Raw genomic sequence first — 57,671 nt, 5'->3', positions numbered from 1 at the left:
TAACTGGTACCCTTTCGTGAGAATGAGGATGGCCATAATAATGGAAGCAATAGGGTCGATGATAGTATATCCTGTAAACTGTATAAGTAAAAGCGCTACAATTAAGCCAATGGAACTATATGCATCGGTAAGTATATGATGCCCATTTCCGGTAAGTGTAATCGAAGGAATTTTCTTTCCTTGGTTCACCAAGTATTTCCCTAGCACATAGTTCACCACCGAGGTAAACGCAATGATATATATACCGCTATCTACCTTGTGTAGTTCGTGTGGAGAGAAGAAATACGAAATCGCCTTCACTAAAATCAAACATCCTGCAATAAAGATCATCGCCCCTTCAAAACCAATAGAGAAGAACTCTACCTTCCCATGTCCATAAGGATGGTTCTCATCCTTCGGCTTACTGGAAAGATAAATACTATAGCAAGCAAAAGCTCCTGCTACTACGTTAATAATACTTTCCAATGCATCCGATAAAATGGCCACAGAATGGGTTACAAAATAAGCCCCAAATTTAGCCCCCGTCAGCACAAAACTAACTATCAACGAAATGAGTATAACCTTAAATTCCTTCTTTATCAATGTTCTTCGATTTGCTGTAAATGGCAAAATTGCGTTAAATAAAGTACGTTGAAAATTAAAATACCATTAACCGGGCCAAGTTGTTATTCAATTAGCTTAGGATGGTAGAATAATTCATTTACACTGACATTAGTTGGCTGGTTACTTTTTTATGCTTGGCTCCCCATTTGCTTAATTGCGACCATATAGGTACTAATTCCTTCGCAATGTCTGTTAACTCGTAATCTACCCTTGGAGGTACTTCTGCGTAAACTGTTCTCTTCACCAAACCTTCTTTCTCCAGTTCCCTCAGTTGTAACGTTAACATGCGCTCTGTAATACCGTTTATACTGTCGCGCAGTGCGCTGAAACGGAGTTTCCCATTTTCAAGTCTACATAAAATCAACAGTTTCCATCTTCCACCAATCATACAAACAGCATAGGTCAAATCACAGCCCTCAATGATGGATTTTTCGTTTTGCATATTGGTTGAATTCTCCTTTCTCTTACCCATTACTTACAAATTTGTGCGTACCATACAAATAGCTGTATACTATACAAAAATAGTGATTACCCAATACTTTTGATACCTCAATTCAAATACATATACAATGCATAAAATAATTTTTACGATGATCGCCAGCTTGGTATTATTAAACAGTTCTGCACAAACCAATTTATTACATGATAGAGTTGATAATTTATCTAACAGGCTTATTGCCAACAAAGAGGTAGCAGGTGTGAATGTGTTGCTGATAAAAGAGGGCAAAATTATTTACAATAAAGCTGTAGGATATGCCGATATCAACACGAAACAGCCCTTACAAACCGACCATATTTTCCGTATTGCCTCACAAACGAAAGCCATCACAAGCATAGCGGTGATGATGCTTTGGGAAGAAGGGAAATTCCTACTGGACGACCCTATTTCCAAATATATCCCAACATTCAAAAATCCCCAAGTACTCGACAAATTCAATCCTGCCGATAGTAGCTACACAGTAGTGCCAGCACACAACGAAATAACCATTCGTGATTTACTACGACATACTTCCGGTATCGGTTATCCCACAATAACCGATGATCAGCGTATACAAGCCATTTACACTAAATCGGGCGTTTTATCTGGCATAGGCAATAAAGCAAGCTTGCAAAACCAAATGGAGAAGTTAGCTAAAATGCCACTGTTGCATCAACCTGGTGATAGGTTTACCTACGGCTTGAACACCGATGTATTGGGCTATCTCGTACAAGTAATTAGCGGTGTACCATTAGACGAGTTTCTACGTACCCGTATTTTCCAACCCTTAGACATGAACGATACCTATTTCAACATCCCAACTTCTAAAGCCAATAGGTTGGTGGCCATTGCAGAAAAAACAGTCAACCGCCTACAAAAAGTAAATCATCCTATTTACGAAAACAATACAGTGAATTATCCTTTAGAGAAAGGCATTATTATATCCGGAGGAGCCGGCTTAAGTTCTACAACTACCGATTATGCCAAGTTCCTACAAATGTTATTGAACAAAGGCAAGTACAATGGCAAGCAGGTACTAGGTGAAAAAACAATTGCGCTAATGACCACGAACCAACTCCCTAGCAGCGCCCTATTACACGGCGATCCCAATTTTCGTTTTGGCCTAGGTTTTTGGCTGGTAACACCAGGCAATAAATTTATCCATGCAGCCAACGTAGGCACTTTCTTCTGGGGCGGTGCATTCAACACACATTATTGGGTAGACCCTAAAGAAAATATGATAGGTTTAGTTTTTACACAAGAATATTTACCATCGTCTTACTGGGATCTAGGAACACTATACAAAAACGTCGTGTACGCTTCATTGTAAAAATCGCTTAGGCAGGATAGCAATATTTCGCCCCGCAAAACAATAAAGCTTAGACATCAGCAAGAACAATAAATGATCAAAGAATTGTAAAGGATTACAAAGGATTAAAAGCAATGAAAAAATACGCGTATATAGGAGCACTAGGATTTTTAGCAGTTATTACAACCGAATTCGGCATCATAGGTATTTTGCCACAAGTGGCAGCACATTACCATATCAGCATCGATAAAGCAGGATATTTATTGGGAGCATTCGCATTGGTTATTGCACTAACGGGACCATTTATGACCTTACTCGCATCTGGATTTGATCGAAAGAAAGTAATGTTAGCAGCCATTTTTATCTTCCTCATTACCGGCATCGTATCTTCATTTTCCCCTCCCTTTGGAGTATTAATGTTTGTTAGAATACTACCCGCATTTTTACAACCTGTTTATATTGCAACAGCCTTATCCGTGGCCGTTTCAAAAGGCAATAAGCAAAACGAAAATGAATTGATGAGTATTGTTTTTAGTGGCGTTGCCATTGCCATGGTCACCACTGTTCCTTTCGCTACATATATCGCCAGTATATCGTCTTGGGAATATTCGTTTATGATACAAGCTGTGATTAGTATAATAGCATTATTGGCTATTTACTGGTTATTACCTCCCATGCCTGTAAACGAAAAGAAATCTTATGGAAGCCAATTACAAATCTTAACAAAACCTACATTCATCGTTAGTACAGCCATGAATTTCTTTATGGTATCGGCCTGGTTTTCTACCTATAGTTACTTTGCCGAGTACTTAACAAAAGCCAAAGAGATGAACAGCACAATGGTTAGTTATATGTTGTTTGTATTTGGCATTATTGGAGTACTAGCTAACTGGACAGCCGGTAAAATGCTAAACAAAAACATCACCTTCACCACCGCCTTTTTTCTTTCCGGTACTATCATAGTCCCCATCCTCTTACACTTCTCAGGAGCCAATACCTTCGCAACAATTGCAGTAATTGCCCTTTGGGGTTTCCTCTATTCCCCCAGCTTCCTAAATGCCTCTACCTACATGATTTCCTCCGCCCCCCACGCAATGGAATTCGCCAACAGCCTAGCCACCTCCTTCGGCAACCTAGGTGTAACTGTAGGAACAACCATAGGCGGTTGGATAATAGTTTCCAAAGGAATACAACTAACCCCTTGGATCACCGTAGTATTTGGAACCTTGGCATTTACGATGATGCTCTTACGTCATCACCTAGAAAGAAAAGCACCCCTCCACCACAACCCCATAGCACCATGTAAACTTGAAGGAACAACCCCTATATAATATAATATAATAAAACCTTGGTCTATTTGAATACCACAATATTCCCTCAACACCTTTTAAGAACACCCCCTTAAAAGGTGTTGCTTCACCCCTAAACCTCAAACCCCAAACCTCAAAACCCCAAACCTCCTCCAACAATAACCCCAAGCAACAAACTCCCCCCATCAAGGCCCTCATGCCCTTCACCACAGTACTCCAAAAGCCCCATCACAGCCCCGATAAAACGCCGACGCTGTCTTTCGGCGTTTTTCCTCCTTTCTTTGGTTACTTTCTTTGGAGAAGCAAAGAAAGTAACAAATAGGATGATGGCTAAAACTACAAGCCCGCCGCCAACGAATTGGAATAACGATTTACCACTACAATAAACATAATTTATCGCTCGCCTACGGCTTAGCTCGCCTCCGGCAACAACTCGCCTACGGCACTAATAAAAATGAAAAGGCCCGGGATCCATCTTCCCAGGCCTTTTCTAAAACTATTTCATTAACACTTAAGCCTTATTTTCTTTGCTTTCAGCTTGAGGCTTTGGTTCTCTCGGTTCTCTAGCTTCTTTCGGTTCTTTTTCTTTACCACCGTCAGAAGACTTCTTCTTAGCCGATTTAGGTGCGAAAATGGCAATCATTCTCTTACCTTCCATCGTAGGCATACCTTCTAAGGCACCTACTTCAGCCAAGCGTTCAGCAAATTTCAAGAGGATCAATTCACCGCGTTCTTTGAACATAATAGCACGGCCTTTGAATTGAACGTAAGTTTTTACTTTATTACCATCTTTCAAGAATTTCTCTGCGTGTTTCGCTTTGAAATCGAAATCATGGTCGTCAGTATTCGGCGTGAAACGAATTTCCTTCACCTCGCTTTTGTGCGCTTTCGCCTTCATCTCCTTTTCCTTCTTCTTCTTCTCGTAGAGGAATTTGTTATAGTCGATAATACGGCATACCGGCGGCGCTGCGTTTGGAGAAATCTCAACTAAATCTAGTTGTTGTTCTTCCGCCATACGCAAGGCGTCTTCTATTTTATAAACACCTACCTCGATGTTTTCGCCCACCAATCTTACTTCAGGTACGCGAATCATCCTATTGGTACGATGTTCTTGTTGTTGTTCTCTTCTGAAGTTGGGGTTTCTACCGCCCCCACCGCGGTTAAAACTTGGTCTTGGTCCTTGTTGCATTTAAAAAAATGAAAATTACTAATTACAAATGTTTTGTTCTTAGTAGCTGTTTAGCGATGTAATTTTAAAGTAAACTTACTACAAAGAACGGATATAAATACAATCGAATTATTCAAAAGGTTTACGGTTTACAACTTCTTCCTGCACTAAACTAACAAATGCCGGGATATCCATTGCTCCTAAATCGCCTTTAGCTTGCCTACGAACAGATACTAATTCCTCGTTCGCTTCTTTCTCCCCTATCACTAACATGTAAGGGATTTTTGCAAGTTCCGCTTCGCGGATCTTTTTACCGATTTTCTCACTTCTCTCGTCGATCTCAGCGCGAATTTCGGCATTTTTCAGCAAACCAGCTACTTTTTCTGCATATGGCAAGAACTTATCACTAATTGGCAGAATTTTTACCTGTGTCGGTGTCAACCATAATGGGAATTTACCAGCACAGTGCTCGATTAACACAGCGATAAATCTTTCCAACGAACCAAATGGTGCCCTGTGGATCATTACCGGGCGGTGCTTTAGATTATCCGCTCCAATATACTCCAATTCAAAGCGCTCTGGTAAGTTATAATCCACCTGGATGGTACCCAGCTGCCATTTACGTCCTAATGCATCCTTCACCATGAAGTCTAATTTAGGACCGTAGAAAGCCGCCTCGCCATATTCTACTACTGTTTTCAAACCTTTTTCTGCTGCCGATTCAATGATCGCCTGCTCTGCTAGGTTCCAGTTCTCATCCGTACCAATATACTTCGAACGATCTTCTTGATCTCTCAAGGAAATCTGCGCCGTATAATCCGTAAAGTTCAAACTCTTGAATACATGTAGTACTAAGTCGATTACTTTGATGAATTCTTCTTTTACTTGGTCGGGACGACAGAATAAGTGAGCATCATCTTGCGTAAACCCACGCACCCTGGTCAAACCGTGTAACTCACCATGTTGTTCATAACGGTAAACGGTTCCAAATTCTGCAAAACGTACTGGTAAATCTTTGTACGATTTAGGAGAAGATTTGTAGATTTCGCAGTGGTGCGGACAGTTCATTGGCTTCAACATGAACTCTTCACCTTCTTCCGGTGTATGGATCGGTTGAAAGCTGTCTTTCCCGTATTTTTCGTAGTGACCAGATGTCACGTACAATTTCTTATTCCCGATATGCGGCGTTACCACTGGTAAGTAACCACTCTCGATTTGTGCTCTTTGTAAGAATTGTACCAAGCGCTCGCGCAACATGGCACCTTTAGGCAACCATAAAGGCAAACCTAAACCAACGTTTTCACTGAAAGTAAACAACTCAAGTTCTTTACCCAATTTACGGTGATCACGTTTTTTGGCTTCTTCTAACAGCGTTAAATACTCGTCTAATTCTTTTTGGCTAGGGAAAGTAACACCATAGATACGGGTCAGCATCTTGTTCTTCTCGTTCCCTCTCCAATAAGCACCCGCAATGCTCATCAGCTTAATAGCCTTTATAGCACCGGTGCCCGGGATATGTGGACCACGACACAAATCTGTAAAATTACCTTGTGAATAAAAGGTAATGGTACCGTCTTGTAAATCGTTGATCAATTCTAATTTGTATTCGTCGTTCTTCTCGGTGAAGTAAGCCAATGCATCCGCCTTAGAAACATCTTTGCGGGTGAAGCTGCTGTTTTGTTTCGCTAACTCCTGCATTTTCGCTTCGATCTTTTTCAGATCCTCATCACCAATGGCACGGCCACCTAAATCGATGTCGTAATAAAACCCAGTTTCGATCGCAGGACCAATACCGAATTTCACTCCCGGGTACAATGCCTCCAGGGCCTCCGCCATCAAGTGCGCCGAAGAGTGCCACATCGTTGCCTTACCATCCGTATCCACCCACGTCAACAATTGCAAAGTAGCATCCGTCGTAATCGGACGCGTTGCGTCGATCACTTGGCCATTTACTTTTGCTGCCAATACTTTGCGCGCCAATCCTTCACTAATGGACTTGGCAATGTCTAATGCAGATACTCCTGGTTCGTACTGTCTTACTGCGCCATCCGGGAATGTAATGTTAATCATAAATTCTTCTACGCTTGGTTTGCGTGTTACTATTTATTTTATTCTAATAAAATGCTTGCGAAGTTAAGAAATTGACTGGAGATTTATTAGCAGTGTGCTTTATATCTCCCAAAAATTTCTAATTCATAAAAAATATCAAGGGTAATTGCCGGCTATTTTTCATTTTGATAGGGTTACCGTGGGTATTTTTGTATGATTTTCAATGCGCTATTATTGTGCCAAGATAGTTTTTTTATGTTAATTCTTTTGTTCTGTGGCAGAATGTCTTAGTGGTTATGTCATACTTGCATCGTTGATTCTAATAAGTTTTTTTGTTAGAACGGGTGCTTTAGCGGTTATTCTTATTTCCATTTACATCCTAATGTGTTACTTTCTTCGCTTCTCCAAAGAAAGTAACCAAAGAAAAGAGGACCAACGGCCAATTCACTTCGTGGCCGTTGGATCGGGGCTGTGATTAGGCTTTTGTACTACTGTGGTGAAGGGCATTGGGATTTCTTATTGGGGGAGTTGGCTGTTTTGTGGAGGTTGGAATATGGATTTGGGAGGAGTGTTATTTGAGTGAATTGTGCGTTCAGTGGAAATGTTTTTTGTAAGATATTGGTAATTATATGTTTATATGGTGGGTGATATTGGGTTATAATATCTTCTAATGGTCTTCCAATGGTCTTCTAATGTTTGTGTAATGTTATTCCAATGTTCTAGATATATTTCCCATATAGGGGAAATGTTATTGTCTTACTTTCCTGGGCGTGTTTGTTTTATTTAACTGCTGAAAATAAAACATCCCAAGCAGCTTCGCCGCTTGGGATGAATCAATATTGTCTTTTTGCTAATATTAGTACTGCAAGGTATCCGTTACTTCACCGCAGCCAAGCATTTCGTCGCCGAAATAGGGATTGCGGACTACTGATTTGTCGCTTAGCCAGTAGGCGCCACGGTCGTTGAAGGCCATGGGGCAGAATTGGCGGTATACGGTAGCGCCTTTTAGGCCGGTGGCTTTTACGAAGTCGTAAAGCATGTCGCTTACGGCTTCGAAGGAGGCGCGGCGTTTTTCAAGATCGGATTTTTCTAAGAGCATGCCGGCAATTTCTGCGTGGATGTTGCTCGCGGCTTCTTGTAGTAAAACGATTTTAGTGGTGTCGCCGCCGGCGGTGGCAAATGGAAGGCTGTCTAAATGGTGTTGTAAAGACAGGGCATGTTCGTCGGCGCCTACGCTGTCGGCACGTACGAGGGCTTCTTTGAAGCTGTAGTAGCTCGACATGGCGGTTTTAAGACTGTCGTAAAACACGTCGGAGTACGGGGCGTTTAACGAGCCTAGGGTGTCTTTATCAATATTTTGTTTGGCTTCAGAAGTGTTGTTGTTACATGCGGTGAAAGCAACGAGGGCCATCAGCGCAAGCAGGGTCCATTTTTGTATGTTCATTGGTTCGTCGTTTGCGGGCAAAGATAATTGAATCAGTAGAGAAATACTTGCGTAATGGGTTGGTCGGCAACGAAATCTAGGTTTCCACGATAAATAAACATAACTTTGTATGTTTTGAAATTATTTACGAACAAGAACTTTAAGAAATAGATTATGTTGCTGGCTTTGCAGGATGTAACATTTGAATTCGGTGCAAGAACGATTGTTAGTGGTGCCTCGTGGCACATTGTGCCCGGAGATCGTGTTGGTTTGATCGGTTTGAACGGAACAGGTAAGTCTACCCTATTACGCATCATCAACGGCGAATACTCCATTTCGGGTGGTAGCATCAATAAAATTAAAAACCTCTCCCTCGGGTTCTTTAACCAAGATTTGCTCTCATTCGAATCCGATGAATCTATCCTTTCCGTAGGTATGATGGCTTTCGAAAAAGCGCTCGCCATCGAGAAAGATATCGAACGCATTACAGCCGAACTCGAACATAACCAAACCGATGCACTCCTTCACGAGTTCAGCGACAAACTCCACGAATTCGAAACCCTCGACGGTTACAATATGCGCCATAAAACAGCGCAAGTACTCGAAGGGCTCGGTTTCCCTACGGCCGCCCTCGAACGCCCCTATAGCTCGTTCTCCGGTGGTTGGCGTATGCGCGTGCTCTTAGCTCGCCTCATTCTCCAACAACCAGATGTGCTGATGCTCGATGAGCCTACGAACCACTTGGATCTTCCCTCTATCGAATGGTTAGAGAAATACCTCATTAACTACAATGGTGCCGTAATTATCGTATCGCACGACCGTTTCTTCCTCGATCGCATGGTCAACAAAGTAGTAGAACTCTATCAACAAGAGTTACACCACTATTCCGGTAACTACTCCGATTACGAAGTAGAAAAAGACCTGCGCCGCGAAATGCAACAACGCGCATACGAAAACCAACAAGAATATATTCGTCAACAAGAACGTTTCATCGAACGCTTTAAAGCAAAAGCTTCTAAAGCCGCCCAAGCACAAAGTGCTATGAAACGCTTAGATAAATTGGATTTGGTAGAACAGGTCGACTCCGGCCCGTCTAAAATCAAAATCAACTTCAACGTCGATAAACAACCGGGTAAAATCCTCGTTACGCTCAGTAACGTAAGCAAAAGCTTTGGTCCTATCGAAGTATTGAAGAACACCGGTGCCGAAATTAACCGCGGCGACAAAATCGCCCTCATCGGTGCCAACGGTAAAGGTAAATCTACCCTCCTCCGTATTATCGCAGGTACAGAATCACACGAAGGGGAACGCATCCCGGGGCATAACGTAGTACAAAGCTTCTACGCACAGCACCAGTTAGAAAGCTTACACCTCGACAATGAAATCCTCGAAGAGCTTAAAACTGCCGGTAGCGGCAAAAATGAACAAGAGTTACGGACCCTTTTAGGTTGCTTCTTGTTCCAAGGTGATGATGTATTTAAAAAGATCCGCATCCTGTCGGGTGGTGAAAAAGCCCGCGTAGCGTTGGCTAAAACCATCATCAGCCAAGCGAACTTCATGCTCCTCGATGAGCCTACGAACCACTTGGATATGAACTCTGTGCAGATGTTGATCGATGCCTTGGATAAATACCAGGGTAGCATCGTGCTCGTATCGCACGACAGGTACTTTGTAAGCCAAACGGCCAACAAAATCTGGGAGATTGTAGATGGTGAAATCAAAGAATTCAAAGGCACATATGCCGAATGGGAAGAACATAAAAGGCGTCAAGCTGCTTTGTTAAACCCCAACACCGGCAACAGCAAAAAAGATAGAAAGAACAAGGAAGCAAAAGAAACGAAGGAAGAGGCTGCGCCTGTTAAAGCGCCCGAACCTACGCCCGTAGCTGCCCCGCAAAAAAATGCGCCGATCGATAAAGAAGCGCAAAAAGCTTTGCAAAAGCAACAACGTATCTTCCAACAACTCGAACAAGATATCGCGAAGCAAAAAGAATTGAAACTGAAGATTGAAGCTGAACTAGCTGATCCCGGCATTTATAACGATAAAACGAAGTTCTTGCAAACAGAAGATCGCTATAAACAAGTAGCCAACGATCTCGACAGGCTCAATAAAGAATACGAAGAAGTGTTCGAAAAGATAATGGAAATGGAAAGTAATATGTAACAATATCAATACCCGGCCGTAACGCCGGGTATTTTTTTGCCTAGAAACGGCCGAAAAATCAAAATCCCTTACATTTACGTTTATTAAAAGAAAATATCCCCCGTGCAAAGAATCCTTATTGTAGAAGACGAAGTAAAAGTGGCCAATGCTGTTAAGAAAGGCTTGGAAGAAAATGGTTTCGAAGTGGAAGTAGCATACGATGGCCGGATGGGAAAAAGCTTGGCCGCTAGTCAACAATACGACCTGGTGATTCTCGATCTAAATCTTCCCCACTCCAATGGCTACGAAATCTGCGAAGTGATTCGCCGGAAAGATAGCAAAGTGCCCGTCATTATGCTCACCGCCCTCGGTGGCCTAGAAGATAAAATGCAAGCCTTCGAACTCGGTGCCGACGATTACCTCGTGAAGCCCTTCGATTTCCGCGAATTGTTAGCCCGTATCCGCGTATTCCTTAAACGCGTAGGTACCGAATTGCCGATGAACAACGACGCGAAGATTGTAATTGGCGACCTTGAAATCAACCGCGAGAAAAAAGACGTGATGCGTGGCGGTAAGAAAATTGCACTCACGGCAAAAGAATACCAATTACTAGAATTCTTAGCCCTCAATAAAGGAAAGGTGATCTCTAAACTCACCATCGCAGAAAAGGTATGGGATATCGACTTCGATACGGGTACAAACGTAATTGAAGTATATATGAACTTCCTCCGGAAGAAGATTGATAAAGACTTCGAAGTAAAGCTCCTACATACTAAAACCGGTATGGGCTATTACTTGGCCGACGATGAATAATAAAACCCACGACGCTTGAAGATCAAGTTTAAAATCGCACTCTATTATAGCTTATCTGCCGCCCTGCTGCTGATTACCTTCGCCACTATCGCGTACCTCTTCACCGCGAAGCTGCGCCGCGAAGAGTATATCGACCGCCTCGAGTACCGCGCCAATTCTATAGGCCTCGTACTAAGTGAAGGTGTGCAAATCAAAGCCGATTTGATGCTGCTGAAAAAACTCGATCAAACCGCCTTCCAGGATCTATTCCAAGAAACCATCGTGGTGTACAACCCGCATAACTACGACATCGTTTACGCCAGCATTCAAAACCAAGCGGTCAAAACAAGTCAAAATGCCCTCGACTATATCAAACGTAATAAGTTCATCAGCTACCGTGATGGACAAAAAGAAGTGGTAGGTATCTACCATACAGGCGGCAAAGTACCCGTGATTGTAATTGTATCGGCATTCGATAAATACGGTTACCAGAACGTAGAGAACCTTCGCCGCGTATTATTGATTGAGCTAATTGTAGTGGTGGTATTGCTGGTGGTGATCGGGTATTTCTTCGCCCGTAAAATGGTGAAACCCATCGATCAACTCGTACAACAAGTAAACACGATTAACGCGAACAACCTCCAGCACGGCCAAGTAGCTGTGAAAGGAAAGGATGAAATTGCCCAGTTAGCGATCAATTTCAACACCATGTTGCAACGCCTTAGCGATTCATTCGACCTCCAAAAAAGCTTTGTTAGCAATGCTTCGCACGAGTTACGTACTCCCTTGGCTTCTATGATCAGCCAACTACAAGTAGCCGCAGGCAAAGAACGTAGCAAGGAAGACTACCAAGAGCTATTACAAAGTGTACTAGAAGACGCCGAAAACTTGTCCGACCTAACAAATGGCCTCTTACAACTGGCACATTCAGATCTGAATCAACAACGCCTCGTATTCGCTCCTGTGCGGATCGACGAGTTGTTGTTGGAGATGCATAACCTGGTCACCCTTAAACAAAAGCAAAACAAAATCGATATTACTTTCTTGCAAGTGCCGGAGTACGACGAGTTTATTACCTGTAACGGCAATGAAAGCTTATTGAAAGTATTGTTCCTCAACCTCATAGAAAACGCTTGCAAGTTCTCATCTAACAAGCGTGCAGAAGTATCGATCGACTTCGACGATACCCAAATTATTGTAAAAGTTATCGACGATGGCATTGGTATCCCTGCGGAAGAGCTTTCCAAGGTATTTGAACCCTTTTACCGTGCCCAGAATGCCTCTCAAATCCGCGGCCATGGCCTAGGATTAAGCATTTGTAAGAAGATCGTACTCCTCCACAAAGGCCATATTTCCGTGCAATCTACCGTTGGAAAAGGCACTACTTTCGAGGTTATTCTCCCCCATCTTTAAGCTGTTTTTAAGGTCGTAATACCCTAAAAAGCCTCTTTTTTACCTTGTTTTTACAGGATGAAACAGGTGAAATGCAATACCATACTGTATTGTAGCCTGTTTAAGTGCCCTTTAATAACGTTTAATTTGGATTTAATTTCTTTTTAATTCGACTTAAAGGTCGCTTTAATTACGACTTCCGAGATTTGTGTTGTGAATCGTTGCAGACGGATGAAGCAAGTTCGAAAGCGGTTCCTTGAAAATTGGGTTATGAGACTTCCTTTAACGATATGTGTTTTTTTATTCTTTGCAGCAGTAGCTGTAACAGGATGCGATGCTAGTCATAAAGGAAACATTAAAACAACTTTTGTGTTGAGTGATAAGATGCTGAACACGATCAAGATCGATACGGCAAAAGTTGTACCTGCTCAAGTTAAACTTCCCATTCAAGACACCACTTTACCAAAACGTGGCATTGTGCATACTGCCGGCGTTTCACTAAAACCTAACGTACTGAAAAAGGCGATTATTAAAGATAGCCTCACCGTTTCAGTGCCTTACATGGCCGTGATTTACGACAAGGGTAAGCACAAGCAGTACGTGATGGTGTTTAAAGACAAATACAATATTGAAGCAAGAGAGGTACAAGTGAATCGTTCGATCAATGGGCAGTCGTACATCAGCAATGGTTTGAAGCCTGGAGAGAAAGTGGTATCGTATAACCAGCAACTGATTTACGACGCGCTCAACGAATAGTGTTAAAAGCGGCATCGCCCGTTCAAACATGAAAAAATTACTTGTACTAGTAGCAGTAATAACCGTCGCTTCAAAGGAAGCGACATCCCAGCAGCTCTTTGACAATAAGGTTCCGTATTCATTTCATTTTCAACAAACCGTAGTAACGCAAGCGCACCCCGACTTTCGCGCCGATTATTCCGGTGATAACAGTTTTCTAACGCACGAGCAAAGTAAAACGTCGATCACCGCTACCATATTCGCAGGCATTAGGTTGGGCAAGCACTTTGAACTCTACGTAAATCCCGAACTAGCCGGTGGTGCAGGTCTCAGCCGTGACGAAGGCATAGCGGGGTTTCCGAATGGAGAAACTTTCAGAGTGGGCAGCCCTTCGCCGAAAGTCTACGTGGCGCGTGCTTACGGGGTGTTGACAATACCTTTTAATAATTCTGTGGAAACAGTGGACGATGATGTGAACCAAGTAGCGGGCGTAACTACTACAAGGAATTTACAAATCATCGTTGGAAAGTATTGCTTAGCAGATTTCTTCGACGACAATACTTTCTCTCACGATCCGCGTTCGCAATTCATGAATTGGGGTTTAATGAGCAACGGCGCATGGGATTACCCGGCAGATGTTCGCGGTTACACGTATGCATTAACACTCGCGTACCGCCACAATAACTGGACAGTCACAGCCGCCACCGCACTGATGCCTAAAGTTGCGAACGGTGCAAATTTAAATTTCAACTACGGTCAATCCAATGGCGAAGTAATCGAAGTCGCTCATCAGCACTCACTTAAAGGAAAGAAAGGAATAGTGCGATTATTAGCCTTTATAAATGAGGCACCCATGGGAAGCTACGCGCAAGCCGTTCAGGAAATGCCACAATCGCCCGATATTACTACTACACGCCGTGATGGAAGAACGAAGTATGGATTTGGCGTTAATATCGAGCAACAGGTTACCAAAACCGGTGGCGCATTTTTAAGAGCATCGTGGAACGATGGCTTGCACGAAACATGGGCGTTTACAGAAATTGATCGTAGTATCAGCGGTGGTTGGTCGCAAAGCGGCGCAGCTTGGCAACGGAAGAATGATGTGTGGGGAATTGCGTGTTTGATAAATGGTATTTCGACCGACCATCGCAAATATTTGCAGCACGGGGGACTCGGATTTATGTTAGGTGATGGCAACTTGGATTACAGTCCAGAGTTCATTACAGAAACGTATTACAAACTCTCCTTTCCAGCCATTCATGTAGCCCTTAGCCCGGGCTACCAATTTATTCTACATCCCGGCTATAATAAAGCGCGGGGCCCTGTGCATGTATTCGGAATAAGGGCACAGGTTACGTTCTAACTAAGCATGTATATAATATATCATACAGATTTTTGAAATTTTTACTCTTAACACTTATTACTTCAAAACTACGTCAAAATGAAAAAGATCATCACAGGCACAGTTGCCGCATTATTAGCATTGACTACAACATTTGCTTTCGCACAAGCACCTACTGCTCCTGCTAAAAAAGAAGCGAAGAAAGAAGTAGCTGCAGCGAAAAAAGAAACAAAAGAAGTAAAATCTACCGCGAAAGAAACAACAAAAGAAACGAAACAAGCTGCAAAAGAAACAAAAGAAGTAGCAAAAGCACCGGTAAAAAAAGCTGAAAAGAAAGCAGAAAAAAAAAGCTAGTCGCTAGTAACGATCTTTCCGACAAAAAAATTCAAACAGGACCCAAAGGCGGCCAATACTACATCAATAAAAACGGAAACAAAACGTACATAAAACATTAGCACGCCCTCCCATTGTGATCCTCCTAGTATGTATTCGTATTCGTTAACAATCTAATTAGAAATGTCATGAAAAAGCTCATGTTCGTCCTCGCAGCAGCTATCATAGCTGTATCTAGTGTTTCAGTTGTTAATGCACAAACCGCGCAACCTGCTGCAAAGGCAGAAAAAACGGCTCCTGCAAAAGCTGGTGAGCATAAGGCAAAACCTGCTCACCATCATCATAAAAGTCATAAGAAAGCAGCTGCTACCGAGAAAAAATAGTAGCACTGTTGAAGTTTTAGTTCGCATATAGGTTGATAGAATGGTCGCGAAACCGGTATGTCATAAGGGGATTGCATTCAACTTATTAACCGGTTTCATGCGCAATCACTCCGCCCTGCTAGTATAAGATCAAACGCGGGGCGGATTTTTTTTACGTTTATTTTTCTACAACAAAAAGGCATTAGAAAATTCTAATCTGAACTTTTAAGGGCATTTTTCAGTTTTCTTTGCGATTTTTGTTTTTTACCAATCATTTTTACCTGCGTTGAAGAAATTATTGGCACGTATTCCTAAGGGAAGATTTTATTGGAAGGAGATGTTGGCCATTTGCTGCATCTTCGCGGGATTCTATTTCTTCCGTCAAGAACGCCACGAACTATCTACCATTTCCGACACCCTGCAACAAATTAGTTGGCCCGCGCTTATTGCCGGGTTAGCCAGCACGGTGCTCTACATCGGCCTTATGGCCCTTACCTACGTTTTCAGTTTTAAAGCCGTTGGCGCTAATGTTAGTTTCGCCAGTAGTTTGGAATTATTCCTCAAACGTAATTTCATCGGCGTATTTCTCCCTATGGGTGGTATTACGTCGCAAACCTTTTTCTCTGGCATTATCGAACGTAAAGGCATTCCCACTTACCGGGTAAACTTCGCTTCTGCCATTTTCCTCATTGTTGGAATCTTATCTGTATTTATTGTTGGCATACCCGTGCTAGCATGGTTGGGCTTCACAGCTACCGCCCATTCAGCTTTATTTATCAAGTTGCTGTATTCTTTCCCCGTTCTTATTCTCATTACTTGGGGTACCGTTTCCTTCCTGCGGAAGAAATGGTTATATCAACGTTGTAAAAAATGGTTCCCAGCGGCATTTGTCGCCATTGATGAAATGATGGCCGAAGGCTTGTCAAAGAAATACCTTTGGATTGCCTTACTCATGGCCGTACTCATTGAAGTTATCGGGATTACCCAATTATATATCGCCATCACGGCCGTAGAACCCGGCGCCTCGCTCCTAGCCGCCGTATTGGGATACACCGTGGCGGTTATCTTACTCATAGCTTCGCCTTTATTGAAAGGGATCGGTGCCATCGAGCTTGCTGTGACTTTCATTCTAACGGAATACGGTTTTGGAACAGCCTCGGCAGCCGCTATCGTAATTTTGTTTAGGTTCTATAACTTCTGGTTAATGATGCTTGCAGGCATTGTTAGCTTCGTATGGAGCCGCCAAAATGTGCTTTTACGGGTATTCCCCGCCGGGATGATCTTTATCCTAGGCATCGTAAACCTCGTTTCGGCCCTTTCGCCCGCTATTAAATGGCGGATGATCGCTTTGAAGAGTTACCTTCCACTAACAACCATTCACGCTTCTAACGACCTTACGCTGTTCGCCGGGGTGGTGCTGCTATTCACTGCCACTTACCTCGTAAAAGGCTCTAAAACGGCTTGGTATGTAGCTGTCATAACAACGATGGTTTCCTTGGTAGGACACTTATTCAAAGATATCGACTACGAAGAAGCTATTTATGCAACGATTGTATTGATTGCCTTATTGATTACACGCTCGCAATACAAGATTAAGAACGACCCCGGTCGCAGAACCATGGGAATTCGCACATCAATTGGTGTATTTGTAGTGGCTTTGGTAATGGGCGTATTGGGGTTCTATTTCCTCGATAAAAAGCACTTCGGTATCGATTTCAACTTCATGCAATCGGTGCAGTTCACCCTCCAACAATTCTTCCTCCTCAGCAACGATACACTCGTACCCCTTACGAAGTTTGGTGAAGGCTATTTACGGTTAATCAGCTTTATGGGGATTGGTGCTTTTTCTTTCTTGCTATACACGCTCGGTAGGCCTTACATCTTCGATGAAGATACCGACCAATCCGACCTGTCGGCAGCCAGGGAAATTGCCCAGCAATACAGTGTGTCTAGCTTAGATTATTTCAAAATATACCCCGATAAGCTCATCTTCTTCAACGAAAAAAGAACCGGGTTTATCAGTTATAAAATAGCGAACGGTTTCGCCGTTGTACTAGGCATGCCTGTTTGTGAAAACACGGCTGCCGCTAAAAAGGAAATCCTAACAGCGTTTGAACAATTCTGTAAAGAATGTGGCCTTCATTCTGCCTACTACCGCGTACGCGAGGCCGACATAATTCAATTACAATCTTTTAAAAAGAAGTTCTTCGTTATTGGCCAAGAAGCAACAATTGTAATAGATAATTTCTCTTTAGAAGGAAAGAAGAAACAAAACCTTCGTACAGCGCGTAATACCCTTACTAAAAAAGGGTACACCATGCAAACCTTCGAACCGCCACTTAGCAACGATACTTTACAACAAATGGAAGCCGTTTCGAAAGATTGGTTAGGTGAAGGAGAAAAACGCGAATTGGTATTTAGCCAAGGGATGTTCGATAAAGACATTATGCGGAACCACACAGTTATCGCCCTTATGTCGCCAGCCGGTGTAATGGCAGCATTCGTAGAGTTAGTGCCTGTATTCCGTAACAGTGAAGTGCGGTACGACTTGCTTCGCAAGCGTAATAACGAGCAAAACGGCACCACGGAATGGTTATTACTGGCCGTTATAGATTATTGTAAAAGCAAGCAAATTGCTGAGTTAAATATGGGCATGGCCCCGATGGCCGGCATAGAAGAACCGAAAAGCATGCAAGAACGTTCGATCAAGTTGGCATATGAAAAAATAAAACGGTTCCGCCATTACAAAGGCTTGCGGAACTTTAAAGAACGCTTCGATCCAAGCTGGGAAAATGTATACTTCGCTTACGAATCCAGCTACGACTTGTTCTTCTTGCCTAGCGCACTGAACCAAGTGATGCGCGATGATGAATCTTAAAATTCGATTGTAATGAAAAAGCTATTGTTCGCCCTCTGTGGTGTTTTATTGTTGAATATTCCTTTACATGCGGCTGCCGCTGTAGTGCCCGTAGTGTTGAAAGATAGTAGCGGCATTGTGGTGCTGCAACCCGTGGTAAACAACAATGCACCGCTCGTAGTGTTTATTACGGGAGATGGAGGTTGGAAGAAAATTAGCCAAGATATGGCCAATGGCTTTGCCGCGAAAGGCTCGCCCGTGGTAGTGATCAATAGTTTAAAGTACTTCTGGAAGAAGAAAACACCTATAGAAACCGCGCAACTAGTAACCGATTTACTCGCGAAATATTCGGTACAATTCAATAAGCACGATTTTGTACTGGTAGGTTATTCTTTCGGTGCCGATGTAATTCCATTCGTGGCTAACCGCTTACCATCTGCTTATACCAGCCGCGTAAAACTATTGGCGATGCTATCGCCCGGTACTAGCACCGACTTTGAAATAAAGCTCTCCCAAATGATGGGTAAGCAAAAGAAATATGCATACGATGTAGTGGCCGAAATTAACCGCGCCGATCATTATAAAACAATCATCTTACGGGGCGATGAAGAGAAGGAATTCCCTTCAAACAATTTGCCGCCACATATCAAAATGATTTTACTGAAAGGCGGCCATCATTACGATACGGATGCAGGTAGTATTGGAGGCACCATTCTAAACGAAATATAACGGGAATCACAGGTAATAAAAAACGCGCTACACGGTAAGTGAGCGCGTTTTTATTTTATGCTTAATACGTTGTAATACTACCTATTCCTGGTTCAAACGAGGGCGTAATCGCTGTTTCGATTTGTTGAAAATCATCTGTCCTTTGTCGATGCCTTTACGCAATTTTTCTTGTTCTTCAAGCGGTAGTTGTACTACATCATGACAAGCTTCACTGCAACAACCTTGGTGCTTTGCAGCACAAGCTTCACATTGGATAAACAGCAGGTGGCAACCTTCGTTGGCACAGTTGGTGTGTGAATCGCAAGGAGCGCCACATTGATGGCATTGGCTAATAATTTCATCGCCAATTCTTTCCCCTAAACGATCATCGAACACGAAGTTCTTGCCTTTGAATTTGATAGGCAATTCTTGCTGGCGTGCTTTGTTCGTGTACTCGATAATACCACCTTCGAGGTGATAGATGTTTTTGAAACCATTGTGCAACATGTAAGCAGAAGCTTTCTCGCAACGGATACCGCCAGTGCAATACATAATGATGTTCTTGTCCTTATTGTCTTTCATCATTTCAACTGCCATCGGCAATTGCTCACGGAAAGTGTCGGACGGAATTTCAATGGCATTTTCAAAGTGACCTACCTCGTACTCATAGTGGTTACGCATGTCGATGATGATGGTGTCTTTGTCGTCGGCCAACTCGTTAAAACCCTTGGCATCTAAATATTGGCCACGGTTCATAATGTTGAAGGTCGGGTCGTCGATACCATCGGCCACAATCTTGTCGCGCACCTTAATTTTCAATACCCAAAACGATTTACCGTTATCGTCTACGGCCACGTTCAAACGAATGCCATGCAAGAAGCTATGCGAATACAACGCTTCTCGGAATGCATCGAAGTTGTGAGCAGGCACACTAATTTGGGCATTAATACCTTCATGTGCTACGTAAATTCTACCGAAAACTTGGAGATTGAAAAACTGGGTGTACAATTGATCGCGAAATGCTTGTGGGTCCTCGATGTTCGCGTACTGGTAAAACGATACCGTTTTACGTTCGAAGGTTTCTTCGGCTAACTGCTGTTTCAATACCTCAGCAGATACCCTGTTGTGTAATGCCATACCTGTAGAAATTTTAAGGACAAACGTCGGTTGAACAAAATTTCAAGTCCTATGTTAAAAATAATGTACGCAAAGGTAAGCAACTAAACCTTTAAAAGCGTCAATACCTAATTTATTAGAAACAACTTGCGTAAGATTTTCTAAGTATAAGTTCAATCATGTATCTGTTTTAGATTGTAAATCAATGAGTGCCACGACTGGCATAATTCTTGAAAAACAAGTATCAACCAGATCTATATTTAAGAACCCTAAAAATGATTGTTATGCACGTTTTCGTAATCAACTTCTTCCTCATCGTATTTGCCCTTTGGGTATACCGTTTGTTGTCTTATTTCTTTGGAAAAGACGAATCAAAAGCTAGTAAAGCATCCTACCGTCGTAGGTAAAACTAATTATTTGGCAAGCAAAAAATAAAAGCCCCCAACGTTACTGTTGAGGGCTTTATTTTTTATAGTAAAATGGGTTTACTCAATATTGAGGGCGCCACCTAAGATACCGCCGAAGCCTACCCTAACCCCTACACGGGTGGGAGAAGAACTTTGATACCCGCCTACTACATCTACACGAATTACTTTAAAGATGTTTTCCAAGCCTGCAAATACTTCATAGTACTGGTTATCCTTATTTACATAGAAGATATTCGTACCGGCTACTAAGTTCCATTTCAAACGGTTGAACAAAGGAATTTTATTCGTTAAAAGTCCATTAAAGTGGTGTTCCATATTCACCATACCGTACCAGCTAGCGGCATTGCTATATTTATAATACGGTGCCATTTGGAAGCTGTTTACATACCGGGTGTTATAAAATACTTGGTTGCCGTTGAAGTGTTGTAAATCTGGAATAGTAACAGCGTTGCTATTAATGAAACCACCTGTTGTTAAGCGGTATTTCATAGTTCCCAACAACTTGAAGTTCATATCGTCGTGTACAGAGAACTGCCATTTATCGTAATCTACATCGCTACCCAAAATATCCGGTATACCTTTCGTATAGTTAGCCTCGAATGTTGGATATTTCGATCCCATGGAAACCCGGCCCGTTGGGTATTCAATGAAACGCTGGCCCGGTTGGTAGCTTGCTCTTAATCCAAACATCACAGCCTGCGATCTTACGAATGGAATATTGGCTAAGTCTTCCGGGTGGTTCGGTGTAAACGATTTCTTATCGTTCTTGAAGATGACGAAATCTGTGGTGTTCTCCAATGGAATACGATCTTCATACGTCAAGTTCGCACCAATGCGTAAAGAGCTGCTCCATCTTCTTTCGAAAGCCAACATACCGAAGTAGTTTTCATAAATCTTCATGTAGTTTTCTTTCAATAACAAGGTGTACAACGCGTTCATTAATGGGCTAATTGGATTGGCTTTGTTAAATTGGTTCACACGTTTACCACCCCCTAATGTCCATTGGTTATAGGCGTTTTGGTAGCGTTGGTCGTTTCGTTGAATGTAGGTTAAATAACCGTTGGCATTAAAATGACCATTACTTAAACCATAACGCCACTCCGTGGCTAAGCTTAAAGATTGCCCGCGCTTCACCGGCCAAGTGAAATTGGTTTGGATTCGTGGTACTAGACCTTCCACTGTGTTATATTGCAGTGATTTTACAAGGCCGCGCATTGTATAATAGTTCGTTACTAATGAACTATCGCTTTCACGCATGTAATAATCGCGGCGCGTTACACCACTCCATAGTACGTTCATGACCGATACCGGCTTTTGTTTCTTCCTGAGGGAATCTATATTCCGCGATAGCTTCATCGAATCGCGGAATGCCTTGGCTGTGCTATCTTTTACTACGAAGTCTTTTGCTTCATCCTTTTCCAATGGAACAGGTCGAATAGTATCCCAATACGCCACACTACGTTTTTGAGAAGCGGTATCATATTTCATGATCACCTTATCAAAATACTTCTTCGGGAAGTTCGGATGCAAGTTATAATTCGAATACACGTTCACACTCGTACCCACAATGTTGAAACCAAATGGTTTCATGGTGAAATACAATACTTGGTCTTTCGTTCTCCACACGTTCTTTTCAACTGGGATGTGCGTTTGACGGATTCTTAATGTATCAATTAATTCAAGTTGGTATTCTTTCGTTAACAACAAATCGGTACTGTGAATACGCCAGTCATCATCAGTAATGAAGATAGTGCCTGAGAATACAGGTTCTTGTTTTCTTCTTGGAATGACTTGAATTTTATTCACCGTTTTACCATCTTCTTGGAAGCTGCCTTCGTAATGGTATTTATAATACAGTAAAGCGTTTTCGCTAATCGGGGAAATAAATCCACGTGGGTTGATTTGCGAAATAATCGCTTCTACGTTATTGTCGTAAAAGTTAATAAACGCTGGGAAACTAACACCGTAACCATCGCCACCGCTTACACGGTCGGAGATAACATCCAGTTTCATTTTACCGGGTTTTTGGTAGGAAATCTTCGTTACAGATTCCGATAAGAAAACAATGCCTTTACCGGTAGAATCTACGCCGAGGTCGTCTTTGTCGATCTTCTGTCCAAAGAATTTCTTCGGTGCACCACGCAGTTTCATGAGGTTCTTTAGGTAAGAATCACAAGTATACGCATCGACTTGACTTTGGTAATAACTACGTTTTTTAATCGCTTGTCGTATAATGGCATAAGCAGGATCTTCGCCCCCATTTTTAATGATCACTTCTTTCATTTGCATGCTAAGCGGCACTAAATGAATATCAAGCGTTTGTTTAGGCGCGTTGGCGGTAATGGGAATTTCTTGTTTTTTAAAGCCCATATATTGGCAAACAATTACGTGGCTACCTTGCGGTACATCTAAAACGTATTCGCCTTGTTGGTTTGCCGTGGTGCCAATGGTGGTATTTTTGATAAAAACCGTAGCAAATGGAAGTACTTGGTTTTTATCGTCGGTAATTCGCCCAGTAATTACAGTTGTATGCCCTACTGTATAAACACAGAGTAATAGGGAAAGGATGAATAAGGTTCGCATAGTTCAAAAATAACAGGTACGGCTATACGATTGTATAGCGTAGATCGTGTTTTACAAATTATTTAACTAGATAAAATGTTAATACTTACCTAGTAGCCGAAACGGTTTTAATGCTTTTACTGCGGATGAAAGCGCCGGTCATAGCGGCCATACCGCCTACTAAACCACCAATAATTGCGGTAATAGTAACGATGCCTTTCGGTGAATAATGTTGTAAGAAGAGCATGCTGATGCGAGCTGCGAGAATGTGATCGTTATAAAGATCGGCGATGAATGCTAAGGTGAACCATAAGAGGGCGATTGATAGGAAACCTGCAAAGAAAGCCTTCCCGGGTTTTAACGGTAATAACAAACTAACGGCGAACGTAGCAATAGCTATCGCCCACCAATCCAATACCAGCCCCAAGAAATATGCTGCAGCGGCCATTAGGATAAGGGAAAGTAAAAAACGCATTTGGTTTAGATTGACGGTTGAGTAAAATGTATTGTACAATTAAGATAGGAATTTTTTCAATAAAGCCACACACTGCTTGGAAGGAATTTCATACTCAATGGGTTAGATGCCCTGTAGCGGTAATGGAGAGTGAAGCTGCCTCATTCCTACATTCCCGCAGTTCTCAGCATTTTATATCACCTAAAATGATAGTATTTTAACATGTCAAAATGACCAAATATTGCAATCGTTGTTAGCATTTTTTTGTATTATATCCCTAGGCTTTTCGAGGAATAGTAAAGGGTTTACCGACCATTTGCCGACGCTCTATCGACACATTACCGACCTTTCACCGACTCTTTACCGACAATCTCCCAGTGTTTGTCGACGTTTAGTAAGCCTTTTGTCGACTCTCTACCAGCTTTTTCCGCTGAAACACTTTGTGGACGGGTTTTTAAGTCCAAATAGTCGACATTTTGAAGGTAAATGTAGGCTGAGTGAGAGTTTGGCGGAAATGCCTATTATAAGCCGTTTTAACGGATTTTTATTTAAAATTGATGAATTTGTAGAATTTGACTATTGAGTGTCTGTATTGGTCTAAAAATAGCCAATAAATCGATTTTTAACACTGTTTGTGTGTTGGTTTTTTAAAGTGGAAGGTTGGGAGTGAAAATTGTTGGGTGAGGATGATGACAAGTTGACGCGAAGTGTTTAAAATGAAAATTAGGTGCTGCCGAAGAAAAAATAATATTATATCATTATAAAAGAAAACCACCTCTATTTTGTAGAGGTGGTTTTAATATGATGCCGAAGAACTTATCCCATGCTTTTTTCCAAGGCTTGTTCGATATCTTGTAAAATATCATCTGGATGCTCTAACCCTACTGAAATACGGATTAAGCCCGGTGTAATACTTACTTTCAAGCGTTCTTCTTCTGTTAGCTTCGCGTGCGTTGTGGAAGATGGGTGTGATGCAATACTACGGCTGTCGCCTAAGTTGGCAGTTAACGATAACATCTTCAAGTTGTTCAAAAAGCGGCGACCTTGTTCTAAGCCTCCTTTGATTTCGAAACATACAATACCACCACCTTGTGTCATTTGCTTTTTAGCGATCTCGTGCTGAGGATGGCTAGGCAACATCGGGTATTTCACCCATTCTAAATGCGGGTTCGATTCCAATTTTTTAGCAATCGTTAATGCACTTTCGCTGTGGCGATTCATACGCACATGCAATGTTTCCAAGCTTTTGCTCAATACCCAAGCATTGAAAGGTGACATGGATGGGCCTGTACTTCTACAGAATGTATACACTTCTTTCACCAAGTCTTTACGACCTACTACAGCGCCACCTAATACACGGCCTTGTCCATCAATCCACTTAGTAGCAGAGTGAATCACGAGGTCGGCGCCCAATTCAAGGGGGCGTTGTAATACAGGTGTAGCGAAGCAATTATCTACGAATAACAACAAGTTGTGTTTCTTCGCGATGGTTGCTAAAAGAGCAATATCCACTATTTCGAGGCCCGGGTTAGAAGGTGTTTCGATGTAGATAATACGTGTGTTAGGTTTCACCAAGGCTTCAACAGCAGCAGGATCATTCATATCGAAATAGTCGAAAGAAAAACCCCATTTCGGGAAAAACTTGGTGAATACAGTATGCGTAGAGCCGAAAATCGACCTAGAAGAAATAATGTGCTCCCCGGTTTTCAAGAATGCCATGAAGCTGGCGAATACAGCGCTCATACCAGAAGCGGTAGCAAAGCCATCTTCTGCCTTTTCTAAGGCCACCATCTTTCGAACGAACTCGTCGACTGTAGGGTTAGAAAAGCGACTGTAAATATTATCGTCTGTTTCATCAGCGAATGCCGCGCGCATGTCTTCCGCATTGTCGAACACAAAGCTAGAAGTTAAAAACATGGGCGTTGCATGCTCCATTTGTTCAGTACGGTGCGTTTGAATGCGTACCGCGTCGGTTTCCGGGTGGTAGGTTGATTTCATAAAAACATTTGTAAAGTGGGAAGAAAATTACGCTTCGTTCAACTTGATTTCCCAAGTGAGCTTTGTATCGCCACGGCGTAATGTTTCTGCAACAGAGCAGTATTTGTTCATCGACAATTCTACAGCACGGTTGGCTTTATCGGCGTCTACATTCCCCTTAATATGAAAAACAATATGCGCATCTGCCCATAAAGCAGGCTCTTTACCTGTTTCACGGTTCGCGTCTACTGTAATTTGAAAGTCTGTAATTTCTTGACGTTGTTTCTTCAAGATCATGATAACATCAATCGCCGAGCATCCGCCTAAGCCCATGAGCAACATTTGCATCGGGCGTACGCCATTATTATTTCCTCCATTCTCAATTGATGAGTCCATCAATACCTTGTGACCGGCTTCATCTACGGCCTCCATGTTAAACCCGTCGTCTATTCTTTTTAATGCTATCTTCATAGTAGTACGGTTCTTAATTTTCATCAAAGATAAAAAAAGTACAGCAGCCTGTTAAGGGTTTCTGCTGATATAGTGAAAGTTTATTGATGAAACGCGCCGCTGCAGCGGTAGAATTGTAATAGTACTGTTAGAAATCACGCTCCGCAAGGTTTTTCAGATTCGTACTTGTTCTAATGAGCTTCGTATCTTAATTTTGCGCAAATTCGAAGACCGGCATTGAAAACATTTCACCATTCAGAACCTTTTGTATTAGAATCAGGTGCTAGCTTACCTGGATTGGAAATCGCGTACCATACTTACGGTACTTTAAACAGTACAGGCAGTAACGTGGTATGGATTTGTCATGCTTTAACAGCTAATTCTGATGTAGCAGACTGGTGGCAAGGTTTGATCGGGGAAAACAAACCCATCGATCCAGCAAAACATTTCATTGTTTGTGCAAACATTATTGGTTCATGCTACGGTTCAAGTGGCCCTCACAGCACGAATCCTTCTACGGGTACCCCCTATTTCAATACCTTCCCACAAGTAACCATCCGCGATATGGTACAAGCACATATCCTCTTGCGTAAGCATTTGGGTATCGAACGCATCCATTTATTAGTAGGCGGTTCTATGGGCGGTTACCAAGTATTGGAATGGTCGTTAACCGAACCTAACCTTATCGACCGCTTATTTATTCTTTGCACAGGCGCAGCCGAAAGTGCATGGGGTATTGCCATTCATACGGCGCAGCGTTTGGCTATTGAAGCCGATCCTACTTGGAGCGAAGCTACGCATACGGCGGGCAGCGCGGGTTTAAAGGCGGCGAGAGCTATTGGTATGTTAACCTACCGGAATTACCAAACCTTTGTACGGGCGCAAACCGATCCCGATAAAGAGAAAACAGATCACTTCAAAGCATCTTCCTATATCAATTACCAAGGCGATAAGCTCGTAAAGCGCTTCAATGCACAGAGTTATTGGATTTTAAGCAAAGCGATGGACAGTCATAATATTGCCCGTGGCCGCGGCGAATCTGCGAACTTGGTATTACAGCACATCCATCAGCCTACCCTGCTGATTGGGATTACAAGCGACCTCTTATGCCCACCTGAAGAGCAACAGTTAATCGCCCAAAACATCCCTAACACTACTTATCATGAAATTGATTCTCCCTTTGGGCATGATGGCTTCTTAATTGAATTTGAAAAAATTGGGCTAATTCTCGATTCCTTTTTAAAGAATTAAAAATTAAATGCGTGTTTAATAGATTTTATATGATGAAATCTGTTAAAATTTAGTGGCGGATTTTCATGCTATATATTAGGTAATTTGTTATATTTAGAATACTGTAACACGTTTTCAGAGGCATTAAATTCCCATTATGAAAAGCACGTATTCTAAATGCTGCCTACTACTGTTTTGCATGCTGCTTGCAGTTGGTAGCCAGTTTGCGATGGCGCAAGAAAAAATCACCTTACAAGGTACGGTGGTCAACAAAACAACGGGCGACAAAATCCCCGGTGTGTCTGTAGCTGTGAAAGGTAGCAGCGCAGGAACGGTCACCAATAACGCGGGTGAGTTTAAACTAAGCACATCGCATAGTTTGCCGTTAACCCTTACCTTTACCTATGTTGGGTTTACAAAAGAGGAAGTGGTGGTAACGAGCGCGGGCGCATCTTTACAAGTACAAATGACTTCCACCGAAATTCTCGGCCAAGAAGTAGTTGTATCTGCCAGCCGCGTATCCCAAAACATCATGGAATCTCCCGTTTCCATCGAAAAGATTAACACGCGGGCTATCCGCGAAACCCCGGCTATGAGCTTCTACAATGCTTTAACCAGCATCAAAGGCGTAGAATCCAGCACGCAAAGTCTTACCTTCAACTCTATTACCACTAGGGGGTTCAACTCAAATGGTAATACTCGTTTCAACCAATTCATGGATGGTATGGATAACCAAGCCCCCGGCTTGAACTTCTCCGTAGGTAATATCCTTGGTATGAACGAATTGGATGTAGACAACGTAGAGTTACTACCAGGTGCCTCTTCTGCCTTATACGGTGCAGGTGGTACAAATGGTACTTTGCTCATGACCAGTAAAAATCCTTACGACTACCAAGGTTTAAGCCTCCAAATTAAAGCAGGTATGAACCATGTTGGTAGTAAACAAGGCCAGTCTACTGGCTTCATCCCCGATTTGAGCGCACGTTACGCGAAATCATTCGGCAAATTTGCATTCAAAGTGGGTGTGTCTTACATGCAAGCGAACGACTGGCAAGCATCTGATTCATCGAATATCAACCGCTTGTTCTTAAAGAACGTACCGGGTTATTCGCATAAAGATGATCCAAACTACGATGGTATCAATATCTACGGTGATGAAATCAACGCCAACATGCACAGTGTAGGCGGTAGCGTGGTTTCTCAAATCCAACCGGCCATCAACCAGTACATTGCCGGCTATACACAAGCCACCGGTTCAGCTCCAACACAAGCACAAATCAATGCCTTTATTCAAAACACGCCGCAAATTGCGCCGTACTTCCCTATTTACGCGGGATATACAAATGGCTTATTGAAAGATACCTTGGTATCAAGAACAGGTTACAAAGAGAAAGATTTGGTTGACTACGATACGCGTATTTTACGTACCAACCTTGCATTACACTACCGCTTTACCGATCACTTGGAATTAATTGCCCAAGGCCATTGGGGTAAAGGTACGAGCGTGTATACAGGTGCCGATCGTTACTCTTTAAGCAATTTCAACATGGGCCAGTACAAACTCGAATTACGTGGTAAAAACTTCTACGTACGCGGTTATACTACCCAAGAACGTTCTGGCGATTCTTACAACGCTACAGCTTTGGCGTCGATCATGAACGAAACATGGAAAGCAAGTACTACTTGGTTCCCTCAATACGTTGGTGCATATAGCGCTGCAAAATTGCAAGGTGCTACCGATGCCCAAGCACACGCTGCTGCACGTAACTTAGCCGATCAAGGTCGTTTTACCCCAGGTTCTAAAGAATTCAACGACGCCAAAGAAGCGATCACGAACCGCTACATCGGTGCCGCCCCAGGTAGAAACGGTGCGAAGTTCAACGATAAAACAAACATGTACCACTATGAAGGTATGTATAACTTCAGCGAGCATATTAAAATATTCGACTTGCAAGTAGGTGCTTCCTTCAGAAGATATGCATTGGCTTCCGACGGTACCATCTTCGATGATGAAACAGATAAAATCAAAATCGATGAATACGGTGGTTTCTTACAAATTGGTAAGAAGTTGTTGAATGATAAAATCGCGTTAACGGGTTCAGTTCGTTACGATAAGAACGAAAACTTTGAAGGTCGCTTTACACCAAGATTGGCAGCGGTATTCACAGTGGCACCGCAGAACAACATTAGGTTGTCGTTCCAAACAGGTTTCCGCAATCCTACTACTCAAAACCAATACATCGATTTGTTAGTACGTGCTAACACGACCTTAATTGGTGGTTTACCTAGCTTGTTGGATAAATACCAATTAAGAACAAACACTGCATATACGCAAGCCAGCGTACAACAGTTCCAAGCAACCGGTAACCCAGCTGTATTGAAGAAACAAGTTTTCGGCGAGTTCAAACCTGAAAGCGTAAAAGCATTCGAAATCGGTTACCGTGGTTTACTGGGTAAACGCTTGTTAATCGATGCTTACTACTATTTCAACTCGTACACCAACTTCGTGTCTACTTTGAACGTATTACAAACACCTGATGGCACACCAGCAGGTTTAGTATCTGGTAACTACAAAGTATTCTCTACCGTAGTAAATAACCCAGACGAAGTAAAAACACAAGGTTTCGCTATTGGCTTAGATTATGTTGTGAAAACATGGCAGTTCTCTACCAATACTTCTTACAACAAAATCAGCAAAGCTGCCGAAGGTTTATACAGCGATTTCAATACGCCTGATTGGAGATTTAACGTAGGCGTAGGTAATAGGAATGTTTACAAAAACGTAGGCTTCAATGTTACTTACCGTTGGCAGAATTCTTTCAGATGGACTTCCACATTTGCTGTAGGCGATGTACCGGCATTTGGTACCTTGGATGCACAAGTGAACTACAAAATTCCAACTGCTAAGGCTATGATTAAATTGGGCGCTTCTAACTTGTTGAACAACTACTACATCACATCATTTGGTAACCCAAGTGTAGGCGGTGTATACTATGTTGCTTTACAATTCGACGGTTTATTCGCGAAATAATCAACGCACACACTTACCTTAATAGCGAAGGCCCGGGCTTTACACCCGGGCCTTCTTTTGTTGTAACCTTCACAATAAAGTGAAGTATCTTCTATGTAAAGCGGTATGCTACTATACGTTGAAACGGAAGTGCATTACATCGCCATCACTTACTACATATTCTTTACCCTCGATACGGAAACGACCGTTATCGCGCGCAGCAGATTCTGAACCAAATTTCACGTAGTCGTCGAAAGAAATAACTTCCGCTTTAATGAAACCTTTCTCGAAATCGGTGTGGATTACGCTGGCCGCTTGGGGAGCTTTCCAACCTTCGCCGATCGTCCATGCACGTACCTCTTGTACACCTGCAGTGAAGTAAGTGATCAATTTCAAGAGTTTGTAAGCAGAACGGATTAACCTGTTCAAACCAGGTTCTGTAAGGTTGTATTCGCCGAGGAACAATTCTTTATCAGCAGGATCTTCCATTTCGGAGATTTGTGCTTCAATGGTGTTGTTCATTACAATTACTTCAGCACCTTCCGCCTTTACAGCTTCTCTTAATGCTTCAGAATATTTGTTACCTGTGTGGATAGAACCCTCGTCTACGTTCGCAACATACAATACAGGCTTTTCTGTTAACAAGAACAAATCAGCAATCGCGTTACGATCTTCTTTCGCAATACCCAGTTCACGGATGTTTTTACCTTGTTCCAAGTGGTTTTTGCACTGTAACAAGATTTCCAATTCGCGTTTCGCTTTCGCGTCGCCACCGGTTCTCGCCATTTTCTCGGTTCTTGCAATCTTCTTATCAACACTTTCCAAATCTTTCAATTGCAATTCAGTGTCGATAATTTCTTTATCGCCTACCGGGTTAATCGCACCTTCTTCACGCAAGATGTTATCGTCTTCGAAACAGCGAATTACATGCACGATGGCATCTACTTCGCGGATGTTCGCCAAGAATTTGTTACCCAAACCCTCGCCCTTGCTCGCACCTTTCACAAGACCCGCAATGTCCACAAACTCAATCGTTGTAGGTACAACACGGTTTGGCTTTACTAACTCAGCCAATTTATCTAAACGTTCATCCGGAACATCTACTAATCCAACATTCGGTTCAATCGTACAAAAGCGGTAATTACTTGCTTGTGCTTTTGCACTATTACTCACCGCGTTAAATAAAGTCGATTTACCTACGTTCGGTAAACCTACAATACCTGCTTGTAAAGCCATTTTTTCAAAAATTTGTGCAAAGGTAGCCCTAAAATCCTAATTATCCGCCTCGTATAACATTAATTTACAATCATAAAAATGCACAATGGGTAATTCATTGCTTTTTAAACGTGTTTTATCCCCTTCTTAAACCGTTCATGCTTACATTTACCCTTGTTTACTGTGAAATTTTATTAATTTGTCGCCCCGGCGGTATAGCAAACCAGCCGGATCACCAAAAAATCGATACTCGCTTATGGCCTTAAACTTTGTTTGGTTGGCATTTTTTATCATCGCGTTCTTAGTCGGCCTTTACAAGATGATCTTCTTGAACGACATCGACGTGTTTTCAAAAGTGATGAACGGGATGTTCGATAGTGCGAAAACCGGCGCCGAAATATCCATTGGCTTAGTGGGTATTATGACCTTCTGGCTTGGCATTATGCGGGTAGGTGAAAAAGCAGGGATGATCAATAGGATGGCGCGCCTGCTGAACCCTTTCTTTACCAAATTATTCCCCGGCGTGCCCAAGAACGACCCTGCCTTGGGATCTGTTTTTATGAATTTCTCCGCCAATGCCCTTGGCCTCGACAATGCCGCTACCCCCATTGGCCTGAAAGCCATGAAACAATTACAAGACTTGAACCCCACGCCGGAAACAGCCACGAACGCACAAATTATGTTCTTGGTACTGAATACGGCCGGTTTATCAATTATACCTACTTCCGTGATTGCCATGCGCTTGGCCCAAGGCTCGGCCAATCCCGCGGAAATTTTCATACCCACACTCATCGGTACATTCATCTCCTTCATGTCGGGCTTAATTGCCGTGGCCTTTTTCCAGCGTATTAACCTGTTTAAGCCTTCTATTTTGGCATTTGTAGGCATTATCGCCGGTTTTATGGCGCTGATGTTATTCGCCATTAAAGATTTGCCACCGGATAGAATGGCTGCCGTTACAGGTGCCATTGGGGGTACAATGATTATCGGGATTATTATTGCCTTTTTAGTAGCGGGTATGTTAAGTAAAATCAACGTATACGAAGTATTTATCGACGGTGCCAAGGAAGGTTTTACCACCTCGGTGATGATTATCCCTTACTTAGTAGCCATCTTGGTAGCGATTTCGGCCTTTAGGGTAACGGGGTGCTTGGATTTTATTATCAACGGGATCGGTAGCTTCTTTGCGATGTTAGGGGTGAATACCGACTTCGTACCGGCTTTGCCTGTTGGATTTATGAAATCACTCAGCGGAGGCGGTGCCCGTGGCTTTATGGTGGATATTTTTGCTGATCCTCGTTATGGTCCCGATTCCTTCGTGGGTCGTTTAGCCAGTATCATGAATGGTTCTACAGAAACAACTTTCTACGTATTAGCTGTATATTTTGGCTCGGTGGGTATTAAAAACACCCGTCATGCCCTCGTTTGCGGTTTAATTGCCGACTTAATCGGTATTATAGCAGCCATAATCATCGCGTATATTTTTTATCATTAAAAGCGCGCTTAACACACTAACAATTATTACGCTTAACAAGACAACCTATGCTCAAGAAACCCTTGCATGAAGATTGGATTTCGGTAATAACGGCCTTTGCCAGTATTGCCTTGATATGTTTATTCGTGACCCCGGCCATGCCGAAATTCGAATGGAATAGCGGCGAAACCTTTACAACGGCCATGAGTAACGGTAAAAACTACCTCAACATTGGTATCTTATTCCTGTGGGGATTAGGGGCCTTATTACTATACAAACTACTGGCGAAGCAACCCATAGGTGCGAACCTTGTACCAGGTTTTGCGGCCATTATGCTTATTTCCGTATTAGCGCAAGTAATTACAGGCAATAAAGTAGTGAAAGACTTCGGGGTTGAAATTGTATTGTTCAGCTTGCTCGTAGGCTTATTTATTAGCAATGTAACAGGCGTGCCGGCTTGGATTAAACCGGCCATTCAAACCGAGTTTTTCATCAAATCGGGCTTGGTATTACTGGGCGCAGGTATCATCTTCAACGATATTTTGAAGGCGGGCGTACTGGGTATATTGCAAAGTGTGATTGTTGTATTCAGCGTTTGGTACTTCGCGTTTTGGGTGTGTAAGAAGTTTAAGCTCGACGATGAATTTAAGATGATGATTTCCAGCGCTGTGAGTATTTGTGGTGTATCAGCTGCCATTGCCACCTCTGGTGCCATTGAAGGCGATAATAAAAAGCTCTCACACGTAATCTCGCTCGTATTAATCGTGGCAATTCCCATGATGTTATTCATGCCTTACCTCGCCAACTTAATGGGCCTATCGCCCGCTATTGCCGGTGCATGGTTAGGTGGTACCATCGATACTTCTGGTGCCGTAGTAGCCGCTGGAACAATGTTAGGAGAAGAAGCATTGAAATATGCTACGCTCGTGAAGTTTTCACAGAATGTGTTACTAGGCTTAGCAGCCTTCTTTATTTCAGTTTATTGGGCGTACAATCATAAAAGCAAAGACGCGGCGCAACAACAACGCCCTGGATTAAAAACAATCTGGGAACGTTTCCCGAAGTTCGTACTTGGCTTTATAGTAGCTTCTTTGTTGTTTTCTTTCTTAATGCCTGCAGACGTGGTGAAAGCTGCTAAGGCACCGATAAAAGATTTACAAACTTGCTTTTTTGCCCTTGCATTTGCTTGTATTGGCTTGGAAACGAAGTTTACAGATATTTTCAAAATGGAGAACGGACGCCCTGCCATGGCCTTTATCATCGCGCAGTTGTTCAACATCATTTTCACTTTAGTAGTAGCTTACTTGGTTTTTCGCTAGTATCAAAATAATTTTGCGTTCCCGGTAGAAGGAAACAACCTTTTGTAACCGGGAACGTTTTTATCATTTTGCGACCATAAAACAATCATCATATCCATGCGCAAACGCCGATCTATTAGGCCGAGTACAGTTATTATCATCTGCAGTTTACTGGCTTTGGCAGTGGCGTTGGTGTTGAAATACAAATCTTCTACGAGTCCTGTTACAAAGTTTGTCGACGAACATGGGCAAGAAATCATATCTTTCACATCCCATGAAAATGTGTCTTACCCAATACACCGTCCTCAAAAGAACCATACACAACAATTCTTCCATATATCGAGTAAAGAAATGGCAGTGCTACCCCACTCCTCGGCCATCCCTTTGTGGGGCACTTTACGCGTACCGGCAGGAAAACAATTCAAAATAGTATTAGCTGATAGCACTCTCATTTGGCTCAATGCCGAAACCACGATCCGCTTTCCATACGGTACCCCGCAACAATTCCGCGAAGTATTTATCGAAGGAGAAGCTTTTGTACAACCCAGCCTGCGCGAACAACCGTTTATTATGCATGCAGGGTATGTAAATATTAAAATGGATTCGGGCATGTGTAATATCAATACTTACACCACAGGTATTACCGAAGTAGCTATGCTCGCCGGTAATATGCGAATTTCTAATGGGCAACAAGTGGCCAATCCTACTGCCGGCACCACCATTCGCTCCGAACACGATAAAGATTTAGAGCTATATAGGTTGCATAATTTGTACGTTACCACTTGGATGCAAGGACAAATGTACTTTGAACATGCACCGCTTAAACAACTGGTAGCCCCCGTAAAACGCTGGTACAACACCGCTATGATCTTCGATGATTTACGACTCGAAAAAGAAACCTTTAGCGCCACCTTAGATATTACCGAGCCATTGGATTCTTTCCTACTCGATCTTACGAAAACAACGCCCATCAAAACTTACAAAGAAGATGGCATTATCCATATCGCCCGTAAATAAATCGTGATATACATCATTTTTTATGTGCCCAGCCTGCCGTATGTTTGTGGCAGATGATTAATTGATTCAACATGCGATGGTTTGTTTACATCTTGAATATCCTGTTGGTAGCCTATATCCTTTTCCAAGCTGCCCACCGTCAAAGTGAAAAAGAAATATTGATCGTACTCTGTTATTACGGTTTATTAATCGCCGCCAATGTAGTACTCAGCGGCCTATTAAAATTGTTCCGCCAACCCGTTTGCACTGCCTTTTCTCGTTCCGGCATCTATCTCATGGTAGGGGTATTACCAATGGTACTCGCATACAAACTGATCTCGATGTCTTAATATCTCTCTACTTCCACAACTCATTCAACAAAAAAAGCCCGGGAAGAATTCTCCCCAGGCTTATACTTGATGGCCGCGCTTGCGAATTAGTTTATTAAACTAGCAGTAGCAAACACACCTTACTTTATTGTTTATCCCACCAAACTCTACCATTCAAATCATCTTTCCCATTAAACCCAGTTTGGCGCTGTACGGCGTCTTTATAATTCTTCTCATTCAACGCCGGTTCTAATACAGGGTAACCTTGCCTGCGGGGAATGGGTAAGTTGTTATTATCCGGTGCCGGTGTTAATACAGGGAAGCCTGTTCTACGCCATTCTGCCCATGCTTCATAACCATTCATATACAAATGCACCCAACGTTGATAAGCAATTTGCTTTACCGCATTGGCTGGATCATAGGGCACACCGGGGGCTGTCATCAAAGCTCCTAAACCGGTAGTATCGTTGTTGCGCCATTGGCGAACCGATTGTTCAATCGCTTGCTTGTAGTAATTCGCTGCCGAAGCATCGCCACCGTTAATCCAACCCAGCTTAGCTGCTTCAGCCATGGCAAACAATACTTGTGGGAAGGTAACCAAGTTGGTAGGTGCATCTTGCGCACGCAAACTCGCGCCTAACATCGATACTTGGCTTTCCGGGATGTTGCCCGCAACAGCGCCATCTACACCATATGGCATGCCTGCATATTTACCATCTGCTGCACGCGGATCGGCAAACACTTTAATACGCGGATCATTCGTGCTATTCATATAATTAGCCAAGGCTTCGGAAATTGCATACCAACGGCGTTTTTGTACAATAAATACATAGTACCAGTTGTTCTGGTTATTGGCATCTGGTAAGTGTTTATACACGGCATTTTCGGCATTGTTTGCAAAGGCGCCATCAGCAATGGCTGCATTGAATTCCGTAGCGCCGGTTTGCGCATCTATTTTCGATAATCGCAATGCCATCAACATGCGCACCGTGTTGGCCAAGTGTTTCCATTTGGTCATGTTGCCATTGTATAATATATCGCCGGTAGGACCTTTACCTGCATCGATCTGCGCTTGTGCCGCTTTCAATTCTTTGAATAAATCGGCGTAGATCGCTTGCTGTGTATCGTAAGCCGGGTCGGGTACACGTTGACCTTTTAACGCGTTCGTGTAAGGAATATCACCCCAACGATCCGTCATGTGCCAATAAAATATAGCCCTTAAAATACGTGCCACAGCCACTTGGTTGGCAACAGAACCATCTTCATCCGACAAATTCTTCGCCTCAATAATACTTTGCAAGTTCATCAAAGGATCGGCGTAGAACGAGTAATTGGAGAAGTTGATATTCGTATAACGCGACGCATCGGTATAAATCTTTTCAGACCAATGTTGTATATACAAATTCCCGTAAATGGTTTCTACCATGTTCGGTGTTTGTTGTATCGCGTAAGTAAGCAAGAACGCGTTCGACCCTTCTTTTGGTAAGTTGGGATTTACGTTCATATCGTCGGAAATAGAACAAGCACCAAGAGTTAAACCCCCGATGGCCAGCGCTAAACAGCTTTTTATGAGTTTTTTCATGATCGTATCGTTTATAATGAAATAGTAAGGTTCACACCAAAAGAACGGGTTGTTTGCAACTGTCCTGTTTCTAACCAACTGATAGAAGTACTACCTGTTGATAGCTCGGAAGGATCTAATCCTTTCGGTGCCTTTTGATATATCATAAATGGATTACGTGCTATGAAGGCTAAGTTGAGGTTCGTGAATGGTAACCCTTTGAATTGTTTCTTCGCAAAGTTGTATGCTAACCGCATTTCCCGCATTTTGATATACGATGCATCATAACACCATTCTTCGTAAATCTGTGTACCCAGGCGCGTACGGAAGTAGGTTTTCGCCGTTACATAAGTGGTAACTTCTTCGCCCGTTGCTTGGGAAATACCGTTCACTTTTACACCGCCACCACTAGCTACATCGTCGCGCACGTTTTTACCCCGATCGTTCATAGCGGCTGTTTCTTCTGCCAGGCCTGCTTTCACACTCAACATCCTCGTCCAGCTAAAGAACTTACCACCCGATTGGAAGTCTAACATCGCGCCCAATTCAAAGTTGCCATAACGGAAGGTGTTTTGTAAACCACCGGTGAAATTGGGAATAACGCTGCCTAAATCCTGGTTAGGGTTCATAATAGGTAAATTGCTGGCATCGAGCATTATTTTACCGGTTTTTGTATCGCGTAGGTAAGCGTTACCAATCAAACGACCGAAAGCTGCGCCTTCTTTTGCTTGTATATACACGGTTTGACCAGAATATGTATTCTGATCTAATACTTGGTTCGGTATACCAGGTGCCAATTTCACGATTTCACTTTTGTTATTGTTGATGTTGAAGTTCACATCCCAAGAAAACTTCTTCCCCTTTACCGGCGAGCCGTTCACGCTTAATTCAATACCACTGTTTTTGATATTACCGGCATTCGTCACCATTTGGGTATACCCTGTAGAACCACCCGTGTTCAAAGTTAAAATCTGGTTTAAGTTACGTTGGTTATAGTAGGTGAAGTCGAATCCTACTCTATTGTTTAAGAACCTAGCTTCCAAGCCTGCTTCAAACGATTTACCGATCGATGGTTTTAAACCTGGATTATTCAGCGTATTGGGAATGTATTCTGTAGCCAAGGTGCCATAAGGAATGCCCAAAGCGAATGTATTGTAGGTTTGATAAGCCGCTACATCATTCCCAGCTTCGGCATAACCTACACGCACTTTCGCAAAGCTCAACGGGTTCCAGCCTACTATTTCACTAAATACAAAGCTACCGGAAACGCTTGGGTAAAGGTTATTACGGTTGTTTTTAGGCAAGGTGGAAGATTGATCGCTGCGTAACGATGCATCCAAGAAAAGCATATCCTTGTAACCAAGACTAGCATTTACAAATTGGCTATTTACTTGTTTCTTACGTTGGTAGTTTTCTGGTGTTGATCGATCGAGCGAGTTGCTTAAGTTGAAGAAGTTTTTGATCAACAAACCACCTGCCGTAGCACCATAGATGTAACTATAGTTTTGATACATTACGTTCGCACCGGCCGTAGCATTCAGCGAAAAATCGTTGAAGGTTTTGTTGTATTGAACCAGCAATTCGTAGTTGAATTCCTTGCCTTCATATTTGCCCTGTGTATAGCCCTGGATCTTTTGTCCACCCGCCGCGCTACGCGTATCAATGTTTTGTGTGTATACATCGCCACGAACGGTTCCTGTTGCCTTTAAGCCTGGCAAGATATCATACGAAACACCCACGTTCCCAAAGAAGCGGTTACGCGAATCGTGGTTGGGGTTTTCATATAAGTTAAAGAAAGGGTTGTTCCAATCGTACGGTGTTACACTGGTTAAGTTACCATTGCCATCGGGATTCGGAATGTTCCATTGGTAGAACGGGTGCGATGGATCGTCGTACTTATATTGGCGCAATTTATTCATGTCAAGCGAGCGCTGGAACCATTGGCGCATGTACGTGGCATTTCCTTGCTGGTAGCCTTGTGCCGGCCGCTGCCCTTTGTTATTCGCATAGTTGATCGACCCGTTGAGTTGCACTTTATTACTCGCATTCACCGAACCCGACATGGTAAGGTTGTTTCGCTTTAAATACGTGTTAGGTTCAATACCTGTAATGCTGGTATTGTTGTACGACACGCGGAAGCTGGAAATATCGTCGCCACCGGAAACGGAGATATTATTGTTGAAGGTATACCCCGTTTCATAGTAATCTTTGATGTTATTGGGTTGAGGAACGAACTTCGTTGTTTTACCATACATGGGGTCTTTGGGGTAATAGCTATACATCATGCGTACATCTTGACCATCCATTTTTGGTCCCCAGCTTTCATCGGTACCATCGATGAAATTCTGCCCGTTCAGTTGAATGAAGTTCTGGCTCGAGCCACCGCCGTAAATATTTTGCATGGGCATAAAGCGGGTAGCTTGTTCCATAGAAGCGGCGGAACTGAAGTCAACATTTACCTTTTTGCCGCCTTTACGACCACCTTTCTTGGTGGTAATCATTACTACACCATACTGCCCCCGTAAGCCATACAAAGCGGAAGCAGCGGGGCCTTTTAGTACGGTAATGGTTTCAATGTCGTCGGGGTTGATATCTTGGGCGAGGTTACCATAATCGGGCCCGCCATACCCTGCGAAATTGGAGTTGGAAATAGGTGTGCCATCAACCACGATCAAAGCCTGGTCGGTACCGTTGATGGAGTTAACGCCACGTATTTTAATTTTCTGTGTACCTCCCATGCTGGCACCGGATGCACCGGTTACTTGTACACCGGCTACTTTACCGGCGAGGGTGCCAAGTACATTGTTATCCTTGGTCATGGTAAGATTGCTGCCTTGAAGTTGTTGCGCAGCATACCCTACGGAGCGTTGTTTCCGGGTAATACCCAGTGCCGTTACCACCACTTGTTCCAGGTTCTTCGTATCGCTTTTCAATTCCACAACCAGCGTTGTTTGATTTGCTGTGGGAATTTCCTGCGATAAGTACCCAATAAAGCTGAATACCAACACGGCATTCTCGGGTACTTGTAAGCTAAATTGACCTTGTTGTAATGTGGTAGTTCCCGATAAGGTACCCTTAACTTTCACAGTAACACCAGGAAGCCCTTCTTTTGTTTGGGCATCCTTTACAGTACCGGAAATGACGCGGGTTTGGGCTGCCAAATAATAAGGCAGCAATAGCATGCAACATGCCATCATGAGCGCGGAGATTTGTTTCATGAGCGCGATTTTGGGTTGAATAAATAATTGAGATGGGATAACAGCGATAAAGAAGAGTGTGAGTTGGCCACCATTGCGGTTTCAGCGTGTATCCCTATCTCATTTGGTTGATAAAAAATTGCGTTTCAAATTGGACTAAACCGGGCAGAACGCCGGTTGAATTAACTTCCCGTAATAAGTGTTTACTATCTAGCTAAATATAACAACAATTCCCGTGCTACTTTACTGGAAAGTGATCATCGGCGTTATTCATTGTATAATAGACGCCGATGACGATTACTTACAACGATGCTTCTGCATCATATTTGCCTGTTTTATCTTCGATGGAAACATCTTCGTTTGCTTTGATTTGCATTTTGATGTATACGAGCAATTGGCCTGCTCCTGCTTTGAAACATACTTCTTGGGCTTTACGCACGATGTCCATTAGTTCGTCGTACGTTCCTTCCATCACGGTTTCAAAGGGGCATACACGGTATTTAACCCCCGAATTCTTAATCACGGCAATTGCTTCATCAACTACGGCATAAACTTGGTCTGTAGCTACTTGCGGCAATATTTGCAAGGCCAGGTTAATCTTATGTTGCATGGTTCTTGGTTTACTAGATATGGCAGCACTGGGCTAAGTGCAGCAGATGTATACGCAAAGAAAATACAAAACTTTTATTTCAGTGGTTTTTTTAATTTTATTTCATACAAATCTTTCCGCATATCTTTCAAATTCTGAACACTACCAAAGGCGTGTAGTTCTTTCAGTAATACCAAATCAACATCCGCAATAACAATCATTTCTGTATTCGGCGTGGCATCGGCTTTCACCCCTGTTACCGGGAACTGGAAATCAGAGGGCGTAAGTACGGCAGATTGAGCATATTGTAAATCCATGTTATTCACCTTTGGCAGGTTCCCTACGCAGCCGGCAATGGCTACATAACATTCGTTTTCAATGGCGCGGGCTTGTGCACAGAAACGCACGCGGTTATAGCCGTTTTGGGTGTCGGTTAAGAAAGGAACAAAGAGAATTTGCATGCCTTGCGCTGCCAGTATCCGGGAGAGTTCCGGGAATTCAACATCATAACAAATCAATATCCCAATTTTCCCACAATCCGTTTCAAATACTTTTACTTCGTTACCGCCTTTCATTCCCCAACTACTCACTTCGCTTGGTGTAGGGTGTATTTTGATGAATTGTTCGTAAGTACCATCGCGCCTGCACAAGTAAGCAATGTTGTACAGCTGTTCATCAATCACAATTGGCATACTACCCGTAATAATGTTCACGTTGTATGAAACGGCAAAATCGCAGAACTTCTGTAATATGTATTCCGTATGCTTCGCCAATCCACGGATGGCCCCAGCTTGGTCGAGCTGGTTAAATTCTATCATCAACGGGGCATTGAAGAATTCGGGGAACACGCAAAAGTCGGAGGCGTAATCACTTACTGCATCGATAAAGTATTCGGCTTGCTCTAGTAAGCCTCCTACACCACTGTAAGTACGCATTTGCCATTGTACTAGGCCAATACGAACGGTGGATTTATTGTAGCGGATGATATCACTGTCTTTCTCATAATAGATGTTGTACCACTGTAACAAGGTGGCGAAACCATGACTAGCCTCATCACTTGGTAAGTAGTTACGTAAGATTTTCTTTACCACGAAGTCGTTCGAGAATTGGAAGGTGAGCGTAGGATCATAGATTTCTTTATCCCGTACTTTTTCCATGTACTCGCGGGGCGTAAGTTGGTCGGCATATTTATCGTAATTGGGTATCCGGCCACCGGCTACGATCCCGCGCAGGTTAAGTTGTTCGCAGAGCACTTTCCGCGCATCGTAAAGCCTACGGGCTAAACGCATACCACGAAAATCGGGGTGTACGAATACTTCTATGCCATATAAAATATCCCCTTTAGGGTTGTGGGTATTGAAGGTGTAATAACCTGATATTTGTTCGTAAGTATGGTCGTCGCCGAACTTATTGTAATCCACAATAATCGACAAAGCACAGCCCACTACTTTACCGTTCACGGCTACAGCTATTTGCCCTCCTGGGAAGAGGCTGATTAACTTCTGGATAGTACTTTCTCTCCAATAACTGCCCGGCATGTCCTTATACGCGCTTACCATCGATTCTTTCAAATCGTGGTAATCTTCTGCTGTTAAATTCCTGATTTCAATTGTATCGGCCATAGTTTTGAGGTTTTCCAGAAGATAAACAATAATTAGACCCAAAAGTTATTACATGCATCCACTTAGTGAACAACTGGCGGCCTAATTCTGGAAAGTATACGGTATGGCAATGATTTGTACACGCAGTGTAACAGTTTTCTTTAAATTGAAGGTAAAGGGTTGAATGGAAGTGAATTAAGTATAGCCGGTGTTTATGATAAAGTGTAAATATAATATCTTCTAATGTTCTTCTAATGGTCTTCTAATGGTCTTCCAATGTTATTCCAATGTTCCAGCTATATACTACATATATATCCCATGTTACACCCCTATTTTCATATTGGGAGGTGGTTAACTTATCTACAATGCTGTTTTGGGGGATTTTAAGGCCGTAAATTGGGCAATTGAGAAAATTCTAGTATATTTCGAATAACAAATAGATTTTCGCTTTTTTCATACACCAAAATCGAGGTTACCACGTTACACCTCTAATACTATGCCATGGCTAAACGTCCTAAAAACGACAAATTCCATTTATTAAGTATCATAGGCATCGGCTTGCTAGTGCTGGTCGGTTTAATTATGTTATTTGTTTTTTCTAAGATAATGATCGATGGACGGTTGATCATGGTAGAGTTAACCAGTTTGCGAATTTGTATGTTCGTGTACTTATTCCCCGTCGTGCTAATAATAAGCGGCATTGTACTCTACTTTGTATTACGGCAGAGGCACTTTAAATGGAAAGAAGTAGTGTATTTATTCTGTGGCTGTGCCATTTTTGCTATGATTGTATGTGTTTGCAGTGCGGGATGTATGATACTGTTAAATGAACAATGCGGCTACCAAGAAAAACACAAGAAAGCCGTTACCCTGTTAGAAAAAGAAGAAAAAGCCATCTCCGGCCGCGCCCAAAGCATGCATCACTTCGAATTCGTCGACCACCAAACATTACAGAAATATAGGTTCCGCTCTTATGTAGATGTATACAGTACGCACGATGAAGGCGATGTATTGATGCTCGATTTAATGAAAGGCATGCTGGGCATCTACTATATCCCTTATTAATCCTCACTTTTTTACGCGAAAGAAATCCGGCTACAATAAACGTAGTTAGGGCTACCTCAACCTCTAATTTTTATTCTTATCAGAAAAGGAAGAAAGCATTTTACAAGATATTGTCGAAAACATGCTCCTGGAATACCGTTCTAATATTGATCAATTCAGCAAAGGAATCATCATTTCCAAGCTCGACACGTTACTACAATACGCCGGAGCTTTAGCAAGTTTTTTAAATAGAAAACACAGCAAAGTCCTTTAGTATTTCGCGGGTTGTTTAAGTGAGGAGTAGGCGCAAAAAAAATATCCCGGCATGCAAGCATACCGGGATGTGTGTCGTGATTGAATATTTGCAGAACTAGTTTTTCTTGAGTATTTCATCTATGTACACTACTTTGGTATTTGCAGTGCGTAAGAAGTTTCTTTTAGCATCGTTGAAGCGTAATAATGCTTTCACTTGTCGCCATACAAATATGGGTAAGAAGAACATGGCTTTAAAAATGCCACTATCTTTACTCATAACGGTAACAATTGCGAAAAAGCTTACAACGAATGAAGCGATGGCTGCTGCCCAGAAGATGGCCATTGGCCAGTTCCACCATATATTGAAGAGGCAAAGTAAGCCTGCAGAACCCATCAGCATGAATAATGGTGGTCGTAGCATGTTAATGCCGAAGAATACAACACCTGGGCGAAATTTCTTCAGGCCATGCAAGGTAACTTCCCATGCTTCGTGCATCGATTTGAAGTAGGCATTAATCCAGCGAGTGCGTTGCTTTTGTAACTTGCTGCCGTCTTGGATTTTTTCATCGTACACTACTGCTTCTTCTGCATATGCCAACAATGGCAACGATTTAACCAGTTGTGCTTGCATCTTTTTATCGAAGCCGCCCAAGTTTTTAAATTGCCCGTGTTGGAATTGCTCCAATAAAATCTGTTTATACAGTTCCGTTTCAATGGCCACGCCTAATCCCCAAATAGCCGAACTCACCCCTACTTCCATGTGCATCAAACGGTCTACGAAGTTACACCAATGGTTACCTGCTGCATCCATTTGGGCAAAACGCGTATCTGTGTTTTTGGGCAACATATGCGTTTGCACAGCACGGAATCCCATGTTAAAGTATGCGTTCAATATGCTTAAATAATCGGGACGAACAAGATTGTCGGAATCGAATATGATAAAAGCATCATGGGGAACAACAAAGTGCTCAATCGCATGACGAATACTTTTCGTTTTATCGTTGAAAGGCGTTTCGGGTGCTAAAATTTTCACGCGTTCATCGTAAGCCGGTAAATTAATGTCGGTACAATTATCCGCTACAACATACACGGTAAAGTTTTTGTAGTCTTGCTTCAACAACGAATCAACTAAAGGCGGTACCAAAGTAAGATCGCTATGCGCTGCTACAATGGCGCCAAAACTGTATTCTTTTGTAATATTAACACCTTTTCTTAAAGGTGAACTAGATAGGCCAAACAAGCGTTTAAACCCGTAAATCAATAACAAAAACGACGGTAGCAGCACGTAAAATGCTACGATCGTCGACACGATCCACAAAAGAATATTAAATATCTCTGCTACGGTTTGCATACAATGAATTATTGTGGTGTGATAATACTTTCTGTACTGGTTTGATGAAAGAACGAAGACGGCCTCTTACGCTGCATCACGGATAAATAAATATCTTCTACGGAGCGTGTCATGTGATGGAGATTATATTTCTCCAACACGGTAGTCACGGCGTTCTTCTGTAAAAGCGTTCTGAAGTATTTCTCTTCGTGCAATTTCAACATAGCATTGGCCAGTAACTCTTTATTACCGGGTTCTACCAGCCAACCATTTTCCAGGTGTTGGATAATTTCGCGGGAACCGTCTACCTGGGTAGCAATAACAGCATTGCCCATGGCCATTGCTTCCAGCAAGCCAATTGGCATACCTTCCCAGAGAGATGGTAAGCAATACACGTCGCTGGCATGCAGGATATCTGGGATATCTAACCGGAATGGCTGGTATACAATATTACTATGTATGCCGAGTTGCATGGCCGTTGTCATCATTTCTTCTTTCAACTCACCATCACCTACTACCAATAAGGTAATGTCTTTGGTATGTTGTAATACATCGGCAAAGGCTTTCACCAAGGTGATAGGATCTTTTTGAATCGTAATGCGGGCGATGTAAGAAATGAGGGTATGCTCTGTTGGAATGCCTAGCTCTGAGCGGATGTCTTTGTACTGACCGTTTACGTCGAACCTACGCGGGTCGATGCCGTTGTTGATAACTTCGGATTTGAATCCCCGGATATGTTTAATACCCGTTGCTTGGTTCGAAGCAGAAACGGAAATATTACACCGTGTACTCCGGGTGATCACGCCTTCGCTGAGTTCGCGGATGGTACGTTGTAAGAATGGTTGATCGTCGTGAAACGACCAACCATGTATAGTATAAATTAACGGCAAGCCACACCATTTAGCGGGTAACATTAAGTTACTCGCAGCCCTCGAGCCATGTGCATGCACAAGGTCGATTTGTTCATTTTGCAGTAATGCCTTTACCTTCTGCCACTGCCTTATATCAAACGCTTTCAAGGAAGGCACTACAAAATTTTTCACACCCATTTCGTTTAAGCGGGTGATCATAGGTCCATCGGTGAACGATAGAACCACGGGGTCAAACAGTGTACGGTCGAGTGTTTCAACTAAGCCAAGCACATGGGTTTCTCCTCCGCCAATCAAACCTTGGCGGATGGTTTGTAATACTTTTATTTTGGGTTTAGTCATTACGCTGGAACGGCGGTTGTAGTTGTGTTTTTCTTTTCCCAACCTTGGGGTAATTTTTCATATATCTCGATGTTTTCGAACTCCTTGCTCTTGCGCGCACCTACCACTTTAGCCCAAGCAGCCATACGAGCGATACCTTCTTTCAAAGTAATACCGCTACCGGCACCAAATACGCTATGTGCTTTACCATGATCGCTATATGCATGCATCACTTCATTACGTGCAGCGAGGTAATTAATTTTCAAATCGGCACCTAAGCAATCGCTCACAACTTGTGCCAATTCATTAACCGTGTAAGGTTTATCGGCACCGATGTTAAATACTTGGTTATAAGCAGCAGGGATGTTCACCGAATTGGTGATAGGAATAGCTACATCATCGATATAACTGAAAGCACGTGTTTGCTCGCCATCACCGAAGATTGTTAATGGTTGATCTTGCATGATTTGGTTCATGAAGATGCCGATTACGTTACGGTATTTATCGCCAATGTTTTGGTTTTCACCGTATACATTATGCGGGCGGAAAACCACGTAGTTTAAGCCAAACATTTCATGTGCTGCCTTCAAATCTAGTTCCACAGCGTATTTAGAAACGCCATATGGATCTTCTGGTTGCGGTACCATGTCTTCACGCATCGGTAATTGACCAGCGCCGTACACAGCGATAGATGAAGTGAACACGAAGCATTTTACTTTATGCTTAATGGATTCGTTGATCAGGTTGATCGAACCCACGAGGTTGTTATTATAGTTGAAGCGGCGGATGAAATGGCTTAAGCCTTCCGCTGCATAAGCTGCTAAGTGGTAAACGTAGTCGAATTTGTATTCTTCGAAGAGGTTTGTTACCAATACATCGTCTACTACCGACCCTTGCACGAAGATGGCCCCTTGCGGGATATGGTCTTCAAAACCACCACTTAAATCGTCGAGTACAACAACACGGTGACCTAAGTCTAAACAATGTTTTACGACATGAGAACCAATAAATCCGGCTCCGCCTGTTACTAAAGATGTTATCATGATTGCCAATTTTTTTTTGTTACGATACGGGTGAATAACTAGAGGTAGTTAGGTTCCAGAACGCCCCTCTCAAAAACGATTTCAAATGCTGGAACTGTCCCTTTAGTGTATATTTCATTACACCCTTGGGGAAAGTGAGGAAAGTGAAGAAAAGCGAGAATGCCATTAATTGCATAAAGTTGGTATTCCTACGCATATACAGGATCCTGTTACGGGTATGGTAATACACTTTGATAGCGCTTTCTTTACCCATGGTGATGGATTCTTTGTGGTAAATTAATCCATCGGCCACGTACATAATTTTGAAGCCCGCGCGGATAATGCGTGCGCTCCAATCACTTTCTTCGTAATAAATGAAAAACTTGTCGGCAAACATGCCTACTTTTTCAATTACCTCGCGTTTAACGAGCATAGCGGCGCCGTGCGCACAATGTGTAAAGCCCGGCTGGTTGTGTTGCCCATTGTCTACCTCTTTACTACCAACTGCCGATTGCCTGCCTGTGAACAAGTTCATAGGGTTGAAGCCTGCGTATTGAATAGTATCGGGGTTGTGGAAATAGCGAATTTTTGGGCAAGTAACACCAATAGTTTCATCTTGCTCAAAGGGTGCCAACAGGCGTTCAAGCAAGTCGGGAGTTACTTCCGTATCGTTGTTCACGATAAAAATAAAATCGCCTTTGGCATGGTGCATACCAAAGTTATTGCCACCGGTAAATCCTAGGTTAGTAGGACTTACCAATACTTGTACATTCGGGTAATTGCCCGCTAATATCTGCGCCGTAGGGTCTTCTTTCGAGCCATTATCTACGACGATTGTTTCGAAATTCTTGTACGTTAATAGTTTAGTTGATTCAAGAAACTCACAGGTAATCGCTGTTTGGTTGAAATTCAACGTTATCAGCGACACAAGTGGGTTGCTTTTGGGTGTCGTTGTCATTGTATGTACTGTACTCGGTTATTGATGGTTCCTATAAATCTTATACATTGTCTTTTTGGATCAACGCTTTTGGGGTGTTTGTTAAGATCCACATATCGTATAAGAATGATGTTTTTTCAGCGTAATCCTTGTCTAAATTGATTCTTTCATCCACACTCATTTCCTTTTGTCCTCTTTTTTTGATTTGCCATAACCCAGTGATACCTGCAGGTGCAAGGAATCGGCCGGCATAGTTATCGGTTGTTAAGCTGGCAGCTTCGTATAATGGTAATGGGCGGTTGCCTACGAGGCTCATATCGCCTAATAAAACATTGAGTAATTGTGGCAACTCATCGATACTACTATTACGTAAGAAGGCACCTAGCTTTGTTACGCGCGGATCGTTACTGAGTTTGAAGAAAACAGGACCACCATTGGCGTTATTAACGTCGTATTGGTTTAAGTGGCTTAAATCTTTGACACGTTTATCGGCATCTGCCACCATGGTTCTGAACTTGTAGAAATTGAATACTTTATAGCGATTGCCGGCACGTTTAGAGATATAGAAAATCGGTCCACGCGAATCGATTTTTATGGCGGCAGCAATCACCAGGAATACGGGCGATAAAGCGAGGAGAATCAAGCCGGAGGCGGTGATATCGAAACCTCTTTTCAACACATAGTCAACCTTTTGCTTGGTGAGCATGCGTTTTTGTTGCTTTTCTTCCATTTGTGTTTTCGCAGAAAGTAATCGGAACTTTCTTGCGAATTGGAGTTTAGTAGAAAATTCTTCAGGGGTTGTTTTAGCAGTGATAATATCGTCGATACCGCCTAGTTTGGAAAGGGTTTCTTTCTGAACGGTGTCTAACGATTCTGCGTAAACGAAAAATGGGATTTTGCGATAATGCTTGTGATCTTGTAATAATTCGAGGAGGCCTGGCAAAAGAGATTCGCCGCCTTCCATGTTGCAGATGATGAATGTTGGGGTGACGTTATTGTTTAAACGCTCTTTCAAGATTTTTTTTGCAACAGGGATAGCAGTAGCAGTCACCATTTCTTCATCTTGTGTAAGATAAAGATGGCTTTGAGGGAAACTATGCCCAATGAACATCGCAAAGCGCATCAGGCTGTCGGATGGCAGAGAAATAACCGTCGTTAGCGGTTTCCTTTTTTGCCCTGGTAGGTGTAGTGGTTTGTCAAAAATCATAAACAAACTTGGGGCTTTACATTAAAAAATACTGTAGATGCAAGGCTTAGCTAGCAATTGTAATAACAGGCTGCAGCGTGATACACTTGTTTACAGATTCCATCAACTTCATTGGATCAAACGGTTTGCGGATGTATTCAGCAACTTTGTACTCCAAGCTGTTGTTGTGAGCGTTCGCTTCTTCGGCACCAGACAATACGATCACAGGAATGTTATCATACATTTCGTTACCGCTTAAGTATCTTACCAACTCCCATCCGTCGATATTCGGCATTTGAATATCTGTGATAATCAAATCAGGCTTGTTACCCTTTGATAACCACATCATAGCCGTTAAGCCATCTGGGGCGGAAAACACTTTGTACTGTTTACCTAGAATAGATTCGAGTAAAAATCGAATTGGGGCACTATCATCAACAACTAAAATTGTCTTTTTCATTTATAGGTGTTTACTAATAAAAAACGCATTGTTAAACCGGTGTGTACAAGCCAAGCGATTTTGGTATTTAATTATACTTTGCTTTGTACAAGCCCGATCTTTCAAGGATAAGCCGTTAAAATTTAGGCACGCGATTAGTAAAACGCATACGAATAGCTGTATGTCATTTGATTAATTCACGGTTTTTTTATTAGGTTCTTTATAGGGTCAATGTCGGCATTGAGTTAAAATTACTTGCCAGGTTTTTTAAAGGAAGAGGTCTTGATATGATATTGATATGTCTTAAACTTACGATGGTAAAATTATTAATAATTGGCAATACTTGCAAATCTTATCAAAAAATTTTCAAAACCATCATTTCACTCGCACTTTGTACTAATTGTTCCCCAAAAGTATATAAACCGTATTTTCATAATATATCCAAATTGGTAAATGGACTATTTTTTCTCGTGAATGGTCAGAATTCGCGCGTGAGTGTTTTGAAATGAGATATTGCCGCAGGTCTTTTTCTAGGAAGGTTCAATTTTGTTATTTAATTTGGCGCCTTATTAGCCCCCAATGCGCCTATGACAGCAATTACTATCATATTTTACATCACGTTATTCATCGTTTTTTATAATTACGTCGGCTACGGTGTATTATTGTATATACTGGTGAAAATAAAGTACTTAGTTAAAAAACGGCCTGTTTTCGATCCAGCTTTCGAACCAACGGCTGCTCTTATCATCGCAGCGTATAACGAAGCAAGCTTCATAGAAGAGAAAATTAAGAACACCCTTTCACTCGACTACCCTACCGGTAAACTACAGATCATTTTCATCACCGATGGTTCTTCAGACGGTACCCCCCGCATTATAGAACGTTATTCACAAGTAACATTATTACATAAACCTGAACGCGCAGGTAAAACGGCTGCACTTAACCGTGCAATGGAAACCGTGCAAGCCGAGATCGCCATTTTTTGCGACGCTAATACATTATTAAACAAGGAGGCGATCCGGAATATTGTTAAACATTATGCTGATGTTCAAACTGGTGGTGTTGCCGGGGAGAAGAAAGTAATTGCCCTCGATTCTGAGAATGCTGCTGGCACCGAAGGGATTTATTGGAAATACGAATCAGCCCTGAAGAAATGGGATGCTCAATTATATTCCGTGGTAGGTGCGGCTGGGGAGCTATTTAGTATACGAACAAAATTGTATGAACCCGTAGAGCCGGGTATTATATTGGACGACTTCGTGATTTCGTTACGCGTTAACCTAAAAGGCTACCGCGTAGCCTACGCGCCCGATGCATACGCCATGGAAACACCTAGCGGTAACATGCGCGAAGAAGAGAAGCGTAAAATAAGAATAAGCGCCGGTGGCTTCCAAGCTATTGGTAAACTGGGAGCTTTACTACAATTTTGGAAGCATCCCCTACTAACTTGGCAATATATTTCACACCGTGTACTCCGTTGGACGCTGAGTCCTTTATCGCTGCCATTGTTATTGGTGTCGAACATTATATTACTACTTACCTCACCTAATTGGTTTTATATGTGCGTGATGGCGGGTCAAGCATTGTTTTATGTATTGGCTATAGCGGGTTTCATTTTATCTAGGAGAAATATTAAACACAAAGCCGTATATATTCCTTATTACTTCTTGTTCATGAATATAGCTGTGTACCAAGGATTTTGGCGCTTCATACGCAAAAAACAAGCCGTTACATGGGAAAAAGCAAATAGACAAACCGCTACAACTGCGGCTTAGCATATAAGTAATTGATACAACAACTATTAAAGTAAGATTAAGGCATGCCTTCTGCAAAAAGTTTGAACCTCCCGCCTATTAAGGAAAATGGGCAACAATCGTTTTTAAACTACATCAATAATTTCCGAGGATTCGTGATTTTGTTGGTGGTAAGTATTCATATATTACTTGAATGGCCAACAGGTTCTAAAACCAAGCTGGTATTTGATATTATCTTCCAGGATTGTACCATTATGTTTGTATTCATGTCGGGTTACTTGTTCCAATACCTCGGGCATAAATTTGAGTACAAATCGTACTTAAAGAAGAAACTACAAAATGTTATCATCCCCTATTTTATCATATCGATACCAATTCTTGTGTACCGTTTGTATTTCAAGGATGTTCCGGGTATTGTAACGACTTTGTACCCGAACTTTGAGAATTGGTCGCTCGGGCAACAGTTAATATATTATATAACCAGGGGCGCGCACATGCCTCAGTTGTGGTTTATTCCAGTAATAGCAATTTATTATTTATTGGCGCCTGTATTCATTACAATCGATCGTAACCCTAAGCTGTATTGGGTTTTATTGTTGTTAATGGCCGTGTCGATGTACGTACAACGCGGCGAAAACTTAAGTGATACACCAAGAACTGCGACGTACTTTGCTTCTGCTTACGTGTTTGGGATGTTTATGAGTAGATATAAAAACCAGTATTTAGCCTTCGCAAAAAAAACTTGGGTATTTATCACTGCTTTAACCCTCGCTGCCTTTGCAGCATGTTATTACTTTGAGATTATTGCTGGTCCTTGGATGTATTTGCAGAAGATGTTGTGTTGTGGTTTCTTTATTTATTGGTTTTGGAAGTTGGATGCACACGTGCCGAAGATATTCGCCACGTTGGCTTCTTTGAGTTTCGGGATTTACTTCTTGCATTATTATTATGTTTTGATAGTGAGGAAGGTGGGCGAGAAAATTGTAGGTGGATTAATCCCCGGTAATATCTTGAATTGGGTGATTAGTTTTTCCCTAGTGATGATATTAACCACGGTAACGATCATCATCATTAAAAAAATAACGGGAAAAAACAGCCGGATTTTAATCGGGTGCTAATGTCAATTATCTCCCGAAAACAACCATTTATACAATTATTTTGTAACGGCGTTGCAGTTGAATTAGTCGCTAGCACCGCTTATCAAATTGAAAATATATCGCCCCGGTATTAAAATGTAATTTTTTGTAATGTGATAAGTATTGTAAAACAGGAATCAGCTAATTAAATATTTTGTAATATTAAATATATTTTACATCTTTGATCTAGGTTATTACTGTTGCGTTTAATTTGTAAAATCAACTTTTCGCCGCCAATTATATGTATTTTACCAAGTTAAGTGCACATTGAAAGGATTAATGTATAACTTGCGATCAATTTCCTGGAAATTTTAGACGAATACACACCGCGTTATCATTTTTTGTGAAATTGTTTAGAGCATGGATACATATGTATTTTGCCGACTAATAATTATCTAACCTCATTTCCTATTTAAGAACCTCACGGTTATTACGCTACAACGTAATGTTGCCCCATGTGTAATTAACTGAATATTTCTACCACATCCCATGGAAGATCTGAGTAATGGATCCAAAGGGCACCTTATTGCCTAAAGGGTTTCATACAAGCGTAAAAAAATACAATCATTACCAGGTTTTTCAACAATTAGTGTATGAAAAAATTCTACCACCTACTTACCCTGTTAATGCTCATCAGCATGGCGAATGCTTTTGCGCAAACAGGTGTACTCAACCCGGCCGACCCGATTGTGAAGTACAATGCGGCGTCGCCCCCGGCAGCTCCAAATTTCAACCAATTAACAAAATGGGTTAAGACCGACCGTGTAGGTTTTAACACCGACGACTACAAATGCTACATTTACAAAGGCGTTCAATTTAGGTTAAAATTCCCCAAGAGTTATCAGCACGGCGTGAACGATGGAAAGACGTATCCACTAATTATCTTTTTTCATGGTGTAGGCGAAGCCGGTACTAACTATGATAACGAGTATTCCCTTTACCATGGTGGTCAATTACACGCGCAAAAAGTAAACGATGGTAGTTTTGATGGATTCTTATTTTATCCACAAAACGACAATGGTTTCTATGGTGCAGGCGATTACAGTACAATCGCTGAATTGATCAACAACTATTTCGTTCCAGAAGTTAAAGTTGATCCGAACAGGATCATTGTTGAAGGCTTATCAGGTGGCGGTTCTGCTACTTGGGAGTTTATGATTGCATATCCAAAATTAGTAGCTGCAGCGGGACCAATTTCCGCGGCATCTTTAAGTTTTGGTAACTCAGCCAATTCGTTCAAGTATACTTCGGTTTGGAACTTCCAAGGTGGCGATGATACCAACCCAGATCCTGGTACATCTCAAGCTTTGCAAAACACAATTTTAGGTGTGGGTGGTAATATCAAGCGTACTGTGTATCCTGGTGTGGGACATGGTTGCTGGTATAACGCGTGGGGTGAAAGTGATTTCTTCCCATGGGCTAACCGCGCTAACAAAACAAATCCTTGGCCATTATATGGCAAAACAATCTTTTGTCCTAACGAAACTATCAATGTTACCCTTGGCGTTACTGCCGGTTTTGATGGTTACGAATGGATGAAGAACGACACATTGATTGCAGGCGCTACGGGTAATACCATTGTAGCTACAACGCCAGGTGTGTATAAAGCACGCTTGAAACGTGGTAGCGATTGGAGTTATTGGTCGCCTATCCCGGTTACTATTTCAGTAAGAACCGGTACCCCTCCTCCTGCCATTTCAGTTGTACCAACATTATCTAGTAACGTGATTCCAACACCAGCCGGTGTGAACAGCGTTCAAATGCGTGTACCTACCGATTATCTCGGTTTTAAATGGAAGAAAACTTCTGATACAGCTACCACATTAGGTACTTCAAATGTTTACAATGCCACTAGCGCAGGTAACTACATTGTGCAAGTAACCGATTTACAAGGCTGTAATAGTGCACAATCGAATCCTTACTTAGTTGTAAATGCTGCAGGTAACAATGCACCACCGGCTGCTACAGGTTTAACGGCTGTTGCTGTGAATGAAAGTTCAATCCGCTTATATTGGAACGAAAACCCTGCACCGCAATATGATGAAACAGGTTTCGAAGTTTACAGAACGTCAACGCCTGGTGCTAACTACCAATTGGTCGGTATTGTTGGTCAAGGTGTATTAACGTTTACCGATATCAACCTTTCTCCAAACACGCAATATTACTATATCGTTCGTGCAGTAAACGGTAATGGTGCTGCTGCTGTTACACCAGAAGCAACTACTACTACGGAAAATGGTAGCGTAAAACCTCCATCTGCCCCAGGTAATCTTACTGCCAGCAATATCACACCTACGTCTATGCAACTCAATTGGACTGCATCTGTAGGTGAAGTTGCTATCTCCAAGTATGATATTTATATAAACGGTGTGAAAACTTATACGATCGATGCACCAGCAACTACTTATGGTTTGTATGGTTTAACGAATCGTACTGTATATAACATCACGATCAAAGCCCGCGACGTCCGTGGAAATACTTCTGCGTCAAGCAATCAATTGACTGTTGCTGCTAAGTTGAATGGTTTGAATTACAAGTTCTATACTACTCCAACTGCTTGGTCACAATTACCAAACTTCAACACCCTTACACCGGTAAAAGAAGGCGTGGTAAATAACGTAAGTGATTTATCACCGGCTACACAAGGCGATAACTTCGGTTTCTTGTGGACAGGTTATATGAACATCCCAGCTACTGGTAACTATACATTCGAATTGAAATCGGATGATGGTAGTGCGTTTTACCTTGGCGATTATAACCCAACAGGTACGCCAACGATTAACCACGACGGCTTACATGGTTCTACTTATTCTTCTCCTGTTACACTTTACTTAACCAAAGGGCTACAGAAAGTAGCATTTGCGTTCTTTGAAGCTGGTGGTGGTCAAGATATGGCTATCTGGTGGTCGAACACACCAACAGGTATCACAACGCGCCAATTGGTACCAAATTCAGTATTTAACGATACGCTTACAATGCCAACAGGAAAACCTGCGAATCCAACTTCATTGGTGGCCACTTCTCCTGCTTATAACAAAGTGAACTTATCGTGGAACGATAATAGCAATAACGAATCTGGTTTCGAAATCTACCGTGCTACAGCAAGCGCTGGACCTTTCGTCGTGATTGCTACGAATAATGCGAATGTGAAAACATACGTTGATTCCCTGGTAAACGCAAGCACACAGTATTTCTACCGTGTACAAGCAATCAACTCCAGTGGTTCTTCTAACTTCATTTCCGCTAACACAACTACACAAGCGTTACCTGCAGTACCGGCGGCAGCTACGAATTTATTAGCAACAGCAGCAAGTACTACATCTGTAAACGTAACTTGGAACGATGTAGCTACAAATGAATTGGCATACGAAGTGTACCGTTCTCAACCTAACAACAGCAACTATATGTTGTTGAAAGTGTTGCCAGCGAATACAACTAGCTATGTTGATGAAGATTTGTTCTCTAACAGTACTTATTATTATAAAGTACGTGCAAGAAATGCTGGTGGTAATGGTAACTATTCTAACGAAAGTTCGGCTACTACTAAGAATAATATTCCTGTTATTAATACCAATATTGGTAATCGTACAATGCGTTACGGTACGCAAATGGTAATTGAAATCACTACTAGCGATGCTGATGGTGAACAATTAACATACTACGGTTCCAATATCCCATCGTTTGGTTTCTTAAACGATAACGGAAATGGTACGGCTACTTTGGCATTCAACCCAACGAGCACCGATCAAAATACGTACAACAATATTGCGGTTTCTGTATATGACCAACATGGAGGTGCTGATACAATTACGTTCAACCTTGTTGTAAACGACAACTTTGTACCTGCATTAACAGCGATTTCAAACGTTACGTTGAACGAAGCTGCTACTAGCACTGTGAACCTTACAGCAAGTGATGATAATGCAGCTGATGTATTAACATGGACAGCTACTGGTTTACCTAGCTTTGCTACTTTAACAACAAGCAATAGAACAGCGTCTATCGCATTAGCACCGGGTTATAGTGATAACGGTACTTACCCTATTACTATTACTGTTAACGATGGCAATGGCGGTGTAGATACTAAATCTTTCACGATCACTGTAAACGATGTTAACCCGAACCAAAAAATCTACGTTAGCTTCGGTGGCTCTGGTAATACTGCTGCTGCTCCTTGGAATAGAACAGCAAAAGCGCCGGCTATCAACGACCACTTCCAAAACTTGAAAGATGCTAACAACGTTACAACTACGTTGGGTATCAAAGTGGTAACTAACTGGCAAAACATTGGTGGTGGCGATGCTACTAACTTGTTAGGTGTAAATACCGGTAATAACTCTGGCATTTACCCGGATGCAGTTATCAGATCTGCTTATTGGACACAAAACGCTAAGCAAACAATCAAATTAACTGGTTGCCAGCCTAACTTCAAGTATACATTTACTTTCTTTGGCAGTAGAACAAACCCAGGCGGTGCCGGCCCTCGTTTAACGCGCTACACCATCAATGGTACAGCGGTTACTTTGGATGCGATTGGTAACTCCACCAACACGGTAGCAATCAATAACGTATTGCCTACAGCTGGTGAAATCACAATCGATATCGAAAATACCAACAACGAATACGGTTACCTCAACGCCTTGGTTATTGATGCATTGTACGATGATGGCAACCCTCCTGCTAAACCACGTAACGTATCGGCTGAAACAGTTGCTAACGGCGTGAAAGTAAACTGGGTGGATGCTGCATTCAATGAATCGGCATATTATGTATATCGTTCAACTTCTAAAGCGGGTACTTATACTTTGTTGAACAGTGGTGCTACAAATGCTAACGCAGTAACATATACAGACGCTACTGCTGTTGCAAACACTACCTACTTCTACTA

At 42.3% G+C, this 57,671-nt stretch carries 43 protein-coding genes (2 of these 43 cut by a window edge); 22 read left to right on the top strand and 21 right to left on the bottom strand.

Going from position 1 to position 57,671, the window contains the following annotated elements; all coding sequences use genetic code 11:
* On the bottom strand, positions 1-582 hold the 5' portion of the coding sequence (locus tag LX64_RS10360) for a cation diffusion facilitator family transporter (RefSeq protein WP_111597557.1). The gene continues 408 nt to the left of window position 1, outside the view; only the first 582 of its 990 coding nucleotides appear in the window; its start codon is at positions 580-582; its stop codon lies off the left edge, out of view.
* A gap of 118 nt (positions 583-700) precedes the next feature.
* Positions 701-1,075, bottom strand: a complete 375-nt coding sequence (locus LX64_RS10355) for a winged helix-turn-helix transcriptional regulator (protein ID WP_111597556.1) — start codon at positions 1,073-1,075, stop codon at positions 701-703.
* Positions 1,076-1,172: 97 nt separating this feature from the next.
* Between LX64_RS10355 and LX64_RS10350 the strand changes: the two genes are divergently transcribed.
* Together LX64_RS10350 and LX64_RS10345 are read left to right on the top strand one after the other, a co-directional pair.
* Entirely contained in the window at positions 1,173-2,411 is a 1,239-nt protein-coding gene (locus LX64_RS10350; RefSeq protein ID WP_111597555.1) for a serine hydrolase domain-containing protein, read from the top strand.
* Between the two features lie 113 nt (positions 2,412-2,524).
* The gene (locus LX64_RS10345; RefSeq protein ID WP_111597554.1) at positions 2,525-3,721 is read left to right on the top strand and encodes an MFS transporter; all 1,197 of its coding nucleotides are present in this window, start codon (positions 2,525-2,527) and stop codon (positions 3,719-3,721) included.
* Between the two features lie 490 nt (positions 3,722-4,211).
* Here LX64_RS10345 and infC read toward each other — a convergent pair whose 3' ends face one another.
* The 3 genes from infC to LX64_RS10330 form a co-directional block, all read right to left on the bottom strand.
* A complete protein-coding gene (gene infC, locus LX64_RS10340; protein WP_111597553.1) occupies positions 4,212-4,889 on the bottom strand; it encodes a translation initiation factor IF-3 in 678 nt (225 codons plus the stop codon).
* A gap of 108 nt (positions 4,890-4,997) precedes the next feature.
* Positions 4,998-6,938 carry a threonine--tRNA ligase gene (gene thrS, locus LX64_RS10335; RefSeq protein WP_111597552.1) on the bottom strand — a complete coding sequence of 647 codons (1,941 nt, stop codon included), beginning with the start codon at positions 6,936-6,938 and terminating at the stop codon, positions 4,998-5,000.
* An 835-nt stretch (positions 6,939-7,773) separates the two neighbouring features.
* A complete protein-coding gene (locus LX64_RS10330; protein ID WP_111597551.1) occupies positions 7,774-8,361 on the bottom strand; it encodes a DUF3347 domain-containing protein in 588 nt (195 codons plus the stop codon).
* A gap of 153 nt (positions 8,362-8,514) precedes the next feature.
* On the opposite strand from LX64_RS10330, the gene LX64_RS10325 reads away from it, so the two are divergent.
* The 9 genes from LX64_RS10325 (at position 8,515) to LX64_RS10285 (ending at position 19,024) form a co-directional block, all read left to right on the top strand.
* A complete protein-coding gene (locus LX64_RS10325) occupies positions 8,515-10,503 on the top strand; it encodes an ABC-F family ATP-binding cassette domain-containing protein (protein ID WP_111597550.1) in 1,989 nt (662 codons plus the stop codon).
* A 102-nt stretch (positions 10,504-10,605) separates the two neighbouring features.
* Positions 10,606-11,295: a response regulator transcription factor gene (locus LX64_RS10320; RefSeq protein WP_211324788.1), complete on the top strand. Its 690-nt coding sequence runs from the start codon at positions 10,606-10,608 to the stop codon at positions 11,293-11,295.
* A gap of 15 nt (positions 11,296-11,310) precedes the next feature.
* The gene (locus tag LX64_RS10315; protein ID WP_111597548.1) at positions 11,311-12,687 is read left to right on the top strand and encodes a HAMP domain-containing sensor histidine kinase; all 1,377 of its coding nucleotides are present in this window, start codon (positions 11,311-11,313) and stop codon (positions 12,685-12,687) included.
* 249 nt (positions 12,688-12,936) lie between these two features.
* On the top strand, positions 12,937-13,422 hold the full coding sequence (locus LX64_RS10310) for a hypothetical protein (protein WP_148707269.1): 486 nt from the start codon (positions 12,937-12,939) through the stop codon (positions 13,420-13,422).
* A 28-nt stretch (positions 13,423-13,450) separates the two neighbouring features.
* On the top strand, positions 13,451-14,764 hold the full coding sequence (locus tag LX64_RS10305) for a carbohydrate porin (RefSeq protein WP_111597546.1): 1,314 nt from the start codon (positions 13,451-13,453) through the stop codon (positions 14,762-14,764).
* Between the two features lie 78 nt (positions 14,765-14,842).
* Complete coding sequence (locus LX64_RS10300; protein ID WP_148707268.1) at positions 14,843-15,097, top strand: hypothetical protein; 255 nt, start codon at positions 14,843-14,845, stop codon at positions 15,095-15,097.
* A 167-nt stretch (positions 15,098-15,264) separates the two neighbouring features.
* Positions 15,265-15,459, top strand: coding sequence for a hypothetical protein (locus LX64_RS10295; RefSeq protein ID WP_111597545.1), 195 nt, complete (start codon positions 15,265-15,267; stop codon positions 15,457-15,459).
* A 265-nt stretch (positions 15,460-15,724) separates the two neighbouring features.
* Positions 15,725-18,316 carry a phosphatidylglycerol lysyltransferase domain-containing protein gene (locus tag LX64_RS10290; protein WP_111597544.1) on the top strand — a complete coding sequence of 864 codons (2,592 nt, stop codon included), beginning with the start codon at positions 15,725-15,727 and terminating at the stop codon, positions 18,314-18,316.
* Positions 18,317-18,328: 12 nt separating this feature from the next.
* Positions 18,329-19,024: an AcvB/VirJ family lysyl-phosphatidylglycerol hydrolase gene (locus LX64_RS10285; RefSeq protein WP_111597543.1), complete on the top strand. Its 696-nt coding sequence runs from the start codon at positions 18,329-18,331 to the stop codon at positions 19,022-19,024.
* Between the two features lie 81 nt (positions 19,025-19,105).
* Here the strand turns inward: LX64_RS10285 and trhO are convergent, their stop codons facing one another.
* Entirely contained in the window at positions 19,106-20,140 is a 1,035-nt protein-coding gene (gene trhO, locus LX64_RS10280) for an oxygen-dependent tRNA uridine(34) hydroxylase TrhO (protein ID WP_111597542.1), read from the bottom strand.
* A gap of 263 nt (positions 20,141-20,403) precedes the next feature.
* Here trhO and LX64_RS26345 point away from each other — a divergent pair, with 263 nt between their 5' ends.
* Entirely contained in the window at positions 20,404-20,526 is a 123-nt protein-coding gene (locus LX64_RS26345; RefSeq protein WP_262511789.1) for a hypothetical protein, read from the top strand.
* Positions 20,527-20,604: 78 nt separating this feature from the next.
* Here LX64_RS26345 and LX64_RS10275 read toward each other — a convergent pair whose 3' ends face one another.
* The 4 genes from LX64_RS10275 to LX64_RS10260 all read right to left on the bottom strand — a co-directional run bounded on the left by LX64_RS10275 (position 20,605) and on the right by LX64_RS10260 (position 26,011).
* Positions 20,605-23,130, bottom strand: a complete 2,526-nt coding sequence (locus LX64_RS10275) for a DUF5686 and carboxypeptidase regulatory-like domain-containing protein (RefSeq protein WP_111597541.1) — start codon at positions 23,128-23,130, stop codon at positions 20,605-20,607.
* Between the two features lie 85 nt (positions 23,131-23,215).
* The gene (locus LX64_RS10270) at positions 23,216-23,584 is read right to left on the bottom strand and encodes a hypothetical protein (protein ID WP_148707267.1); all 369 of its coding nucleotides are present in this window, start codon (positions 23,582-23,584) and stop codon (positions 23,216-23,218) included.
* Between the two features lie 795 nt (positions 23,585-24,379).
* A complete protein-coding gene (locus tag LX64_RS10265) occupies positions 24,380-25,561 on the bottom strand; it encodes an O-succinylhomoserine sulfhydrylase (RefSeq protein WP_111597539.1) in 1,182 nt (393 codons plus the stop codon).
* 27 nt (positions 25,562-25,588) lie between these two features.
* Positions 25,589-26,011 (bottom strand): OsmC family protein, encoded by a 423-nt coding sequence (locus LX64_RS10260; RefSeq protein WP_111597632.1) that lies wholly within the window; start codon positions 26,009-26,011, stop codon positions 25,589-25,591.
* 216 nt (positions 26,012-26,227) lie between these two features.
* Here LX64_RS10260 and metX point away from each other — a divergent pair, with 216 nt between their 5' ends.
* Complete coding sequence (gene metX / locus LX64_RS10255) at positions 26,228-27,241, top strand: homoserine O-acetyltransferase MetX (RefSeq protein WP_111597538.1); 1,014 nt, start codon at positions 26,228-26,230, stop codon at positions 27,239-27,241.
* A 136-nt stretch (positions 27,242-27,377) separates the two neighbouring features.
* A complete protein-coding gene (locus tag LX64_RS10250) occupies positions 27,378-30,251 on the top strand; it encodes a TonB-dependent receptor (protein ID WP_111597537.1) in 2,874 nt (957 codons plus the stop codon).
* Positions 30,252-30,362: 111 nt separating this feature from the next.
* Here the strand turns inward: LX64_RS10250 and ychF are convergent, their stop codons facing one another.
* A complete protein-coding gene (gene ychF / locus LX64_RS10245; RefSeq protein WP_111597536.1) occupies positions 30,363-31,466 on the bottom strand; it encodes a redox-regulated ATPase YchF in 1,104 nt (367 codons plus the stop codon).
* Between the two features lie 235 nt (positions 31,467-31,701).
* Here ychF and LX64_RS10240 point away from each other — a divergent pair, with 235 nt between their 5' ends.
* The 4 genes from LX64_RS10240 (at position 31,702) to LX64_RS10225 (ending at position 35,563) form a co-directional block, all read left to right on the top strand.
* On the top strand, positions 31,702-32,940 hold the full coding sequence (locus LX64_RS10240; RefSeq protein WP_111597535.1) for a nucleoside recognition domain-containing protein: 1,239 nt from the start codon (positions 31,702-31,704) through the stop codon (positions 32,938-32,940).
* 47 nt (positions 32,941-32,987) lie between these two features.
* On the top strand, positions 32,988-34,238 hold the full coding sequence (locus LX64_RS10235) for a YeiH family protein (protein ID WP_111597534.1): 1,251 nt from the start codon (positions 32,988-32,990) through the stop codon (positions 34,236-34,238).
* 96 nt (positions 34,239-34,334) lie between these two features.
* A complete protein-coding gene (locus LX64_RS10230; protein WP_111597533.1) occupies positions 34,335-35,234 on the top strand; it encodes a FecR family protein in 900 nt (299 codons plus the stop codon).
* A 71-nt stretch (positions 35,235-35,305) separates the two neighbouring features.
* Positions 35,306-35,563: a hypothetical protein gene (locus tag LX64_RS10225; RefSeq protein WP_111597532.1), complete on the top strand. Its 258-nt coding sequence runs from the start codon at positions 35,306-35,308 to the stop codon at positions 35,561-35,563.
* 124 nt (positions 35,564-35,687) lie between these two features.
* Here LX64_RS10225 and LX64_RS10220 read toward each other — a convergent pair whose 3' ends face one another.
* The 4 genes from LX64_RS10220 to LX64_RS10205 all read right to left on the bottom strand — a co-directional run bounded on the left by LX64_RS10220 (position 35,688) and on the right by LX64_RS10205 (position 42,511).
* On the bottom strand, positions 35,688-37,124 hold the full coding sequence (locus LX64_RS10220; RefSeq protein WP_111597531.1) for a SusD/RagB family nutrient-binding outer membrane lipoprotein: 1,437 nt from the start codon (positions 37,122-37,124) through the stop codon (positions 35,688-35,690).
* Positions 37,125-37,135: 11 nt separating this feature from the next.
* Positions 37,136-40,321, bottom strand: a complete 3,186-nt coding sequence (locus LX64_RS10215) for a SusC/RagA family TonB-linked outer membrane protein (RefSeq protein WP_111597530.1) — start codon at positions 40,319-40,321, stop codon at positions 37,136-37,138.
* Between the two features lie 280 nt (positions 40,322-40,601).
* Positions 40,602-40,910 (bottom strand): thiamine-binding protein, encoded by a 309-nt coding sequence (locus LX64_RS10210; RefSeq protein ID WP_111597529.1) that lies wholly within the window; start codon positions 40,908-40,910, stop codon positions 40,602-40,604.
* Positions 40,911-40,984: 74 nt separating this feature from the next.
* Entirely contained in the window at positions 40,985-42,511 is a 1,527-nt protein-coding gene (locus tag LX64_RS10205; RefSeq protein ID WP_111597528.1) for a bifunctional GNAT family N-acetyltransferase/carbon-nitrogen hydrolase family protein, read from the bottom strand.
* 480 nt (positions 42,512-42,991) lie between these two features.
* On the opposite strand from LX64_RS10205, the gene LX64_RS26020 reads away from it, so the two are divergent.
* Positions 42,992-43,555, top strand: a complete 564-nt coding sequence (locus tag LX64_RS26020; protein WP_111597527.1) for a hypothetical protein — start codon at positions 42,992-42,994, stop codon at positions 43,553-43,555.
* Between the two features lie 349 nt (positions 43,556-43,904).
* Here the strand turns inward: LX64_RS26020 and LX64_RS10195 are convergent, their stop codons facing one another.
* From LX64_RS10195 to LX64_RS10170, 6 genes are read right to left on the bottom strand one after another with little or no spacing between them, the layout of a single operon-like run.
* Positions 43,905-45,140, bottom strand: coding sequence for a glycosyltransferase family 2 protein (locus tag LX64_RS10195; RefSeq protein ID WP_111597526.1), 1,236 nt, complete (start codon positions 45,138-45,140; stop codon positions 43,905-43,907).
* An 8-nt stretch (positions 45,141-45,148) separates the two neighbouring features.
* Positions 45,149-46,372 (bottom strand): glycosyltransferase family 4 protein, encoded by a 1,224-nt coding sequence (locus LX64_RS10190; RefSeq protein ID WP_111597525.1) that lies wholly within the window; start codon positions 46,370-46,372, stop codon positions 45,149-45,151.
* A complete protein-coding gene (locus LX64_RS10185) occupies positions 46,330-47,352 on the bottom strand; it encodes an NAD-dependent epimerase/dehydratase family protein (RefSeq protein WP_111597524.1) in 1,023 nt (340 codons plus the stop codon). The genes LX64_RS10190 and LX64_RS10185 overlap by 43 nt, the downstream gene beginning before the upstream one ends.
* 19 nt (positions 47,353-47,371) lie before the next feature.
* A complete protein-coding gene (locus tag LX64_RS10180) occupies positions 47,372-48,289 on the bottom strand; it encodes a glycosyltransferase family 2 protein (RefSeq protein WP_111597523.1) in 918 nt (305 codons plus the stop codon).
* A gap of 40 nt (positions 48,290-48,329) precedes the next feature.
* Positions 48,330-49,475, bottom strand: coding sequence for a sugar transferase (locus LX64_RS10175; RefSeq protein WP_245952615.1), 1,146 nt, complete (start codon positions 49,473-49,475; stop codon positions 48,330-48,332).
* Positions 49,476-49,521: 46 nt separating this feature from the next.
* On the bottom strand, positions 49,522-49,914 hold the full coding sequence (locus LX64_RS10170) for a response regulator (RefSeq protein ID WP_111597522.1): 393 nt from the start codon (positions 49,912-49,914) through the stop codon (positions 49,522-49,524).
* A 566-nt stretch (positions 49,915-50,480) separates the two neighbouring features.
* On the opposite strand from LX64_RS10170, the gene LX64_RS10165 reads away from it, so the two are divergent.
* The 3 genes from LX64_RS10165 to LX64_RS10155 all read left to right on the top strand — a co-directional run.
* Positions 50,481-51,668 (top strand): glycosyltransferase family 2 protein, encoded by a 1,188-nt coding sequence (locus tag LX64_RS10165; RefSeq protein ID WP_211324786.1) that lies wholly within the window; start codon positions 50,481-50,483, stop codon positions 51,666-51,668.
* 44 nt (positions 51,669-51,712) lie between these two features.
* Complete coding sequence (locus tag LX64_RS10160) at positions 51,713-52,765, top strand: acyltransferase family protein (RefSeq protein ID WP_111597521.1); 1,053 nt, start codon at positions 51,713-51,715, stop codon at positions 52,763-52,765.
* Positions 52,766-53,376: 611 nt separating this feature from the next.
* Positions 53,377-57,671: the 5' portion of a fibronectin type III domain-containing protein gene (locus LX64_RS10155; RefSeq protein ID WP_111597520.1), read on the top strand. It continues 2,050 nt past the right edge of the window; only the first 4,295 of its 6,345 coding nucleotides appear in the window; the start codon lies at positions 53,377-53,379; its stop codon lies beyond the right edge, outside the window.

The organism is Chitinophaga skermanii, from assembly GCF_003259335.1.
GTDB lineage: Bacteria > Bacteroidota > Bacteroidia > Chitinophagales > Chitinophagaceae > Chitinophaga > Chitinophaga skermanii.
Note: the sequence above shows the minus strand (reverse complement) of the source record. Positions and strands in the feature narration are given on the sequence as shown.

Coding starts and splice junctions, on each gene's coding strand:
- LX64_RS10285 (WP_111597543.1), top strand. CDS start 18,329: ATGAAAAAGCTATTGTTCGCCCTCTGTGGTGTTTTATTGTTGAATATT.
- LX64_RS10295 (WP_111597545.1), top strand. CDS start 15,265: ATGAAAAAGCTCATGTTCGTCCTCGCAGCAGCTATCATAGCTGTATCT.
- LX64_RS10250 (WP_111597537.1), top strand. CDS start 27,378: ATGAAAAGCACGTATTCTAAATGCTGCCTACTACTGTTTTGCATGCTG.
- trhO (WP_111597542.1), bottom strand. CDS start 20,140: ATGGCATTACACAACAGGGTATCTGCTGAGGTATTGAAACAGCAGTTA.
- LX64_RS10225 (WP_111597532.1), top strand. CDS start 35,306: ATGCGATGGTTTGTTTACATCTTGAATATCCTGTTGGTAGCCTATATC.
- LX64_RS10205 (WP_111597528.1), bottom strand. CDS start 42,511: ATGGCCGATACAATTGAAATCAGGAATTTAACAGCAGAAGATTACCAC.
- LX64_RS10310 (WP_148707269.1), top strand. CDS start 12,937: ATGAGACTTCCTTTAACGATATGTGTTTTTTTATTCTTTGCAGCAGTA.
- LX64_RS10270 (WP_148707267.1), bottom strand. CDS start 23,584: ATGCGTTTTTTACTTTCCCTTATCCTAATGGCCGCTGCAGCATATTTC.
- LX64_RS10305 (WP_111597546.1), top strand. CDS start 13,451: ATGAAAAAATTACTTGTACTAGTAGCAGTAATAACCGTCGCTTCAAAG.
- LX64_RS10175 (WP_245952615.1), bottom strand. CDS start 49,475: ATGATTTTTGACAAACCACTACACCTACCAGGGCAAAAAAGGAAACCG.
- LX64_RS10180 (WP_111597523.1), bottom strand. CDS start 48,289: ATGACAACGACACCCAAAAGCAACCCACTTGTGTCGCTGATAACGTTG.
- LX64_RS10350 (WP_111597555.1), top strand. CDS start 1,173: ATGCATAAAATAATTTTTACGATGATCGCCAGCTTGGTATTATTAAAC.
- LX64_RS10195 (WP_111597526.1), bottom strand. CDS start 45,140: ATGCAAACCGTAGCAGAGATATTTAATATTCTTTTGTGGATCGTGTCG.
- LX64_RS10235 (WP_111597534.1), top strand. CDS start 32,988: ATGCTCAAGAAACCCTTGCATGAAGATTGGATTTCGGTAATAACGGCC.
- LX64_RS10355 (WP_111597556.1), bottom strand. CDS start 1,075: ATGGGTAAGAGAAAGGAGAATTCAACCAATATGCAAAACGAAAAATCC.
- LX64_RS10210 (WP_111597529.1), bottom strand. CDS start 40,910: ATGCAACATAAGATTAACCTGGCCTTGCAAATATTGCCGCAAGTAGCT.
- infC (WP_111597553.1), bottom strand. CDS start 4,889: ATGCAACAAGGACCAAGACCAAGTTTTAACCGCGGTGGGGGCGGTAGA.
- LX64_RS10170 (WP_111597522.1), bottom strand. CDS start 49,914: ATGAAAAAGACAATTTTAGTTGTTGATGATAGTGCCCCAATTCGATTT.
- LX64_RS10165 (WP_211324786.1), top strand. CDS start 50,481: ATGACAGCAATTACTATCATATTTTACATCACGTTATTCATCGTTTTT.
- LX64_RS10275 (WP_111597541.1), bottom strand. CDS start 23,130: ATGCGAACCTTATTCATCCTTTCCCTATTACTCTGTGTTTATACAGTA.
- thrS (WP_111597552.1), bottom strand. CDS start 6,938: ATGATTAACATTACATTCCCGGATGGCGCAGTAAGACAGTACGAACCA.
- LX64_RS10185 (WP_111597524.1), bottom strand. CDS start 47,352: ATGATAACATCTTTAGTAACAGGCGGAGCCGGATTTATTGGTTCTCAT.
- LX64_RS10220 (WP_111597531.1), bottom strand. CDS start 37,124: ATGAAAAAACTCATAAAAAGCTGTTTAGCGCTGGCCATCGGGGGTTTA.
- ychF (WP_111597536.1), bottom strand. CDS start 31,466: ATGGCTTTACAAGCAGGTATTGTAGGTTTACCGAACGTAGGTAAATCG.
- LX64_RS10260 (WP_111597632.1), bottom strand. CDS start 26,011: ATGAAGATAGCATTAAAAAGAATAGACGACGGGTTTAACATGGAGGCC.
- LX64_RS10240 (WP_111597535.1), top strand. CDS start 31,702: ATGGCCTTAAACTTTGTTTGGTTGGCATTTTTTATCATCGCGTTCTTA.
- LX64_RS10345 (WP_111597554.1), top strand. CDS start 2,525: ATGAAAAAATACGCGTATATAGGAGCACTAGGATTTTTAGCAGTTATT.
- LX64_RS10330 (WP_111597551.1), bottom strand. CDS start 8,361: ATGAACATACAAAAATGGACCCTGCTTGCGCTGATGGCCCTCGTTGCT.
- LX64_RS10300 (WP_148707268.1), top strand. CDS start 14,843: ATGAAAAAGATCATCACAGGCACAGTTGCCGCATTATTAGCATTGACT.
- LX64_RS26345 (WP_262511789.1), top strand. CDS start 20,404: ATGCACGTTTTCGTAATCAACTTCTTCCTCATCGTATTTGCCCTTTGG.
- LX64_RS10215 (WP_111597530.1), bottom strand. CDS start 40,321: ATGAAACAAATCTCCGCGCTCATGATGGCATGTTGCATGCTATTGCTG.
- LX64_RS10160 (WP_111597521.1), top strand. CDS start 51,713: ATGCCTTCTGCAAAAAGTTTGAACCTCCCGCCTATTAAGGAAAATGGG.
- LX64_RS10325 (WP_111597550.1), top strand. CDS start 8,515: ATGTTGCTGGCTTTGCAGGATGTAACATTTGAATTCGGTGCAAGAACG.
- LX64_RS26020 (WP_111597527.1), top strand. CDS start 42,992: ATGGCTAAACGTCCTAAAAACGACAAATTCCATTTATTAAGTATCATA.
- LX64_RS10265 (WP_111597539.1), bottom strand. CDS start 25,561: ATGAAATCAACCTACCACCCGGAAACCGACGCGGTACGCATTCAAACG.
- LX64_RS10230 (WP_111597533.1), top strand. CDS start 34,335: ATGCGCAAACGCCGATCTATTAGGCCGAGTACAGTTATTATCATCTGC.